Here is a 57,671-nt window from a genome sequence, read left to right on the forward strand (position 1 = left end):
AGAGAGAGACCGCTTCGGCCGGACGAGTCGGGAAGGACAACAGAAGGTCAGATGAAACAGCCTCTGAAGCATCGCACCCTGTCGGCCGCGATCGTCGACCAGCTCAGGCAGGCGATCCTCGACGGTACCTATCCGGCCGGATCGCAGTTGCGGCAGGATGCCCTTGGCGAGGCCTATGGCGTCAGCCGCATCCCGGTGCGCGAGGCGCTGTTTCAGCTCGAGGCCGAAGGCCTGGTGCGGATTGTTCCGCAGAAGGGCGCCATCGTCTCCGAGCTGTCACTGGACGAGATCAACGACGTCTTCGATCTGCGCCGCATTCTGGAGCCGCGCCTCCTCGCGCAGTCGGCGCCGCATTTCACTGCTGACGATTTCGACGGGCTCGACGACATCCACAAGAGTTTCGAGAAGGCGATCAAGGCGCGCAATGTCAGCGAATGGGGCCAGCTCAACGCCGACTTCCACATGGCGCTCTATGTTCACGCCCCGCAGCCGCGCACGCGCGCGATCGTGCTGTCGCTGCTCCAGACCAGCGACCGCTACACGCGGCTGCAGCTCTCCAACACCAAGGCGATGGGGACGGCCGAAAAGGAGCACGCCCATATGATCGCGCTCTGCCGCGCGCAGAAGGTCGAGGAGGCCTGCCGCTTCCTGGAGCGGCACATCGAAGCCGTGCGCAAAGATCTGTTGCAGGTGGTGGCCGGCAGCGTGGTCGCGCCGAAGGTGCGGCGGAAGACCGAGCCGTAATCGCTGCACGCGTAGGGTGGGCAAAGGCGCATCGCGCCGTGCCCACCATCTCTCCGTGATCATCGACAGGTGGTGGGCACGCTGCGCTTTGCCCACCCTACGGCACCTGTGACGCCGTTACCTGCTCCCGTCCGGCCCCATCACCAGATCCGGCAGCCCGGTCGAAATCGCCGGGAAGAAGCACAGCAGCAGCACTGCCAGCATCATCAGCAGCACGAAGGGTAGCGTACCCCAGATCACCTCGCGCAAGGGGATGTCCGGCGCGACGTTGCGGATGACGAAGATGTTGAGGCCGACGGGCGGATGGATCAGCCCCATCTCCATCACGATGGTCATGACCACGCCGAACCAGATGATGTCGAAGTTCGCGGCACGGAGCGGCGGCAGGATGATCGGTGCCGTCATCAGGATGATCGAGACCGGCGGCAGGAAGAAGCCGAGCACGACGACCATGACGAGGATCGCAAACAGCAACTCCCAGCGCGGCAGGTGCATCGCGACGATGGATTCGGCGACCGATTGCGAGATGTGCAGATAGCTCATCACGTAGGAATAGAGCAGCGACATGCCGATGATCATCATCAGCATGGTCGATTCCCGGATCGTCGACTTCATGATGGGCGCAAGGTCGCTCGGCCGCCACACGCTGTAGATCGCCGCGATCAGCGCCAGTGCCAGCAGGCCACCGAGGCCGGCGGTCTCTGACGGCGTGGCGTAGCCGCCATAGAGCGCGATCATCACGCCGGTGAGCAGCAGCACGAACGGGATCACGCGCGGCAGCACGCTGAAGCGTTCGGCGAGCGTGTATTCGTCGCGGGCGAGGATCGCTGCTTCCGGGCCGCCGTTCTTGTAGATCGCTTCTGCGGCGGCATATTCCTGGCGGAAGCGGATCACGGCGTAGGCGCCGAACAGCGAGACCAGCAGCAGGCCGGGGCCGATGCCGGCGAGGAAGAGCCGTCCGAGCGATTTTTCGGCTGCGACCGCGAACAGGATCATGGTGATCGAGGGCGGCAGCAGGATGCCGAGCGTGCCGCCGGCAGCGATGATCCCTGCGGCAAAGCCGCCGGAATAGCCGCGCTTGCGCATCTCGGGAATGCCGGCCGAGCCGATCGCCGAGCAGGTCGCAGGCGAGGAGCCCGCCATCGCCGCGAACAGCGCGCATGCGAACACGTTGGCAACGCCGAGCCCGCCGGGAACGCGATGCAGCCAGGCATGCAGGGCCGAATAGAGATCCTGGCCGGCGCGCGACTTGCCGATCGCGGCGCCCTTCAGGATGAAGAGCGGGATCGACAACAGCGTGATCGAGGCCATTTCCTCGTAGACGTTTTGCGTCACCGTATCGAGGGACGCCGCCGGCATGTAGATGCCCATGAACACGACCGCGACCGCGCCGAGCGCGAACGCAATGGGCATGCCCGAGAACATCACGAGCAGCGTCGCAACACCGTAGGCAACGCCGATACCGAACACGCTCATGGACGCTTGGCTCCGGTAAACGGCAGCGCAAGCTGCACGAGGATCTGGATGCAGAGCAGGCTCATGCCGAACGCCATCAGCGAATAGGGAATGGCGAGCGGCGGCGACCACATCGAGTTCGAGACCTGGCCGTCGACATAGGCCTCGTGGGCCAGTGTCCAGGACTTCCAGGTGAAGAAGGCGCAGAACAGAAACGTGGCGGCATCGACCAGCCAGAGCCTGATCCGGTTCGCGAGCGGCGAGAGCAGGCCGACAAAGGCCTCGATGCCGATATGGCCGCGGTTCTGCTGCACGTAGGCGGCCGTCATGAAGGTCGCGCCGACCAGCAGGAACACGGCGGCCTCGTCCTGCCAGTAATTGGCGGCCTTGAACAAGGCGCGGCTGAGCACGCTGTAGCTCAGGATGGCGCAGGCCGCGACCAGCGCGATCGCGGCGAACACCACGATGATGCTGTTGAGGATGGCGAGACCACGATCGACCGCTGCCGCAAGGCCTGTCCTTGCGGCCGCGCTGGTTTGATCGTCACGATCCGGAAGCGGACCGTGGCTCATGCGGCGACGTCGGTGGCGAGCTTGAGCAGGTTCGCCGAGGTCGCGGTCTTGGCGCTGTAGTCCTTCCAGGCGGTGTCGCGGGCGATGTCACGCCACTTGCCGACGGTCGCGGCGTCGAGCACCGAGACCTTGGCGCCGGCCTTCTCGTAGACCTTGGCGACCTCGACGTCGTCGTCCTGCGCGCCCTTGCGGCCGAAGGCCTCGAGCTCGGTGCCGACCGCGAGCAGGATGTCCTGCTGGTTCTTCGGCAGCTTGTCGAAGATCGCCTTCGACATCATCAGCGGCTCGAGCATGAACCAGTAGGAGGCGCCTGCGCCCGAGGTCAGGGACTTGGCGACCTCTTCCAGACGGAACGAGATCAGGCTGGTCGAGGAGGTGATGCCGGCATCGCAGGCGCCGGTCTGCATCGCCGCGTAGATTTCGTTCGAGGGCACGGACAGCACCGAGGCGCCGGCGGTCTGGAGCACCATGTCCATCTCGCGCGAGCCGCCGCGCACCTTCAGGCCCTTGGCGTCTTCCGGCGCGACGATCGGCTTGGAGCGGCTGGCGACTCCGCCGGCCTGCCAGACCCAGGAGAGCAGGATGATGCCCTTGTCGGCGAGGAAGTCGGTCAGCGCCTTGCCGACCGGCTCCTTCTTCCAGCGCAGGCCCTGGTCGTAGGTGGTCACGAGGCCGGGCATCAGGCCGATATTGGTCTCCGGCAGCTCACCGCCAGCGTACGGCATCGGGTAGAGGCTGATGTCGAGCGCGCCCTTGCGCATCGCGGAGAACTGCGCGTTGGTCTTGATCAGCGAAGAGTTCGGATAGATCTCGGCGGCGATGTCGCCGTTGCTGCGCTTGCTGACTTCGGCAGCGAACATGCGGCAGAGCCGGTCCCGGAAATCACCTTTGTCGATGGTGCCGCCCGGGAACTGGTGCGAGATTTTCAGCGTGGTCGCGGCCTGCGCGGTGCCGGTGCCGAAGCGGAGAATGGCGGGTGCGGCGACCGCGGTCGCGAGCAGATGGCGGCGCGTGAGCATGGTGTGATCCCTCTGAACGTTTCTTCGAACGGTTCTTGTTGGCGTGATTTGGGCGGGTCATGTGACCGGCACGTAGGCCCATCCTAGCCGGTCTTTCACCCGATATTCTCTCATCTGATAGTTCGAGACCGAATGCCACGGCAAGGGGGTGGCCGTGCTGCGCTGCACACATCCTCTTCCCGCCGCAGGCTCTGGACTCCCCCGAACGTCGGATCGCAGCGGGCTCGTCAAAAATTTATCGGCGGCGGGGTAACAACGCGGGACTCGCATCCGTCGAGATTGAATAGCGGCGTCCGTCGCTGACAAACACCATCTTGAAGGGAAGATGATCCATGACCATTCGCACCCGTATCGTGCTCGGCGTCTCCGCTGCCGCTCTCTCGCTCGGCCTCGCGCTCGCGCCGGCCGCCTTTGCTCAGGACAAGATGGGCAAGGATGACGGCATGATGAAAAAGGACACGATGTCCAAGGACGGCATGATGAAGAAGGACACCATGTCCAAGGACGACGGCATGAAGAAGGATCACATGTCGAAGGACGGGATGAAGAAGGACGACGGGATGATGAAGAAGAACTGATCTTCGACTGTGGTCCGCAGCAGACGGACGTGCGTCGAAAATCCAGGGGCGGTCACGTGGACCGCCCCGGATAGTCAGTTCAAATTCAGTTGAACGCGACCGTGAATGCTACTTGCGCTTGGCCTTGCGGGCGGCGTAGCGGGCGTCGCGCTTGGCCTTCTGCTCGGCCTCGACTTCAGCCTGCTTGGCGACCGCCTCCTCCGCCTCGCGGGCGATCCGGGCTGCCTCCGCGGCTGCGGCTTCTTCGGCGATACGCTTCTGCTCGGCCTTTTCGGCCTCGCGCGCTGCCTTTGTCTCGGCGCGCTTGGCCGCGAGGGCCTCGCGCTCGGCGCGTCGTGCCGCGACCGCCGGATCGTCATGACCCGGTTGCGACTTGAATTTGTTCAAAAGATTTTTGCGTGCTTCCTGCGCCGCCTTTTGTCGGTCGGAGAAGCCTGGTTCCCTGAATCCACTCATCGAACGAACCTTGTCTTCCTCACTTTCAGCCCTACATCACTGCGTGTTGGTACGTCGGCTGGGCATAGCGGGCGCCACGCGACGCAGAAGCGTGTACATCGGCGCGCGTCGCGAAGCCACCCATAATCGCAGCCGATCAGGTAGACGAAAAATCGTCGCCCCGACGATCTCGTAGCCCGGAAAAACTGCCGAATTGTGATGTCCCTCATAAGGGAGCACGAGGGGCGACGCCTAGCGTCCGCCCCGATACGAGACGGAGCACGGGCATGACGATCTTCCGCTTCCGCCAGAAGGCGCTGGCAATCGCCTTGGCTCTGATAGCCGTGGCCGGCGCCGCGCTGCTGCTCGCTCGTCCCCAGCCCATCGAGAGCGCCGTCCTGGGGGCCGACTGGGAATGCACGCAGACCGCGTTCGTGCTCACGACCTGTGCACCGCGGCTCCAGCAGGCGATCCCGGCGGTCGAAACCTCGCGCAAGGATGCGATCCGGGCGACCCGAGGCTGAACCTGACGAACTGGACCGATCGGGATGTGACGGGACGTCGCAGAGGTGGTAAGCCGGCGCCCGCACGGTAGGTAGCCATGTCCACGTCCAAACTCGAGTCCAAGCCCGAACCGGGCGAGAAGCCGAAATCCCGGCCGAAGCCTCAATCCGGCGATAACCGCCGCGGCGCGATCGCCGGCTTGATCATCGCGATCCTGATCCTCGGTGTCGGCTGGTGGCTCGCGCGGGACCTTACCGCGGCCAGCAAGATGCAAGACTGCCTGATGTCCGGGCGGAGCAATTGCAACGTGATCGAGCCGGCCCGCTAGAAGCGCTCCAGCGCGGCCCGTCGAGCCGAAAAATTGCCGTGATCTTAATCATTTGTAACGCGACTTAGCCGAACAAAGCAGGTCAGCTATGTCAGCCGGCATCAAGCCGAGCGCGATCCGAATCGTCTATCGCGCCAGGCACCACGGCAATTGCGAGAGCAATCGAAAGAGTAGGGGTTAAGCACGCATGAGTGCGTCCAGCCGCATGAAGATCATCATTTCCTTGGTTTCGGCCATGTCGTTGCTCGCGCTTTCGGCACAGGCCCAGGACGCCAGGCCGTCCAGGGACGCGGGGCCGTCGAGGGACGCCGGCCAGCCTCCGGCCCGCCCGGGCGCTGGAGCACCGGCTCCGGACAGTCAGAACATGCGCAGGGGCCCGCCCCCGCAGCAGGCGGCCCGACCCGCGCCGCAGCCCGGTGGCCAGCCCCATGCTGGTCCCGGCCAGCACAGCGCCGGCGGCCCGCCGCCGGGACGCTATGTCGCCCGTGGTCCCGCTCCGACGCGCGACTGGGGCGGACATGCCTATCGTGGCAATCGCTCCTGGGATGGCGGGCGCTGGCGCCACGAAGTCCACAACGGCCGCTCCGGCTGGTGGTGGGACGTTGGCGGCGTCTGGTATTATTATCCGCAGCGGATGGCCGGCCCGCCGGCCTACATCTCCGAGGAATATTACGACGACGTGCCGGTGGCCTATGCCCCGCCGCCGCCTCCGGTCGCCTATGCACCGCCACCTCCGCCGCCGCCGGCTGATCCCGGCGCGAGCGCACTTGGCGGCGCCATCGTCGGCGGCGTGCTGGGCGGACTGATCTCGGGCAACGCAACAGGGGCTGCCGCGGGCGCGGTCCTCGGCGGCGCGACCGGAGCCATCGCCGGTGCCACCGCCGCATCCCAGCCGGGCTACTACTGGGCGCAGGGCAATTGCTACTACCGCTATCCGGACGGGCAGTACGTGGCGACCGATCCGCGAGCGTGCCGCTAAGGCACTGGTCGCATCCTGACCTGAAAGAGGCGGGCGAACGCCCACCTCTTTTTGTTCTGGTGCCGTCAACCGATTGTCTCGATGCGTATGTCGGCGCGACGTTCGGCGGCGCACAACAACTGCCTCAAAATAGCACTGGCTCCCGGTGCCGCTTCACGCGATTCTCAAAAGAAAAAACGTTGGGAAAACGATTCGCGGGGACGTGGGACATGCTGGATGCAATCCAGATCAGCTTGGCGCTTTGGGCCATGATCGTTTGCGGCGGGATCAAGCTGGGGCAGATGCTGCACTGCCTGGTTTAGCGAACGAAGCCGGCCGCGAGCCTTACTCGCCAACGCGACGGATCGTTCTGCGTCACACGAGCCAGTTGAAGAACGCAATTGCGCCCCAGACCAGGCCGGCGATCCAGGTCAGCATCACGATGCCGATGGTCCCGAGATAGGCGATGCCGAGCAGGTCGGTCCTCTGTCGTCGCGTCGGGACGTTGGCCGGAGCTGCTGCTTCTTGTTTCATGACGGGAAATACCATCGATGCCTCCGCGTGCTGCTGGAGCGTCGAAACATGGTTTAACCGAGATGCAGGTCGCGGACTGTGACACAATTCACAGATCGCCTGGATGAAGCCCAGCCAAATAGCTTCGCAATCAGCGCATGCGTGCAGTGAGGCAATCGTGCCGGAGCGTTTGCCTCGGTCCGGGAGACGCGGACGTTACCCCGCAATCATACGGACGAAATTGCCATGGGCTTGTCCAGATGGCCGGCTAGAGTCGGTCGCATGTATACCAAGTACGATCCACAGCACGAAGCGGAGGCCGCGATGAAGCGGGCCGCGGCATCGGAAGGTGCCGACCGGCAAAGGCTGATCCAATTGGCTCTGGCCTGGCACGAGCTGGCCCGCGACCGGCGCGATGAGCGGGCGGACTGCGGGCATTCTTAGGGGAATTTCGCGTCAGACGATGACGGGCCGAACTCGGCCGGCCGGCTGATCTGCATGAGAAAGCCCCGTGCTCGGGGGACAAGCACGGGGCCCTTCAAAGCCGACCGGGGCTGGCAGGTCGGCACCACTTGATTTCAAGCCATTCAACGTGCCGGTCGTGATCTCGTTCCATGCCGCTGCTCATTTTGTTGTGCCGTGTTCGATACGCCTGGCGTTGCGCAAGGCGACCCGCCTCGCTCGCGCTCGAACAGGAACCTCCATTCCCCGCGGACGTTGGCCGTCCATGACCGACCCCGAGTTACGCGCACAGTCCTTCGACATTGCCTGGAAATATCTCGACCGATCCGGCTTGCTCACAGGCGAGCACGAGGACTCCGCTCGCTTCATCCTGAACAGGATCGATCGGTTGATGCTGCGAGGAGAGCGCCGCAGGCTGTTGTTGTCGAACGCTGCGATCGACGCCTACCTGCTGCGGCCGACGCTCGTGCCCATGGATACGTGAATGGCGACGTGATCGATCCGACGAAACGCGACGTTAAGAAATGCGCGGCGCCGACATTACGATTACGATTCGTGCTTTTGGAACGAAGCGGAGTCGGATCGTGAACAAACAAAAAGCCCCCGAAGGGGCTCAATGTTCAGGCGGCTCAATGTTCAGGCGGCTTCCGTCTTCGGTACGGCGTCGGCATTCATTGAAAGCTTGACGACATCGCCTTCGACGGCACCGACATATTTCATGTCGATGTAGTGATGATGGTCCTTGTGACCTTCCGGGCTGTCCTTGCGCGTCAGCTTGATGCGGTTGCCCTCGACGCGGTCGACGGTGCCGACATGTGCGCCGTCCTTGCCGATGATTTTCATGTGCTCTCTGATCTCAGACATGTTGTCCTCCTTGCACCGTCTCAACGGCCAGGATCGTTGTTCGTTGCAGCAGGCGTGCGTTGGACCCAAGGCGATTTCCGCACGTTGACGTCCGATCGGATCTGCCCAAGACGCGCATGGAGACTATTCAGGCCTATCTGGAACGGAAGCACAGGGAACTCGGGCTGTTGAATGACTGCCTGAGCCATCGGCTCGATCTGACGCGTCCGCGATCGGTCGACGAGGTCGTCAGGTCCAAATTCCAGATCACTGCGGCGCTCAGGGCAGAGCACGAGCTGCACGAGTGGAAGGCAACGGAAACAGCCTGGTCGCACAGCGCCGATCCCGTCAGCGGGCCGTTCAAGTTCAGTTACGATTACCAGCGGGCCGATCTTACGGTGCGCGGTCCTTCCTTCTATGAGTTCGAATGCGGCTGCATGAGCGCGGCGATCTATACTGCCTCGGGCATGGCTGCGATCTCCGCCGTCCTGCTGGCCTCCGCGCAAATCGTCGAGAGGGCTGATTTGCTGGTGCTTCCCGGCTCCTATGGCGAGACGCTGGAGCTGATCCGGGGCCTTGTTCCTCATTTGCGGCTCGTGGCTTTGAGGCCGCCGTTGGGTGATGCGTTTGCTTCGGCGAATTCGCCGAAAATTCTGCTTTTGGATTCCTGCTCCCGCGCCGGCGCTTTTGAGGCGGCGATCCGAAGCGACGGCTCGAGTCTCGATCTCGTGATTTTCGATACGACATGCTTCGCGGGCAGCTCGGGCCGGATCCGGCGCGTCCTGAGTTGGGCCCGGCGATACGGAATTCCACTGGTGCTGGTGCGAAGCCACAACAAGCTCGATTCGCTCGGGGCGGAATATGGCCGCCTGGGCTCGGCGGTTTTCGTGCAGGGGAATGATGACCTGCAGCGGGCAGGGCGGCCTGAATGGACACGTCTCGCGGCCGAAACCCGCAACGCGGTGCGATTGCTCGGCGGCGCGGCGTTGCCGGCGCACTTCCCGCCCTTTGTCGGCAGCGCGGTCTACTGGGCCCTCACAAAGAGGCGCGTTGCGGCGATCCTGCGCAACGGCCGCAGCATGGCCCGCCATTTTGCTGCAACACTCCCGGCGCTCTCTGCCGAACTCCATTTCGCCCACGGTCTCTATGTCACCTTGCGGGGCAGGAGCCCTCTCGACGAGGCGAGCGCGCGGCAGGCCGCCGAGGACATGAGCAACGAACTGCGCGCCGAGGGCCTCCCGATTCGCCATGCCGGCAGCTTCGGTTTCGACTTCGCCGCGACCGAGTGGTTTCACGACGCGACCACGGACCAATACAGCGTGCGGGTGGCGGTCTCGGACTTGCCGACGGAGGTCTGGGATGATCTCACCGCGGCGATTGCGCGATGGTGGCACGTTCGTCAGTCGACAGGTGGCCGAGGATGAATGTCGTCGCTTGCGCGGAAGAGGGCGCCTCGATCAGTCGATCGCCAGGCAGTGCTCCAAGGCCGGCTTTTCGCTGTTGTCGCGGCTGGGACGCGCCCACTCCTGAACGGCGAAGGAAAGGTGATGCTGGCCCATGGCGGCGCCAATGATCGATGCTTGAGCCACCTTGATGGGCCTGGTGACCACACTGGTGTTCACGACGCCTGCGTCGATTGCCAAAAACGACATCGCGACGATCGCCACCGCAGATGCGATGGCCATTCTCGTCCATTCGGCAGGAAGCATCGGAGTCCTTAACGCGGGCGCAATTCGCCCGCCGCTTACATAGGGCTGATCGGCACGGTTCAAAGGCCCGCGTATGGTTACCCACGCGTTCGTGAAGGGCGGTGGATTTAGAAATGAGACTGGCGATCCCAGCAGGACTCGAACCTGCAACCCGCGGAGTAGAAATCCGCTACTCTATCCAGTTGAGCTATGGGACCGTCGCTGCGCCAGCCTCCGTTTGGAGGCCGGCTGGTTCATCTACCATGCCAAATATGAAAAATATCGTCTTTCGCCAAGTCTGAACCGAACCGTTTTCCTCAGAGCCGCGACAAAGCGAGACGGTGGCATGTCAGGGTGCCGGGTTGAGCGGCAGCGGACTGGACGATGGATCACATCGCCGGGAACGCTGGCCAGCTTCCGGGATGTGGCCGCCGGTCGACGGGTCGGGTATCGCTGCGCCATCAGGACGGTGTGAGCGGCGGTATCTTGATCGGTCTCCTCTGGGCTTGCCTTTCCATGGCGAATGCGACGAATTGCACCTTTGGTTCCATCGCCTTGAGTCCGTCACCTTTCCGCGCATTTCATGCTGCCCGCGGGCGGCTGTCCGCGATTTCCGGGAGTCCATCATGATCGGTCTTGTTCGCGCCGTCACACTCTGCGCCACGCTGGCGCTCGGCCTCGCCGCCGCGCATGCCGCGGACAAGGCGTTCAAGCGCGACGACCTCGCCGATTCCGCGATCAAGCTGGAGGCCCAGATCAAGAGCGAGGCCGGGCCGGTCGCCAAGTCCAACGCGACGCTGCGCACCGACGCGGACGCCGCCTTCCGGCGCAATGATTATCGCACCGGCCTGTCGGTGCTCGGCCAGATCGCCGCGACCACGCCGGAGGACGCCGCCAACTGGCTACGGCTCGCCAAGGTCATCTTCCAGATATCGCCGAAGAGCTCGAGCGAGCAGACCTTCCTGCTGGAACGCGCCTCGACCGCGGCCTACATCGCCTACCAGCGCGCCGGCAATCCCGGCGAGGAGGCCGACGCCCTCGCCGTGCTCGGCAAGTCGCTGTCGGAACGCAAGCTGTGGCGGCCGGCGCTGGATTCGCTGCGGCTGTCGCTCGACATGCGCGAGGTCGCCGACGTCCGCGGCCAATATGAGAAGATGCGCGACGAGCACGGCTTCCGGCTGCTCGACTATACCGTGGACTCGGATTCGGCGAGCCCGCGCGCCTGCTTCCAGTTCTCCGAGGAATTGGCAAAACGCACCGACTTTGCGCCGTTCCTGGCGTTGGCGGGCCAGGACAAGCCGGCGCTGTCGGCCGAAGGCAAGCAGCTCTGCGTCGACGGGCTGAAGCACGGCGAGCGCTACAACATCAGTCTGCGCGCCGGCCTGCCGTCCACCGTGAAGGAGGGGCTGCCGAAATCGGCCGAGTTCAACGTCTATGTGCGCGACCGCAAGCCGTTCGTGCGCTTCACCAGCCGGGCCTATGTGCTGCCGCGGACCGGCCAGCGCGGCATTCCCGTGGTCAGCGTCAACACGCCCGCGGTCAACATCAACGTGTTCCGGATCGGCGACCGCAATCTGATCAACACTGTGGTCGACAGCGATTTCCAGAAGACGCTGTCGAAATACCAGCTCTCCGATCTCGGCGGCGAGCGCGGCGTGAAGGTCTGGACCGGCGAGCTCGCAACCGCGATGACGCTGAACCAGGACGTCACCACGGCCTTTCCGGTTGACCAGGCGCTCGGCGAGCTTCAGCCGGGCGTCTACGTGATGACGGCCGCCGCCAAGGGTCCGGGCTCGGACGACGATTACCAGCTCGCCACCCAATGGTTCATCGTCTCCGATCTCGGGGTGTCAGCCTATTCCGGCAATGACGGTATCCACGTGTTCGTGAACTCGCTGGCCTCGACCGATCCGGTCGGCAAGGCCGAGGTGCGGCTCGTTGCCCGCAACAACGAGATCCTGGCGACGCGCAAGACCGACGACAGCGGCCATGTGCTGTTCGAGGCGGGCCTTGCGCGCGGCGAGGGCGGCCTGTCGCCGGCGATGCTGACGGTCACGGGCGAGAAGGCCGATTATGCCTTCCTCAGCCTGAAGTCCTCCGCCTTCGATTTGTCCGATCGCGGCGTCTCAGGCCGCGTGGTGCCTGCAGGCGCCGACGCCTTCGTCTATGCCGAGCGTGGTGTGTACCGCTCCAGCGAGACCGTCTATCTCACCGCGCTGTTGCGCGACGGGCAGGGCAATGCCGTCAGCGGCGGGCCGCTGACGCTGGTGATCGAGCGCCCTGATGGCGTCGAATACCGACGTGCCGTGCTCGCCGACCAGGGCGCCGGCGGCCGTACGCTGTCCGTGCCGCTCAACTCGGCCGTTCCGACCGGGACGTGGCGGGTGCGCGCCTTCACCGACCCGAAAGGCTCCTCGGTCGGTGAGACCACTTTCATGGTCGAGGACTACGTTCCTGATCGGATCGAATTCGACTTGTCCGCCAAGGACAAGCTGATCAAAGCTAACGCTCCAGTGGAGCTTAAGGCGGACGGCCATTTCCTCTATGGCGCGCCCGCGTCCGGCCTGCAGCTTGAAGGCGACATGCTGGTCGCGACCGCGAGCGAACGTCCGGGCTTTGCCGGCTACCAGTTCGGCGTCGCCGACGAGGAGACCACCTCCAACGAGCGCACGCCGCTCGAGAATCTGCCCGAGGCCGACGCCAATGGCGTTGCGACCTTCCCGGTGACGCTGGACAAGCAGCCGGCTTCGACCCGTCCGCAGGAAGCCCAGATCTTCGTCCGCATGGTGGAGACCGGCGGCCGCGCCGTCGAGCGCAAGATCGTGCTGCCGGTGGCGCCCGCGACCGCCCTGATCGGCGTCAAGCCGCTATTCGGTGACAAGAACGTCGCCGAGGGCGACAAGGCCGAGTTCGATGTCCTGTTCGTCTCGCCCGAGGGCGAGAGGTTGCGCCGCGACGGCCTGCGCTACGAGCTCCTGAAGATGGAGTCGCGCTACCAGTGGTATCGCCAGAACAATTACTGGGAGTACGAGCCGGTCAAGTCGACCTCGCGCGTTGCCGACGGTGATGTGACCGTTACGGCCGACAAGCCGGCGCGGATTTCGCTCACTCCCCAGCCCGGCCGCTACCGTCTCGATGTGAAGTCGAACGACGCCGATGGCCCGGTGACCTCGGTGCAGTTCGACGTCGGCTGGTATTCCGACGGCAGCGCCGACACGCCGGACCTCCTGGAGACCTCGATCGACAAGCCGCAATATTCCTCCGGCGACACCATGACGGTGTCGGTCAACGTCCGCAGCGCCGGCAAGCTGACCGTCAACGTGCTCGGCGACCGCCTGCTGACGACGCAGACGATCGACGTCAAGGAAGGCACTGCCCAGGTGAAGCTCCCGGTTGGTAAGGACTGGGGCACAGGTGCTTACGTGGTGGCGACGCTGCGCCGCCCGCTCGATGCCGCTGCCCAGCGCATGCCGGGCCGGGCGATCGGGCTGAAATGGTTCGGCATCGACAAGCAGGCCCGCACCTTGCAGGTCAAGCTGTCGCCGCCGGCGCTGATCCGGCCCAACGCAACGTTGAAGATCCCGGTCAAGCTCGACGGACTCAATCCGGGCGAGGACGCCAAGATCGTCATCGCCGCGGTCGATGTCGGCATCCTCAACCTCACCAATTACAAGCCGCCGGCGCCGGACGATTACTATCTCGGCCAGCGCCGCCTGAGCGCCGAGATCCGCGATCTCTATGGGCAGCTCATCGACGGCATGTCCGGCACGCGAGGCCAGATCAAGTCCGGTGGTGACGCTGGGGCTGCCGAGCTGCAGGGTTCGCCGCCCGCGCAGAAGCCGCTGGCGCTCTATTCCGGCATCGTCACGGTTGGCTCCGATGGCAGCGCGGAAGTCGGCTTCGACATTCCGGAGTTCGCCGGCACCACGCGCGTGATGGCGGTGGCGTGGACCGCGACCAAGCTTGGCCGCGCCAACACCGACGTCGTGATCCGCGATCCTGTCGTGCTCACCACGACCCTGCCGCGCTTCCTGCTCAATGGCGACCACGGCACGGTCAACCTCGAGATCGACAATGTCGAGGGACAGGCCGGCGACTACGTCATCAACGTGAAGACCGGCGGCCCCGTGAAGATGACCGGCAATCCCGCCACCACGGTCAAGCTCGCCGCCAAGCAGCGCAACTCGTTTGCGCTGGCGATCGACGCGACCGCGGCCGGGCAGGCGACGCTGGACGTCGACATCAGGGGGCCGAACGGGCTGACGCTGGCGCGCCATTACGCGTTCGACGTCAAGGCGGCGACGCAGGTCCTGGCACGGCGGTCGATCCGGACGCTGGCGAAAGGCGAGAGCCTGACGCTGACCTCGGACATGTTCTCCGACCTCGTGCCGGGCACCGGCAGCGTCTCGGTTTCGGCCAGCCTGTCGACCGCGCTCGATGCGGCGACGATCCTGAAAGCGCTCGACCGTTATCCGTATGGCTGCTCGGAGCAGATCACGAGCCGCGCGATGCCGTTGCTCTATGTCAACGACCTTGCTGCCGGCGCGCATCTGGCCATGGACACCGAGGTCGATCAGCGCATCCGCGATGCGATCGAGCGGCTTTTGGCCCGTCAGGGTTCGAACGGCTCGTTCGGCCTGTGGTCGGCCGGCGGCGACGACGCCTGGCTCGACGCTTACGTGACGGACTTCCTGACCCGTGCCCGTGAGAAGGGTTTTGCGGTGCCGGACGTCCTGTTCAAGAACGCGCTCGACCGTGTCAGAAACTCCGTCGTCAACGGCAACGAGCCGGAGAAGGACGGCGGGCGCGATCTCGCTTACGGCCTCTATGTGCTCGCACGTAACGGCGCAGCGCCGATCGGCGATCTCCGCTATCTCGCCGACACCAAGCTCAGCAACCTCGCAACCCCGATCGCGAAGTCGCAGCTCGCGGCGGCGCTCGCTCTGGTCGGCGATCGCAACCGCGCCGAACGCGTGTACGGCGCCGCGCTCGACAGCCTCGCGCCGAAGCCCGTGCTGGAGTTCGGCCGTACCGACTACGGCTCGCAGCTTCGCGATGCGGCGGCTTTGGTGTCGCTTGCCAGCGAAGGCAACGCGCCGAAGGCGACGTTGACGCAGGCGGTGTCGCGGGTCGAGACCGCGCGCGGGCTGACGCCCTACACCTCCACGCAGGAGAATGCATGGCTGGTGCTGGCGGCGCGGGCGCTGGCCAAGGAGAACCTGTCCATGGAAGTGGACGGTCAGCCGGTCAAGACCGCGCTGTACCGCAGCTATAAGGCCGCGACGCTGGAGGGCAAGCCGCTGAAGATCACCAATACCGGCGATGCGCCGGTGCAGGCGGTGGTCTCGGTGTCGGGCTCGCCGGTGACGCCGGAGCCGGCTGCGTCCAACGGCTTCAAGATCGAGCGCAACTACTTCACGCTCGACGGCAAGCCGGCCGACATCAGCAAGGTCAAGCAGAACCAGCGCTTCGCGGTGGTACTGAAGATCACCGAGGCCAAGCCTGAGTACGGCCACATCATGGTGTCCGACTATCTGCCGGCAGGCCTTGAGATCGACAACCCGAAGCTGGTGTCGTCGGGCGACAGCGGCACGCTGGACTGGATCGAGGACGGCGAGGAGCCCGAGGATACCGAGTTCCGCGACGACCGCTTCACTGCGGCGGTCGATCGCGCCTCGGATTCAAAGTCGGTCTTCACCGTCGCCTATATTGTGCGCGTGGTCTCGCCCGGCAAATACGTGCTGCCGCAAGCCTATGTCGAGGACATGTACAATCCCTCGCGCTATGGGCGGACGGGCACGGGAACGGTCGAGGTGCGGGCGGCGAAGTGAGTGCTGATGGGATGAGCGCAGCGGAGCCACATACTCAGTCGTCATGCCCGGGCTTGTCCCGCCTGCGCGGCCGAAGCCGCTTCGGCGCGGCGAAGGCCCGGGCATCCACGAACTGCGGCGCGGCCGGCAAGAACGTGGATGGCCGGGACAAGCCCGGCCATGACGGAGTCCGGGGCAGGGGCCTTCGTATCCTCTCCGGCGGTGCTCTCACCCTCATCCTCGCCATCGTCGGCTTCGTGACCTGGGTCTATTCGCTCGGACCTCTCCCGCTCGACGAAGCCCGGCATGTCTCCACTACCATCGTCGACCGCAACGGCAAGCTGCTGCGGGCCTACGCCATGGCCGACGGCCGCTGGCGGTTGCCGGTCGATGCCAAATCCAGCGTCGACCCGACCTATCTGAAGCTGCTGTTCGCCTATGAGGACCAGCGCTTCTACGCCCACAACGGGCTCGACCCGCTCGCACTCGGGCGCGCCGCCTTGCAGCTGGCAACGCGCGGCCACATCGTCTCAGGCGGCTCGACCATCAGTATGCAGCTGGCGCGGCTGATGGAGCCGCGGCGGCAGCGCTCGCTCTACGCCAAGCTGCGGCAGATGGTGCGCGCGATCGAGATCGAGCGCAGCATGAGCAAGGAGCAGATCCTCGACCTCTATCTCGCGCTGGCGCCTTATGGCGGCAATCTCGAGGGCATCCGCGCCGCCTCGATCGGCTATCTCGGCAAGGAGCCGAAGCGCCTGTCGCTGGCCGAAGCCGCGCTGCTGGTCGCGCTGCCGCAATCGCCGGAGACGCGCCGCCTCGATCGCCATCCGGAGGCCGCGCGCAAGGCGCGCGATCGCGTGCTCGACCGCATGGTCGAGGAGCATGTGGTCAGCGCCGACGACGCAAGGCAGGCCAAGGCCGTGCCCGTGCCAAGACTGCGAAGGCCGATGCCGATCCTGGCGCCGCATGCGTCCGACACTGCGCTGTCGACGGTCAAGGATACGCCGGTCATCAAGCTGACGCTGGATGCGAATTTGCAGAAGGTGCTGGAGCCATTGGCGCGCGACCGCGCCATTGCGCTCGGGCCGAACATCTCCGTCGGCATCATCGTGGTCGACAACGAGAGCGGCGACGTGCTCGCACGCGTAGGGTCGGCCGATTACTTCGACGAGAGCCGGGCAGGGCAGGTCGACATGACCCGCGCGATCCGCTCGCCGGGCTCGACGCTAAAACCCTTCATCTACGGGCTCGCCTTCGAGGACGGTTTCGTCCATCCGGAGAGCCTGATCGACGACCGGCCGGTCCGCTTCGGCTCCTACGCGCCGGAAAATTTCGACATGACCTTCCAGGGCACGGTGCCCGTGAGGAAGGCGCTGCAACTCTCGCTGAACGTGCCCGCGATCGTGCTGCTCGACCGCGTCGGCTCCAGCCGACTGGCCTCGCGGCTCCGGCAGGCCGGCGGGAATCTGGTTCTGCCTAAGGACGAAGCGCCGGGGCTCGCCATGGGGCTCGGCGGCGTCGGCGTGACGCTGCAGGATCTCGCCCAGCTCTATACGGGCTTTGCCCGCCTCGGCACCACCAAGCCGCTGCGCGAGGTGATGGCTGACAAGGACGACCGCGAGCCGCTCCGGCTGCTGGACCAGGTCGCGGCCTGGCAGGTCGGCAACGTGCTGCTGGGCACGCCGCCGCCGGAGAACGCCGCTCACAACCGTATCGCCTTCAAGACCGGCACCTCCTATGGCTATCGCGACGCTTGGTCGGTCGGGTTCGACGGCCGGATGACCGTCGGCGTCTGGGTCGGCCGGCCCGATGGTGCGCCGGTTCCGGGCCTGATCGGGCGCGTCGCCGCCGCTCCGATCCTGTTCGATGCCTTCGCCCGCACCGGCAAGACGCTGGCCGCCTTGCCGAAGCCGCCAAGGGGAACCCTGGTTGCCAGCAACGCCAAGCTGCCGCTGCCGCTGAAGCGGTTCCGCCCGGTGGGGGAACTGGTGCGGACCGGCCGTGAGCAGGCGCTGCATATCCAGTTTCCGCTGAACGGCTCGCGGATCGACGTCGATCGGTCCGGGGGCCAGGAGAGCGCCGCGATGCCGGTCAAGGTCGCTGGCGGCGTGCTGCCCATGACCGTCATGGTTAACGGCACGGCGCTCGGCGAGATCGATGGCCGCCGCCAGCGCCTGATCGATCCGCCCGGTCCGGGCTTTGCGCGGCTCACCGTGATCGACGCCACGGGCGCCGCGGACACAGTCGTCATTCGAATTCAATGACCCTGCCTCAAGCGGTTGTGGCGATGGCGGTTTCAGCGTAAGCGGAACCAATGGCCGAGACCTATCCTACTCCCCGTTTTGGAGCGCCCCGCGAGCCGAAATCGCCCGCAAATCCGGGCAGCCGGCTCGTGAGCATGCTCGATGTCGCCACGGCCAGCCATGCCCGCGCCGTCGCCTTCCTGGTGCTGTGCGCGCTGCTGTTGTTCCTGCCGGGCTTCTTCACGATCCCGCCGATCGATCGCGACGAGGCGCGGTTCGCCCAGGCCACCAAGCAGATGGTCGAGAGCGGCGACTATGTCGATATCCGCTTCCAGGAGGACGTCCGCTATAAGAAGCCGGTCGGCATCTACTGGTTGCAATCGGCGACGGTCGAAGCCGCCTCGATGCTCAAGCTGCCGAAGGCCGAATTGCGGATCTGGGTCTACCGGCTGCCGTCGCTGTTCGGAGCGATCGGCGCCGTGCTCATGACCTATTGGGCGGCGCTCGGATTCGTCACGCGGCGCGCCGCGGTGCTGGCGGCGTTGATGATGTGCGCTTCGGTGCTGCTCGGCGTCGAGGCGCGGCTGGCCAAGACCGACGCGATGCTGCTGTTTTGCGTGACCGCCGCGATGGGTGCGATGGCGCGCGCCTATCTGTCCTGGCAGCGCGCCGAGGACGAGACGCATCCGCCGTGGAGCTGGCCTGCGATCTTCTGGACCGCGCTTGCGGTGGGCATCCTGATCAAGGGTCCGCTGATCCTGATGTTCGCGGGGTTGACCATCGTCGCCCTCGCGATCCAGGACCGCGATGCCTCCTGGCTGTGGAAGCTGCGCCCGGTCTGGGGCCTGATGTGGATGCTGGTGCTGGTGCTGCCCTGGTTCGTCGCGATCTTCTGGCGCGCGGGCGATGCCTTCTTCGCCGATTCCGTCGGCGGCGACATGCTGAGCAAGATCGGCGCCCAGGAATCCCACGGCGCGCCGCCCGGTATGTATCTGGCGCTGTTCTGGATCACGTTCTGGCCGGGCGCGCCGCTCGCGGCGATGGCGGCACCCGCGGTGTGGCGGGCGCGGCGTGAGCCCGGCGCGCAGTTTCTGCTGGCCTGGCTGATCCCGTCCTGGATCGTGTTCGAGGCGGTGCTGACCAAGCTGCCGCATTACGTATTGCCGCTGTATCCGGCGATCGCCATTCTCACCGCCGGTGCGGTGGAGCGGCGCGTGCTGTCGCGCTCCTGGCTGATGCGCGGTTCGGCCTGGTGGTTCGCGATCCCCGCGGCCGCCTCAATCATCGCGGTGGTCGGTGCGGTGATGCTGACGCGGCAGCCGGCTTTTGTGGCCTGGCCGTTCATCGCGGCATCGCTGATCTTCGGCCTGTTCGCCTGGTGGCTCTACGACAACAACCGCGCCGAGCGCTCGCTGCTCAACGCGCTGGTCGCGGCCCTGATGCTGGCGGTGGTGGTGTATGGCATCGTGCTGCCGTCCTTGACGCCCCTGTTTCCGAGCATCGAGATCGCGCGCGCGCTGCGCAACGTCACCTGCGTCGGGCCGAAGGCGGCTGCTGCCGGCTATCACGAGCCGAGCCTCGTCTTCCTGACGGGCACCCAGACCCTGCTCACGGACGGGTCGGGCGCGGCCGACTTCCTGAGGCAGGGGAGCTGCCGCTTTGCGCTGATCGAGCAGCGTTCGGAGCGGAGCTTCGTGCAGCGCGCCGAGGCGATCGGGCTGCGCTACAAGGTCGGCACCCGCATCGACGGCTACAATTTCTCGCAAGGGCGCGCGATCTCGATCTCGATCTTCCGCTCGGAAGGCACCGAATAGGATGCCTGTTACGACCAGCCCCGCGCCCCGTCCGGGCTATCCCGCGCAATTGCTCGCCGTGTCCCGGAGCGCGCTGGCGCAGCTCGTCCGCACGCCCTCGCATTCACGCCGCGCAGAGGCCGCGCGAAAACTGGCGCGGCATTCGCTGTGGCTTAGTGCGGCGGGCGCGGCTCTCGTCATCGCGCTGATGCTCGCGTTCGACCAGACCGAGATCCAGCTGATGCCGGCTCGCGGCACGCCAAGCCTGTGGCCGATCCGCATCCTCACCGATTTCGGCAAGGACGAGTATCTGCTCTCGGTCCTCGGGGGCTTGCTGGTGGTGTTGGCGTTCGTTGCGGCCGGGCTTCACGGCACAAGCCGCGCGCTGCTCCTCGGTCTCGGCACACGGCTGCAGTTTGTATTTCTGTCGATTGCCGTGTCGGCATTCGTTGCCGAGGTCCTGAAATATATCATCGGCCGCGGACGTCCGTTTGTCGGCGGCAAGGCCAATCCGTTCAACTTCGTGCCGTTCGAGGGGACGGGGGCTTATGCCAGCCTGCCGTCGGGCCATACCGTGGCGGCGTTCGCTCTGGCATTTGCAGTATCGGCATTGTGGCCGCGCTTGCGCGTGTTCATGTTCACTTACGCAATCGTGATCCTGTTGACGCGTCTGGTGCTGGTCGCGCATCACCCGAGCGACGTCGTGGCCGGCGCCCTGGTCGGCACGGTCGGCGCCATGGCGGTCCGCTATTGGTTCGCGGCCAGGCGGCTGGGCTTTGCCATCTGCGCCGATGGCACCATTGTGCCCCTTGCCGGGGCGGTTTCGGGCCATCTCAAAAGGGTTGCCCGCGGGGCATCCGCCCCATAAAAGCGGCTGCCTGTCGGGGCCGCCGGTTCCCCGGGAAGGCCCATTCCAACCACGAGCCTCGATTTGTCGTCGTCCCAGCCTTCGGTTTCCCAGCCCTCGGTTTCCATCGTCGTTCCCGTGCGTAACGAAGCCGACAACATCGCGCCGCTGATCGCGGAGATCGGCGCGGCGCTCGATGGCCGCTGGGCCTATGAGATCATCTACGTCAACGACGGCTCGACCGATGCGACCGGCGAGCGGCTCGCGGCGATCATGGCGCAGCGGAGCAATCTGCGCCAGCTTCGCCATGCCAGATCAGGTGGCCAATCCGCGGCCGTGCGCAGCGGCGTGCGCGCGGCGCGCGGGGCGATCGTGGCGACCCTCGATGGCGACGGCCAGAACAATCCGGCCTTTCTGCCCGACCTGATCGCGGCGGTCGAGAAGGGAGCAGGGCGCGTCGGCCTCGCCGCGGGGCAGCGTGTCGGGCGCAAGGATACCGGTTTCAAGAAATTCCAGTCGCGCGTGGCCAACGGCGTCCGCAACTCCATCCTGAAGGACGGCACGCGGGATACCGGCTGCGGGCTGAAGGCATTCCGGCGCGAGGTCTTCCTGATGATGCCCTATTTCGACGGGCTGCATCGCTTCCTGCCGGCGCTGGTCCGGCGTGAAGGCTACGACATCGCCTATGTCGACGTGATCGACCGGCCGCGCCATTCCGGCGTGTCCAACTACGGCTTCTTCGACCGGCTCTGGATCGGCATCATGGATCTCGCCGGCGTATGGTGGCTGATCCGCCGCAAGAAGCCGACACCAGATGTGACTGAGGTGAACGCATGATCATTCAATACGGTCAGGCGCTGAGCAACTATCTCTACGACGTCTTCGTCGCCAAGTTCGATTTCTGGCTGGCGTTCGGCCTTGTCGCGCAGCTGTTCTTCACCGCGCGCTTCCTGGTGCAGTGGATCGCGAGCGAGCGCGCCGGCAACAGCGTGGTGCCGATGGCGTTCTGGTTCTGCTCGATGGGCGGCGGACTGATGACGCTGGTCTACGGCGTCGTGAAGCGCGAGCCGGTCATCATCCTGGGACAATCGCTCGCGACCATCATCTATATCCGCAACATCATGCTGATCATCAAGAACCGCGGCAAGGCGTCGAAGACGCTGGAGCGCTGAGCAGGGCTCCCCGCGGCTGCGCCGCTGGACTGATCCGAATTCGGTTGCCATTTTAAGACCGATTGGTTCATATATGGCGATGAGCCCTCGATCCCGCATGCAATTGCCCCGTGGGCGGCCCCGAAGTTTCGACGTGGACGCCGCGGTCGAAAGCGCGATGGGTGTGTTCTGGTCCCGTGGCTACCACGCCACGGCGCTGCCGGACCTTCTTCGCGCGACGAAACTGTCGCGGGGCAGCCTCTACGCCGCTTTCGGCGACAAGCACTCGCTCTTCCTGCGCGCGCTTGACCGCTACATCGCCGATGCCCTGGCGCGGATGGATATCGAATTCGACTCCCGCAAGGATCCGGTCGAGGGCTTGCGGACCTACCTTGCCGGCTACGTTGAGCGCACCAGCGGGATGAATGGTCGGCGCGGGTGCCTGCTGGTGGCTACAGCCATGGAGCTGGCTGGCCAGGACGCCGAGGTCGCTCGGCGCGTTGCGAGCTTTTTCAAGGCGATGGAGGCCAGGGTGGCGGATGCACTTTCCCGCGCGCAGGCTGCGGGCAAGTTAGGCGACAGGGTCGAGCCTGCGAGTGCCGCCCGGATCCTCGTCTGTTTCGTCGAGGGGCTGCGAGTGGTCGGCAAGACGGCACCGGCGCGGACGACATCAGAAGCCACCGTCGTCGCTCTTCTCGATCGTTTCGTCAGGTAGGTATCCCATGGACGTCTCCGCCCATCGACGTGACGATATTTGGACCGTTTGGTCGTGAAAGGACATGCCATGTCTGCCATCCAGATCGTCTGCGCGGTGGCGGTTCCCTTGCTCTGGGGGTATCAATTCGTGGTCATCAAGGTGGGCGTTGCGGAGTTTCCGCCGCTTTTCTTCCTCGCGCTGCGCTTCCTGGCGATCGCGCTGCTGCTCGTTCCGTTCGTCGAAAGGCCCACGCGTCAGCAGCTCGGACCTGTTGCAGCCATTTCGCTTTTCCTTGGCGGATTGAACTTCGGGCTCTTCTACGTTGGTCTCGGGCTCGGCTCGGGAAGCATGTCGGCCGTCGCATATCAACTCGCCGCGCCCTTCACCGTCCTGCTCGCCTGGCCACTGCTCGCGGAGAGGCCGTCTCTCGCCACGTCGGCCGGCGTGGTGCTGGCATTCGTCGGGGTGGTTGTGTTGGCAGCGGGGCCAGGCCTGACGGCAAATGCGCTTCCCTTGCTGCTCGTGGTCGGGGCAGCCTTCGCATTTGCGGTGTCCAACGTCTTGACGAAGCGCTACGGCCCCTTCGATCCCTTGATGTTGATCGGCTGGTCGTCCCTGCTCACGGTCCCGCAGGTCGTGTTGATGTCGTTGCTGCTGGAATCCGGACAAATGGCAAGCCTTGTCACGGCGGACGAACGGGGCTGGCTGGCGCTCGCCTATACGATCTTCATCGGAGGAATTGTTGGGTTTAGCCTTTGGTTCTGGCTGATCGCCCGTTGCTCGATGGTGCGGGTCGCGCCCTTCGGTCTGTTGCTTCCGGTGTTCGCATTGATTTCAAGCATTCTGTTCCTCGACGAACGCTTGAGCCCAAAGCTGATCGTTGGCGGGATACTCGCGATCTCAGGCGTCGCCCTGACACAGGTGCCTGCGCGCTCGACAGGTTTGACCGCTCGACCTCGTGTCGTGTCGACTTCCCGGATTGGTCCGTCGTGACATTCCCACCCGGCCTTCTAACGCGGTAGCACCGAGGCCGCGCCTGAGGCTGGCAGGGCCGCTGTCTCCGCCTCGGTCCTGCGATAAGGCACGCCGGCCGCGTCGAGCACGGGATAGGCGACCGAGCAGATGTGCGAGTGGATACGCCTGAGGTCGCGCAGCACGTCCAGATGCAGCGAGGTCGTCTCGATGGTCTCGGGGCGGCCCTCGCGCAGGCGGTCGAGGTGGCGCTCGACTGCGGCAAGCTCGGTGTTGCGCAGTGCAGTTTTCTCCACCAGCAGCTTGCGCGCCTCGTTGGCGTCGCCGGACATGAAGACGCCGAAGGCGATCCGCAGCGAGTCCATGGTGCGCTTGTGGAAGGCGGCGAGCTCGTCGGCCCCTTCCGCCGAGAACTGGAAGCGCCGCTTGATCTTCTTGGTGGCGAGCTCGCTCAGGCTCTTGTCGATGATGTCGCCGATATGTTCGAGGTTGATGGCGAAGGAGATGATCTCCATCGCGCGCCGCCCTTCGCTCTCGTCGAGGCTGCCCCGCATCAGCTTGGTCACGTAGAGCTTGATGGCCTCGTCGAGACCGTCGACGAAATTGTCCATCTTGGAGACCTGGTCGACCAGCGCACGGTCGCCGGTCATCATCGCCGCCATCACCTTCCGCAGCATGACCTCGACGAGATCTCCCATCCGCAACGTCTCGCGAGCGGCGTCGGCGAGCGCCAGTGATGGCGTCTCCAGCGCAGTCTCGTCGAGATAGCGCGGGCGGGCCGGATCGGCCTCCTGCACGCGATCCGGCAGAAGGCGTGTCAACAGGCGCGACATGGTGTCGAGCAGGCCGATGAAGACGACGGCCGTGCCGACATTGAAGGTGATGTGGAAAGCCGCCGTCATCTTGGCCAGATCAGGCTGCCAGGCGTGCATGTGCTCGGCGATCGTGCCGAGGAAGGGCAGGACGAGCGCAATCCCGATCACGCGGTTGACGAGATTGCCGACCGGCAGGCGGTAGCTCGCGGGATCGTCACGCCTGGCGCCCTCGAACACGGGATTGATGGCACTGCCGAGATTGGCCCCGAGCACCAGCGCCAGCGCCGCGTAGGGCGTGATGAACTGCGAATAGGCCAGCGACATGATCAGCAGCACGCTGGCGACGCTTGAATGCACGGCCCAGGTGACAAGGGCGGCGATGATGATGCACAATATGGGATCGCCCGTGATGGCCGACATCACGATGCGGACGCCCGGTGCGTTCTCCGCCGGCGCCAGCGTGTCGAGCAGGATATGCAGCGAGAGCAGCATCAGGCCAAGGCCGATGCAGACGCGGCCGATGTCCTTGATCCGCGATCGCGGGCCGGAGCGGAAGGCGACGAGGCCAAGCACGAACAGGACCGGCGCGACGGCTGCGATGTTGAACGACAGCACCTGCACGATCAGCGTCGTGCCGACATTGGCCCCGAGCATGATGGCAAGCGCCGCGGCAAGGCTGACGAGCCCCTCGGCTGCGAACGAGCTCGTGATCAGGGCGGTCGCGGTGCTGCTCTGGAGCAGCGCGGTGAGGCCGAGGCCGGCGGCGAAAGCGCTGCCGCGGTTGCTCAGCGCCTTGCCGAGCAGCCGCCTGAGGTCAGGACCGAAGGCGCGCAAGATCCCGCTGTGGACCATGTGCAGGCCCCACAGCAACAGCGCAACGCCGCCCATCAGATCGAGCAGAACCAACGTTCCCATGCTCCGTGTCCGGATTGGAGTCGATTTGTGAGGCTAGCGCCAAATGCTTGAGGTTCAAACCTTTTGTTGGCGCGTCGGCGTTAACGTTTACGCCAGCTGCACGTTCCCACGGCGCGCATTGCGCGTCCGTCGCGGCGCGCGTTGGCGCGTCCGCGGTCGAGATGCCTTGTGAGCAGGCTCACATTGCCGCTTTGAGGGCAGCGAAGCCGCGGTCGAGATCGGCCTTGAGGTCGTCGACGCTCTCGAGGCCAATGTGGAGACGCAGCGTCGGGCCGCCCGGCGACCACTTGGTCGCGGTGCGATAGGCGTCGCAGTCGAAGGGAATTGCAAGGCTCTCGAAGCCGCCCCAGGAGAAGCCCATGCCGAACAGTTTGAGCGTGTTGAGCATGGTGTCGACGGCCTTCTGCGGGGCCGGCTTCAGCACGATGCTGAACAGGCCGGAGGCGCCGGTGAAGTCCCGCTTCCAGATCGCGTGACCGGGATCGGTCTCCAAGCCGGGATGCAGCACGCGCGCGACCTCGGGTCTAGCAGCGAGCCAACGCGCCATGTCGAGCCCGGAGCGGTGATGCTGTGCCAGCCGCACCGACAGCGTGCGCAGGCCGCGCAGCGCCAGGAAGACGTCGTCGGGTCCGGCGCAGACGCCGAGCAGGCGGATGCCTTCAGTGACCATCGGCCACGCCTTGGCGTTGGCCGAGATCGTGCCGAACATGATGTCGGAATGGCCGCCGATATATTTGGTGGCGGCCTGCATGCTGATGTCGACGCCCTGTTCGAGCGAGCGGTGATAGAGCGGCGTCGCCCAGGTATTGTCGTCGATGACGAGCGCGCCGTGCCCATGCGTGACCTCGGCGATGGCGCGAATGTCCGGCATCTCGAACGATTGCGAGCCCGGGGCCTCCACCAGAACGGCCCGGGTGTTGGGCTTGAACAGCTTGTCGATGCCGGCGCCGATCATCGGATCGAAATAGGTGGTCTCGACGCCAAGGCGGGTGAGCATGCCGTTGCAGAAATTGCGCGAGGGCCGATAGACGTTGTCGCAGACCAGGAGATGGTCTCCGGCCTTGAGCACCGAGAGCAGGGTGGTCGAGATCGCCGACAGCCCGGACGGGACGATGCCGACGCCGGCGCATTGTGGTCCCTCCAGCGCCATCAGCGTCTCCTGGAACGCCTTGGTGGTAGGGGAACCGTGGCGGCCATACGTGAACTCGCCGCGATGGGCGTGCAGGTCCTCCGCAGTCGGGTAGAGCACGGTCGAGCCGTGAAAGACCGGCGGATTGACGAACCCCTTCTGCGCCTTGGTGTCGCGGCCGGAGGTGACCAGCCGGGTCTCGGCCTGCTGCTCTTGGGGGTGCGAGGAATCCATGCGTCTGCTTTCAAAACCGCGTTTCCGCTCGGGCTTGGCGCCTGACGGGCTGGCCGAAAGGCCGCTGTCGTTAATAACAGAACACAGAAGAGTCCCGTCAACCCCTTGACCCGGCACGCCAGTCGTTCTGTGATGCGCAGGTGCTATTCAGTCGCCGCATGTTGAGGGGCCTGCCGCGACCTTCGATCCATCGTCTGACCGGACCTTGTGTCACAGCCATATCGGCCGGCGCTGCGGCGGGGATTAAGGTATGGCCTTTCGGGATCGGCGGGTGTTCGGCAAGGTTTTCCAGCATGACTCTTGCAGGGCTGGCCTTGATACGCCTGGCCCTGGCAGGGATGATCCTGAGACAACGTTCCTTGATACGACTTTGAAAGGCCCAAAGCCCATGAAACGCGTAACCCTGGCTCTCACCCTTGCTCTCGCCGCCGGCCTCTCCGCCCAGGCCGCCGATGCGCAAACGCTCAAGACGGTCAAGGACCGGGGCATGCTGTCCTGCGGCGTCAGCCAGGGCCTGCCGGGATTCTCCTCGCCCGACGACAAGGGCAATTGGACCGGCCTCGACGTCGACGTCTGCAAGGCGATCGCCGGGGCGATCTTCAACGATGCGACCAAGGTCAAATACGTGCCGCTGTCCGCCAAGGACCGCTTCACCGCGCTGCAATCCGGCGAAATCGACGTGCTCTCGCGCAACACCACCTGGACCATCTCGCGTGATACCTCGCTCGGCGCCAATTTTACCGGCGTGACCTATTATGACGGGCAGGGCTTCATGGTGAAGAAGTCGCTCAAGGTGAATTCGGCGCTCGAGCTCAACAGCGCCTCGGTCTGCGTGCAGACCGGCACTACCACCGAGCAGAATCTGGCCGACTACTTCAAGGCCAATAACATGAAGTACGAGGTGATCGCGTTCGGCACCAACGACGAAACGGTCAAGGCCTATGAGGCCGGACGCTGCGACGTCTTCACCACCGATCAGTCGGGCCTGTACGCCAATCGCCTGAAGCTTGCCAATCCCAACGACCACATGGTGCTTCCCGAAATCATCTCGAAGGAGCCGCTCGGCCCCATGGTGCGCCACGGCGACGATCAGTGGTTCGACATCGTGAAGTGGACGCTGTTCGCGATGGTCACCGCCGAAGAGCTTGGCGTGAGCTCGAAGAACGTAGACGAGAAAGCAAAGCTGGAAAATCCCGAGTTGAAGCGCGTCCTCGGCACCGACGGCAATTTCGGCGAACAGCTCGGCCTGACCAAGGACTGGGTGGTGCGGATCGTGAAGGCGGTCGGCAATTACGGCGAGGTGTTCGATCGCAATGTCGGCGCGGGCTCGCCGCTCGCCATCAATCGCGGTCTCAACAATCTCTGGAACAAGGGCGGTCTTCAGTACGCGCCGCCGATCCGCTGATCATCCTGATCCGCTGGCTGCGGCATGAGCACCGAGGCCCGAAAACCGCCACCCCAGATCGCGCTGAAGATCAGGCGCGTTCTGGGTGGCAAGGCAGGCTGGAACGGCGTTGCCGTCCAGTTTGCCTTCGCGGCGATCCTGGGCTGGATCGGCTATGAGATCGTCTCCAATGCCCGCGCCAACCTCGAAAACCAGCACATTGCCGCCGGCTTCGGCTTCCTCAGGAATAATGCCGGCTTCGACGTCAACCAGACCCTGATCTCCTATACCGGCTCGGACACGTTCCTGCGCGTGTTCGTGGTCGGGCTCCTGAACACGCTCGTGGTCTCGGTGGTGGGCATCGTCTTCGCCACCTTGATCGGCTTCATCGTCGCGCTGTGCCGGCTGTCACCCAATTGGCTGTTGTCCCGCGTCGGCGAGATCTATGTCGAGCTCATCCGCAACCTGCCGCTGCTGTTCCAGATCCTGTTCTGGTACCTCGCGGTGCTGGCGGCCTTGCCCAATCCGCGGCAGAGCATCTCGCTGCTCGGCGTTGCCTTCATCAGCAATCGGGGCCTCGTCATTCCAAGCCCGGTCGGCGGAAGCGGCCTGGAGCCATTTCTGGCGATGCTGGCGCTCGGTATCGTCGCGTCCCTGGCCTTGCGCTTCTATGCGCGGCGCGCGCTGTTTCAGGAAGGGCGGATGATCCGGATCTGGCCCACTGTGCTTGGCCTGCTGTTCGGGCTGCCGCTCGCCACGATATTGGTGTTCGGTCTGCCCTTTACCTTCGAGCTGCCGCAGCTGAAGGGCTTCAATTTCGCCGGCGGATCGCGGATCATTCCGGAGTTCGTGGCGCTGACGCTGGCGCTGTCGACCTATACCGCCGCCTTCATCGCCGAGATCGTGCGCGCCGGAATCCTGTCGGTCCACAAGGGGCAGATGGAGGCGGGGGCCTCGCTCGGCCTCAGCCGCGGCACCACGCTCCGGCTGGTCGTCGTGCCTCAGGCCATGCGCGTCATCGTGCCGCCGCTGACCAACCAGTACCTCAATCTCACCAAGAACTCGTCGCTGGCGGTCGCGATCGGCTATCCTGACCTCGTCTCGGTGTTCGCCGGCACGTCGCTGAGCCAGACCGGGCAGGCGATCGAGATCATCGCGATGACCATGGGCATCTATCTCCTGATCTCGCTGCTCACCAGCGCGATCATGAGCGTCTACGGGTGGCGCGTCAGCCGGAGTCTGGGCGCATGAGCGATATCGCCTCGAGCAGCTTCGTCCGCCGGGACCTGCTCACCGAACGTCCCGCGCCTGTGAAGACCACGGGCTTTGTCGGGCTGATGCGCACGCGCCTGTTCAACTCGCCGACCAACATCCTGCTCACGATCGTTGGCGCCTTGCTGTTGTGGTTCACCATCGTTCCCTCGGTCAGGTTCCTGATGGTCGATGCGGTCTGGAGCGGCAAGGACCGCACGGCATGCCTCGCGGAGAACGCCGGCTTTGCGGTCGGCGCCTGCTGGCCCTACATCCAGGCCAAGCTGCCGCAATTGATCTACGGTTTTTATCCCGAGGCCGAGCGCTGGCGGGTCAACCTCACCTTCATTCTTGCGGTGGCCCTGCTGGTGCCGCTGCTCGTGCCGCGTCTGCCGGCGAAGGGGCTCAACGCCAGTCTGTTCTTCTTCGCATTTCCTGTGGTCGCGTTCTTTCTGCTGCACGGTGGCGGCATCAAGGGCTTTGGTCTCAGCTGGACCGCCGGCCTGCTGGAATTGTTCGACGACAGCATCATCGGCGCCGGGCAGGCCGTGCTCGGTCTCAGCAAGACATCCGCCGCCGCGCCGTTGTTGTGGTTGGTCGGGAATTTTATCGTGCTGGTCGGCACGGCGATCTCCTGGCTGATCCTTCCGCTGACCTGGCTGCGCGATCAGATCCAGGGCGCGGGTCAGTCGATCTGGGCCGATTTCGCCGTCACCACCGCGGTCGTGTCGTTGATCGCCTTCGGTCTCGGCGGCGGCTTGCGCACCGGCTGGCGCGCTCTGGCCTCGAGCATCGTTGCCTTCGGTGCCATCGCTATCGTGATCAAGCTGATGGGGCTCGATCGCGGTGGACTGCCGGTCGTGACGACGAATTTGTGGGGCGGCCTCCTGGTGACGCTGGTGGTCTCCGTCACCGGCATCGTCACCTCGCTGCCGATCGGCATCGCGCTGGCGCTCGGCCGCCGCTCCACCATCCCGCTGATCCGGATCTTCTCGATCGCCTTCATCGAGTTCTGGCGCGGCGTGCCGCTGATCACCGTGCTGTTCTTCGCCACCTACATGCTGCCGCTGTTCCTGCCCGGCAATTTCACCGTCGACGGCCTCGTCCGCGCGCTGATCGGCATCGCGCTGTTCACGGGCGCCTATCAGGCCGAGAACGTCCGCGGCGGGCTCGCTGCGATCCCGCGCGGGCAGGGCGAGGCCGCCGCGGCCCTCGGCTTGTCCTGGTGGAAGACGACCTCGCTGATCGTGCTGCCGCAGGCGCTGCGTCACGTCATTCCGAACCTCGTCAACAGCTTCATCTCGCTGTTCAAGGACACCTCGCTAGTCTCGATCGTGGCGCTGTTCGATCTGCTCGGCTCGCTCAGGGCCTCGTTCTCGGACCCGAAATGGTCAACGCCTTCGACCGCGTTCACCGGCTTCGCCTTCGCCGGGATCATCTACTTCATCTTCTGCTTTGGAATGTCGCGCTACTCGCTGTTCGTCGAGCACCGCCTCAACGCCCACCGTCGCAACTGATCGAGGTCACCATGTCCGACCCCATCGTCAAGATTTCCGGCCTCAACAAATGGTACGGCGACTTTCACGTGCTGCGCGACATCGACCTCGCGGTCGAGAAGGGCGAGCGCATCGTGATCTGCGGACCCTCGGGCTCCGGCAAGTCGACCCTGATCCGCTGCATCAACGCGCTGGAGGAATTCCAGGAGGGCGAGATCGTCGTCGACGGCATCGCGCTCGGCCCCAACCTCAAGCACATCGACGCGGTGCGCCGGGAAGTCGGCATGGTGTTCCAGAGCTTCAACCTGTTCCCGCATCTGACCGTGCTGGAGAATTGCACGCTGGCGCCGATCTGGGTGCGCAACATCCCGAAGAAGGACGCCGAGATCAACGCGATGAAGTTCCTGGAGCGGGTCAAGATCCCGCATCAGGCCAACAAGTTTCCGGGTCAGATGTCCGGCGGCCAGCAGCAGCGCGTCGCGATCGCGCGGGCCCTGACCATGAACCCGAAGGTCATGCTGTTCGACGAGCCGACCTCGGCGCTCGACCCCGAGATGGTCAAGGAGGTGCTGGACACCATGGTGGACCTCGCCGAGGAAGGCATGACCATGCTGGTCGTCACCCACGAAATGGGCTTTGCCCGCGAGGTCGCCAACCGCGTGGTCTTCATGGACGCCGGCCAGATCATCGAGGCCAACACGCCGAACGAGTTCTTTGCGGCGCCCCAGCACGCCCGCACGAAGCTGTTCCTGAGCCAGATCCTGCGCTGAGCACTCGCCATCCGGAGCCCGCGCCGGCCTGACTGACCCGCCAGCCTGGCACCATCCGAATCAGCTGTGCCTCTTTCCGGGCCATCTTCCGGAGAGAGACCTTGCAGAGCAGTGTCGGCGCGCGCGCATTCCAGAATGCGCGATTGCAAAAGAAGTTGAGGAAGCAGGCGGACGCCGTCATGTCGCTCGCGGTCGAGGCGCTGCGGCAGGGCCGATTTGCCGAGGCCGAGACGCTCTGCCGGGGCATTGTGGAGGAGGTTCCGGATCATTTCCACGCCACGCACCTGCTCGGCCTGCGCGCGTATGAGGGCGGGCGGCTGGAGGAGGCGCAACGACTGTTCGAACGCGCGGTTGCGCTCGATCCGCGCTCGCCCGATGCCCATGGCAATCTCGGCGCCGTGTATTTCGATCTCCAGAAATTTCAGGACGCCCGCGCATGGCAGGAGAAGGCCATTGCGTTGAAGCCGAATTGTCCGATCACCCTGACCAATCTCGGCAATACGCTCCTGAATGTCGGCCTCGGCGAACAGGCGATCGGGCTGCACGAACGCGCGATCGGGCTGCGGCCCGACTATGCCGATGCATTTTGCAACCGCGGCATGGCAGAGCTGTTGATCGGCCGGTCCGAGCGCGCCAAGGAGAGTTTCGATCGCGCCCTGTCGTTTCAGCCGCGTCATGCGGAAGCGATCGCGGGCAAGGGCATGGTGTGCATCGAGCTCCGGCATTATGAGGAGGCGGAAGCCGCCCTCGCGGCAGGGCTCGCGATCAAGCCGGGTTCACCGCGGATTCTGGCCCAGCGCGGACGGCTCAATTTCGATCTGCACCGGCTGGAGCAGGCGGCGGCGGACTTCGATGCGGCACTGGCGCAATCGCCGCGGCTCGAGCTCGCGCTGCGCGGCAAGGCGCAAGTCAACCTTCTCTTGGGGAACACGACGCAGGCGATCGCGGCCGTCAAGATCCTGCTCGAGGACAATCCGCGGTCCGATTACGCAATCGTGCTTCTCGGCGCCTGCTATGCGAACCAGGGAGACGTCGCGACGGCACTCGAGCATCTCGACGCGGCGCTCGAGATCTCTCCGGATTATGTGGATGCGATCGCACGCAAGATATTCATCCTGGATTATCTGCCGGAGGCCGATTTCGCGGTCCAGCAGGCGGCGCGAAAATCCTGGTGGGATGCGATCGGCGCCCGACTGCCGCAACGGACACTGCGGCCCCGGGAGCTCGATCCGGACAGGCGGATCGTCGTCGGCTATGTCGCCTCGGAATTCAGGAACCACTCGGCAGCGTTCGCGCTGTTGCCGGTGCTGCGCCATCATGATCACGCCAGGTTCGAGATCGTCTGCTATTCCTGCTGGCCGCTGCAGGATGAGATCACCGAGAGGTTCAAGCCCCTCGCGGACGTCTGGGTCGATGCCGCGCAGCTTTCGGACGACGAGCTCCTCGATCGCATCCAGGCGGACAAGATCGATATCCTGATCGACGTGTCCGGGCATACGGCTGGCAACAGGCTCCCCGTATTTGCCCGCAAGCCGGCCCCGATACAGGTCACGGGTTTCGGACACGCCACGGGCACGGGCCTTCAGACCATGGATTACGTGCTCGCCGATCCAATCTTCATTCCGCACTCGGCGCGCCATTTGCTGGTCGAGAAGGTCCATGATCTGCCCTGCCTGATCACGATCGATCCCATCCTGGACGTGCCGCCCTCGGAGCTTCCCATGCTCCGGAACGGCCATGTGACCTTCGGTGTGTTCAACCGCATCTACAAGATCTCGGATGAGGCGATCCGGGTGTGGTCAAAAGTGATGCGCGAGGCGGCGGGTTCGAAGATCATCATCAAGCACGGGCTGCTCGACGATCCCTTGCTGCGCGACGGCCTGATCGCGCGGTTCGTGGCCCAGGGCATTGCCGAAGAGAACATCACCTGCCTGGGCTCGACCACGCGCCACGAGCATCTGCTGGCCTTCGCGCAAGTCGACATCTCCCTCGATACCTTCCCGCAAAATGGCGGCATCAGCACCTGGGAATCTCTCTATGCAGGTGTTCCGGTCGTCGCCAAGCTCGGCAACGGCTCTTCGTCGCGCGCCGGCGGCTCGATCGTGGCGGCCGTCGGCCTCGACGACTGGGTCGCCGAGGATGACGACGGCTACGCCGCGATCGCGTGCAAATATGCGGCGCAGCCCGCTCATCTGGCGACGTTGCGGGCGGAACTGCCGGCTCGGATCGCAGCCTCGCCTGCCGGCAACGTCGAACTCTATACGCGTGAGGTCGAGGCGGCCTATCGCCGGTTCTGGCAGGATCATTGTGCCGGCGCCTCGGAAGGCGGCGAGGTGGCGAGCCAGAGCTGAGCCCCGGGAAATCCCGGAGGCGATGCCGGTCTGCTGACGAGCCGGCCAGGGCTGCGAATCAGTTAGACTCCGGGTCAGGGCATCCTCCGGAGAGACACCTTGCAGAACAGCGGCGGCGGCGCGCGCGCATTCCAGAATGCGCGATTGCAGAAGAAGTTGATGAAGCAGGCCGACGCCGTCATCGCCGCTGCGGCGAACGCCTATGGCCAGGGCCGCTATGCCGAGACCGAGGCGCTGTGCCGCGAAATCCTGAAAGCCCTTCCGGATCACGTCGACGCTGTGCATCTGCTCGGCATGTGCGCCCATGACGGCCGGCGCCTCGAGGAGGCGAAAGAGCTGCTGGAGCGCGTGATTGCGCTCGATCCGCGCCTGCACGATGCCCATAACAACCTCGCAACCGTGCATTTCGACCTCGGCAATTACGAGGAGGCGCGGCGATGCCAGGAGAGGGCGATCGCGCTGAAGCCCAATTTCGCGGTTGCGCTGACCAATCTTGGCAACACGCTGATGCATCTCGGGCTATACGAACAGGCGCTCGAGCTGCACGAGCGCGCCATCAAGATCAAACCGGATTATGCCGACGCACTCTGCAATCGCGGCATGGTCGAGATCGTGCTTGGGCAGATCATGCGCGCCAAGGAGAGTTTCGATCGGGCCCTGCTGTTTCAGCCGCGTCACGCGGAGGCCATCGTCGGCAGCGGCATGGTCAGCATGGAACTGCGGCACCACGAGGAGGCGGCAGCCAAGCTCGCCATGGCGCTCGCGATCAAGCCCGGCGCGCCGAGGATCCTGGCCCAGCGCGGGCGGCTCAGTTACGAGCTGCAGCGCCTGGAGCCCGCGCTTGCGGACTTCGATGCGGCGCTTGCGATTTCGCCCAAGCTCGAGCTGGCCCTTCGGGGCAAGGCGCAGGTCTGCCTCGTCATGGGACGGACCGCGCAGGCGATGGCGGCGGCGACGACCTTGATCGAGCGAAATCCGCGCTCCGAGATGGGGTTGGCGCTGCTGGGCTTCGCCTATTCCAACCAGGGAGACATGGACTCCGCGATCCAATATCTCGATCGCGCGCTTGCGCTCCGACCGGATTATGGAGACGCGATCAGGGGCAAGATCTTCTTGCTGGACTACCTCGCGGACGCCGATTTCGCGGTCCAGCAGGCGGTGCGCAAGTCCTGGTGGGATGCGATCGGCTCGAAGATACCGCGAAGGACGCTGCCGAAGCGGCCGCTCGATCCGGACAAGCGGATCGTGGTCGGCTACGTCGCCGCCGAATTCCGGCAGCATTCGGCGGGACTTACCCTGCTGCCCGTGCTGCGCAACCACGATCACGCCAAGTTTGAGATCATCTGCTATTATTCCTGGCCGGGAGCGGACGAGTACACCGCCAAGTTCAAGTCAATGGCGGACGTCTGGGTCGACGCCTGGCAGATGTCGGACGACGAGCTCGCCGATCGTATTCAGGCCGACAACGTCGACATTCTGATCGACGTTTCCGGCCACACGACCGGCAACAGGCTGCAGGCCTTCGCGCGGAAGCCGGCTCCGATCCAGGCCACGGGATTCGGACACGCGACGGGCACGGGCATGCCGACCATGGACTATGTGCTCGCGGATCCCATCTTCATTCCGCCATCGGCTCGGCATTTGTTTCCGGAAAAGATCTACGATCTGCCGTGCCTGATCACGATGGAGCCAGTCACTAATCTGCAGCCCTCCGAGCTGCCGATGCTCCGCAACGGCTACGTCACCTTCGGCGTGTTCAACCGCATCTACAAGATTTCGGATGATGCGATTCGTGTGTGGTCGCGCATCATGCGGGAGGTGCCGGGATCGAAGATCATCCTCAAGCATGGTTTGCTCGATGATGCCCTGCTGCGCGATAGCCTGATCGCACGCTTCATCGCGCAGGGCATTGCGGAGGAGGACATCACCTGCCTCGGCACCACCTCGCGCGACGACCACCTGATGGCCTTCGACAAGATCGATATTTCGCTCGACACGTTCCCGCAGAATGGCGGCATCAGCACCTGGGAATCCCTCTACAAGGGCGTTCCCGTCGTCGCCAAGCTCGGCATTGGAGCCTCTTCGCGTGCCGGCGCCTCCATCGTGGCCGCCGTCGGTCTCGGCGACTGGGTCGCCGAGGATGACGACGGCTATGTCGAGATCGCCCGCAGATTTGCGTCGCAGCCCGAGCATCTGGCGAAGTTGCGCGCGGGATTGCCGGCTCGGATCGCAGCCTCGCCCGCCGGTAATGTCGAGATCTACACGCGCGAGCTCGAAGCGGGTTATCGTCAGTTCTGGCGCGACTATTGTACCGCCGCCGCGGAGAGCGACGAGGCTGCGGCAAGCGGGGCAGACGCACCTGGCGGTTCCTGAGCCGGATCCTGCAGCGAGCCCCGGAATAGCCCGGAAGGATTTCCAGTCCCGCCGACCGGCCGGCCCGGAACGCGAATCAGTTAGACTCGCCGCGGGCCATCTTCCGGAGAGACATCTTGCAGAGCAGCGCCGGCGCGCGCGCATTCCAGAATGCGCGGTTGCAGAAGAAATTGAAGAAGCAGGCCGACGCCATCATCCCCGCCGCGGCGAGCGCTTATGGCCAGGGCAGATATGCGGAGAGCGAGGCGCTTTGTCGCCAGATCGTGCAAGCCGTTCCGGATCATTTTGACGCCACGCATTTGCTCGGCCTGAGCGTGCAACAGGGCGGGCGCCTGGAGGAGGCGCAACAACTGCTTGAGCGCGCGATCGCAATCGATCCGCGTTCGCACGAGGCGCATCACAATCTCGCCGCTGTCCACCTGTCCCTTCAGAAATTTGAGGCCGCCCGCGCGTGTCAGGAAAGGGCGATCGCGCTGAAGCCGAATTTTCCGCCGGCCCTGGCCGGCCTCGGCAACGCCTTGCTCCAGATGAACCTGCCGGAACAAGCCATCGAACTGTATGACCGCGCCATCGCCTTGAAGCCCGACTACCCCGATGCGCTCTGCAATCGGGGTCTGGCCGAGCTGGCGCTGGGCCGATTTGACCGCGCCAGACAGAGTTTCGAGCGCGCGCTGTTGTTTCAGCCGCGTCACGCCGAAGCCCTCATCGGCAAGGGCGTGGTCGGGATCGAGCTCAAGCATTACGACGAGGCGGAAGCCGCGCTCGCAGCGGCGTTCGCGATCAGGCCAGGTTCGGCAAAGCTCCTCGCGCACCGCGGACGGCTCAATTTCGCGCTGTCGCGGCCCGAACAGGCAGCTGCGGATTTTGACGCGGCACTGGCGCTTTCACCGAAGCTCGAAGTGGCTTTGCGGGGGAAGGCCGAAGTCTCGTTGAGCGTGGGGAATACGGCGCAGGCGATCCTGGCCTGCACGGCGTTGCTCGAGGAAAATCCGCGCTCGGCGATCGCCCTGGCGCTGCTGAGCTCCTGCTTTGCCAACCAGGGAGAGATCGCAGCCGCCATCGAACATCTCGACGCCGCTCTGGCAATTGCGCCGGACCAGCCGGACTTGATCGCGCGGAAGATCTACTTTCTCGACTTTCTCTCCGAGGCCGATTTCGCGGTCCAGCAGGCCGCGCGCAAATCCTGGTGGGATGCGATCGGCGCCAGATTGCCACAGAGGAAGCTTGCACCCCGGCAGCTCGATCCCGGCAGGCGGATCGTGGTCGGGTATGTCGCGGCCGAGTTCTGGTACCACTCGGCGGCGTTTGGCCTCTTACCGGTGCTGCGCCACCATGATCACGCCAAGTTCGAGATCGTCTGCTATTCGTGCTCGCCGGTACGAGATGAGATGACAGCCAAGTTCAAGTCGTTGGCGGACGTCTGGGTCGACGCCGCGCAGCTTTCGGACGATGAGCTGGCCGATCGTATCGAGGCCGACAAGGTCGATATCCTGATCGACGTGTCCGGGCATACGACCGGCAACAGGCTTCCGGTCTTCGCCCGCAAGCCGGCCCCGATTCAGGTCACGGGCTTTGGACACGCGACGGGCACGGGCCTTCAGACCATGGACTACGTGCTCGCCGATCCGATCTTCATTCCGGAATCGGCCCGTCATCTGCTGGCCGAAAAGGTCTACGATCTGCCGTGCCTGATCACGATCGATCCGATCCTGGATGTGCCTGCTTCGGAGCTTCCCATGCTCCGCAACGGCCATGTGACTTTCGGCGTGTTCAACCGCGTCAACAAGATCTCGGACGAGGCGATCCGCGTGTGGTCGAAAGTGATGCGCGAGGTGGTCGGATCGAAGATCATCATCAAACATACGCTGCTTGACGATCCCATGGTGCGCGATGGCCTTCTTGCGCGACTCGTGAACCAGGGCATCCCAGAAGAGAACATCACCTGCCTGGGCTCGTCAGCGCGCGCGGAACATCTTCAGGCCTTCGCGAGAGTCGATATTTCGCTCGATCCATTTCCGCAGAATGGCGGCGTCAGCACCTGGGAATCCCTTTATGCGGGCGTTCCAGTCGTGGCCAAGCTCGGCCACGGCGCCTCCTCGCGCGCCGGCGGTGCCATCGTGGCGGCGGTCGGGCTTGACGACTGGGTCGCCGAGGATGACGACGGCTATGTCGAGATCGCCCGCAAATTTGCCTCGCAGCCCGAGTATCTCGCGAAATTGCGCGCGGGCCTGCCGGCTCAGATCGCAGCCTCGGCGGCCGGCAATGTCGCGATCTACACGCGCAGGGTCGAGGAGGGCTACCGCCAGTTCTGGCGCGACTATTGTGCCGCGGCCTCGGAACGCGGCGAGGTCGCGTAAACCGGCCGAACGGCGCTGACGTTGTGGACCCGCGTCCCCGACCCGAGGGGGCGCGTGACGATCACACGAAGGGTGGCTTGATGTTGCTGCGCTTCTCCAACCATTCCGGCACCGGCAGGTTCTTGGCGCGCATGAAGTCCGCGTTGAACAGCTTCGACTGATAACGGCTGCCGGAATCGCACAGCACGGTGACGATGGTCTTGCCGGGCCCGAGCTGCTTGGCGAGGCGTATTGCGCCCACGATGTTGACACCGGTCGAGCCGCCGAGGCACAGGCCCTCGTGCTGCAGCAGCTCGTAGATCACGCCGACGGCTTCGGCATCGGGAATGAGATAGGCATCATCGACCTTCGCGGTCTCCACGATGGCGGTCGCCCGGTTGAGGCCGATGCCCTCGGTGATCGAGCCACCCGGCGTCGCCTTGGGATCGCCGGTCCTGAAGTATTCATACATGCCGGCGCCGTGCGGATCGGCGCATGCGATCCGCACGTTCTTGTTCTTCTCTTTCAAGTAACGGCTGACACCAGCCAGCGTGCCCCCGCTGCCGACCGAGCAGACGAAGCCGTCGACCTTACCGCCGCTCTGCTCCCAGATTTCGGGGCCCGTGGACTCGTAATGCGCCTTGGCATTGTCGAGGTTGTTCCACTGATCGGCGAACAGCACGCCGTTCGGCTCGGTCTTGCGCAGCTCGTCAGCAAGACGGCGACCGACATGCTGGTAGTTGTTGGGATTGGCGTAGGGCAGGGCCGGCACCTCGATCAGCTCGGCGCCGCACAGCTTCAGGAAATCCTTCTTCTCCTGGCTCTGCGTCTCCGGGATCACGATCAGGGTGCGGTAGCCGCGGGCGCTCGCGACGACCGCAAGGCCAATGCCGGTATTGCCGGCGGTCGCTTCCACCACCAGACCACCGGGCTTGAGCTCGCCGCGCTTCTCGGCCTCCAGGATCATCCATTTGCCGGCGCGATCCTTGACCGACTGGCCGGGATTCATGAACTCGGCCTTGCCGAGAATGGTGCAGCCGGTCAGTTCCGAGGCGCGCTTCAGCTTGATCAGCGGGGTGTTGCCGATGGCTTCGACAACGTCATTTCGAATGGTCATGTCGGGGAAATCGCTACCAAGGGGGTTGATCTGGTCGGCCAGAACCTAGTGCTTGGGAGGCCAAAGGGGAAGGCTTTTGCGCTGCGGCGAAACCGGCTGAAACGCCTGTCCAAACAGCGATATTATCGAGAGGCGAGGCCGGCGATGATGTGTTCGGCCACGCGGCGAGATATCGATAGGAGGAAATGGCTGAACTCCGCCAGAGCACGGAGGATGACGGTCGCCACCAGCCGCTTCACGACCGCTTTTTTCCAAGGGTGCGATGAGCCGAAACCCGAGGGACGTGGATGGTCTGGATGGCCGAAATCATATCTGCACGAGGGATGGCTCCCTTTCGGGAATTGAAGGCCAGGCGAGATGGAGCGGCCGGAGCGCACGACTGAACCGACGCCGCGGGGGCTGGTGCGGTCGGATGGAAAGGCTCAGATGCCACTGTGGCAGCAATAACACATGAAATCTTGGTAAGCTTGATCGCGTATCCCAATGTTTCAGAATGAGAGAAATCCCTGCGAGACAGTCACCTTTCGAATTCAGATCGGCTCGATCGCACCTGATTGGCGTGGCCATCTCGCAACTGCGGGACTGTCCCGCTGGTCAGCGCACGGCTAGTATGATTTTCGAGGTTCCGCAGAAAGCACCGCCGCTGTGAACGAGTTGTCCAAAGCCCCCCGACTGTCCCGCCGCGAATCGGCTAATCCGGCTGCGCGGCGGTTCGATCTGCCCGGCGGGGGATGGATGTGACAGAGGATGTTCCTGCGATCGCCATGCGGCGGTCTGAAGGTTCTGCATCCCGGACGCTGCGCGCGGCGCGCTGGATTGCGGTGTTGTGCCTTGCCGCCGGCTCGGGTGCTTGCGTGCTGACCCAGGACCTTCCGGATCCCGCCCTCGACGTACCCACGCAGTACAAATATGCGGGCAAGGGTGATGCGCCGCCGTCACTGGATTGGTGGCGCGGCTTCCGCTCCGCGGAGCTGACGCAGCTGATGGAGGAGGCGCAGACCGTGAACCTCGACATCGCCGCCGCCGTTGCGCGCATCGTCCAGGCCGACGCCCAGGCGCGGCAGGCGGGTGCGGCGCTGCTGCCGAGCGTGTCGACAGGCGGATCGGAAACCTATTCGCGCACTTCGGGCTCCAGCGCGTCCGGCCTCTCCATCGGCGGGCGCGAGGTCGTCAATTACTCGGCATCGCTGAGCGCGAGCTACCAGCTCGACTTCTGGGGCCAGAATCGCGACGCGCTGCAGACAGCGGAGGAGACCGCGAACGCCAACCGCTTCGATCGCGACACGGTCGCGCTAACGACGCTGGCGGCCGTCGCCAATGCCTATTTCCAGGTGCTGGCCTCGCAGGATCGCATCAGGACCTCACAGCGCAACATTGCGAGCGCGCAGCGCATCCTCGATGCGGTCAGGGAGCGGCGCAAGGCCGGCACCGGCACCGATCTCGACGTCGCCCAGCAGGAGAGTGTGCTTGCCAACCAGAAGGCCCTGGTGCCGCCGCTGCGCCAGACGCTCGACCAGAACGTCAACGCACTCGCCGTCCTGGTCTCGCGCCCGCCGGAGAGCGTGCGCGTGCTCGGCGGCTCGCTGGACCGGATCGCAATCCCGCGCGTGACGCCCGGCCTGCCGTCGGAGCTCCTGACGCAGCGGCCCGACATCCGCCGGCAGGAGGCGCAGCTCGCCTCGGCGACGGCGAATATCGGCAATGCCCGTGCTCAGTTCTTTCCGACCATCCAGCTCACCGGCAATGGCGGCTATCAGAGTTCGGCCTTGGTCTCGCTGTTCCAGCCCCATGCGGCCTTCTTCCAGCTCGTCGGCAGCGCCACGCAGCCGATCTTCGACGGCGGCAAGATCCTCGGCAATTTCGAGTTCGCCAAGGCGCGGCAGGACGAATTGCTCCAGACCTACCGCAAGACCATTATCCAGTCGTTTGCCGACGTCGACAATGCGCTGTTCTCGATCAAGCAGACCACGATCAAGCTGCAATTGCAGCGCGACGTGGTCGTCGCCTCGCGCCGCGCCTTCGATCTCTCCGAGCAGCAATTGCGCGCCGGCACCGCCGACATCGTGACCGTGCTCAACACCCAACTGACCCTGTTCCAGGCGGAAGACGCGCTGTCACAGGCGCAACTGGCCCGCTTGCTCGCCATCGTCAGCCTGTATCAGGCGCTCGGCGGCGGCTGGGAGCCGCGAATGGAGAAACCGGTCAATGCTCTTTAAGCCGGATACGAAGCAGGACGCGAAGGAGGGGACGGCGAAGAAGTCGCTCGGCCGCGGCTTCATCATGACCCTGATCACGCTCGCGATCCTCGGCGGCCTGTTCTATCTCGGCTGGACTGCCACGCATCAGCAGCAGGCCAACAACCGCAACAACCAGAGGCTCGATCTGCCGGTGCCCGTGCTCGCGGCCACGCCCCGCGTTCAGGACGTTCCGGTCTATCTCGACGGCGTCGGCGCGATCCGCGCGCTCAACACCGTGACCGTGCGCTCGCAGGTCGACGGCAAGCTGATCGCCGTGAACTTCACCGAGGGCCAGGACGTCAAGAAGGGCGACGTGCTCGGCGAAATCGATCCTGCGCTCTATCAGGCCACCTACGACCAGGCGGTCGCCAAGAAGGCGCAGGACCAGGCCCAGCTCGCCAACCAGCGCATCGACCTGACACGGTACGAGCAGCTCGCTGCCTCCAACGCCGGCTCCAAGCAGCAGGCCGACACCCAGCGCGCGCTGGTCGCGCAGACCGAGGCGCTGGTCAAGGCCGACCAGGCTGCGATCGACAACGCGGCGGCGACGCTGAGCTACACCAAGATCGTGGCGCCGCTCTCGGGGCGAGCCGGCCTGCGCCAGGTCGATCAGGGCAACATCATCCACGCCTCCGACACCACGGGCCTCGTGGTGATCACGCAATTGCAGCCGATCGCGGTGTGGTTCAGCCTGCCGCAGCAACAGATCATGCGCGTCAACGCCGCGGCCGCCAAGGGCACGCTCGCGGTCGACGTGTTCGGCAATGATGGCATCACCGTGATCGATACCGGCAAGCTCACCGGCATCGACAACCAGGTCGACCAGACCACCGGCACGCTCAAGCTCAAGGCGGAATTTCCCAACGCCAACTACCAGCTCTGGCCGGGCCAGTTCGTCAATGTCCGTCTCAAGGTCGAGACGCTGATGCAGGCGCTGGTGGTGCCGACATCAGCCGTGCAGCGCGGCCCGATCGGAACGTTCAGCTATGTCATCGGCGATGACAATATCGTCTCGGCCAAGCCTGTGACGGTGACCCAGCAGAACGAGCATGACGCCGTGATCGCCAGCGGCCTGTCGGCGACCGACAGGGTCGTCACCACGGGCTTTGCCAATCTGTCCGACGGCTCCAAGGTGACCGTCGGCCGCGACGACCAGACCCCGTCGGCTGATCTTGCCCCGCGCAAGCGCTCGCGCGGGCCCGACGCCCAGAAGAAGGATGGTGCCAAGGAAGGGCAGAAGGAGCACCAGAAGGACGGACAGGGTAAGGACGGCGAGTTCCGCGCCAAGCGCAAGAGCAGCGAAGGCGACCAAAAAGGACAGACCGGGCCGGCTCCAGGTCCGGGGGCATCGGGAAGTGGAGCCAAGCAGCCATGATCCCGACAACAGCCGCTTGAAGCGGCAGGCAGATCCCATGGGTGTCTCCGAACCCTTCATCCGCCGTCCGATCGCGACCTCGCTGCTCGGCATCGCGCTGCTGATCGGCGGGCTGCTGGGCTATTTCGCGCTGCCGGTCTCGGCGCTGCCGCAGGTCGATTTCCCGACCGTGCAGGTGACGACGCAGCTTCCGGGCGCGAGCCCCGACGTGATCGCCTCGCTGATCACGGCGCCCTTGGAGCGGCAGCTCGGGCAGATCCCGTCGCTGTCGGCGATGAACTCGACCAGCTCGTTCGGCGTCAGCCAGATCTCGCTGCAGTTCGATCTCAACCGCGACATCGACGGTGCGACCCAGGACGTGCAGGCCGCGATCAACGCCGCGGCGGGCGTGCTGCCCAAGACGCTGCCGTATCCGCCGACCTACGCCAAGGTGAACCCCGCGGACGCGCCTGTCATGACGCTGGCGCTGCGCTCCGACACCATCTCGCTGCGGGCGATGAGCGACATCGCCGACACGCTTCTGGCGCAACGGCTGAGCCAGATCTCCGGCGTCGGACGGGTCTCGGTGCTCGGCGGGCTGAAACCGGCCGTGCGCATCCAGGCCGATCTGGCGCGGCTTGCCGCCTACGGCATCGCCATGGAAGATCTGCGCACCGCAATCGCCAATGCCAACGTCTCCGGGCCGAAAGGCTCGCTCGACGGCGCGCAGCAATCCTACATCATCGCGGCCAACGACCAGATCGCCGCCGCCGACGCCTACAAGCCCGTCATCATCGCCTACCGCAACGGCTCGCCGGTCACCATCGCCGACGTCGCGCAGATCGTCGATGGCCTCGAGAACGACCGCACCGGCGGCTGGTACCAGGGCACGCCCACCGTCATAATCGACATCCAGCGCCAGCCCGGTGCCAACGTGATCGACGTCGTCAGCCAGATCCGCGCCGAAATCCCCAAAGTGCAGCGCGCGATCCCGGCCGGTGTGAACCTCACCATCGTGTCCGATCGCACCGTGACCATCCGCGCCTCGGTCCACGACGTGCAGTTCACGCTGGTCCTCAGTGTCGTGCTGGTGACGCTGGTGGTGCTGCTGTTCCTGCGCTCGCTGCGGGCGACCCTGATCGCCGGCGTGGCGCTGCCGCTGTCGCTGATCACCAGCTTCGGCATCATGTATTTCGCCGGCTTCAGCCTCGACAATTTGTCGCTTATGGCGCTCACGATCGGCACCGGCTTCGTGGTCGACGACGCCATCGTCATGATCGAGAATATCGTCCGCCACATGGAGAATGGCGACGGGCCGATGGAGGCCTCGCTGAAGGGCGCCAGGGAGATCGGCTTCACCGTGATCTCGCTGACGGTGTCGCTGATCGCGGTGTTCATCCCGCTGCTGTTCATGTCCGGCCTCGTCGGGCGCATGTTCCGCGAGTTCGCGCTGACCTTGACGATCGCGGTTGTGACCTCGGCCGTGGTCTCGCTGACGCTCACGCCGATGATGTGCTCGCGCCTGCTCAAGCATGCTCATGAGGAGCTGGCGGTGCCGGGCCTCGCCGCCATCAGCCGCTTCATCGACCGCACCGTCGAGGCCTATCACCGGACGCTGCTGGTGGTTTTGCAGCACCAGCGGACTACGCTGGTCGTGACCTTCGCCACGCTGATTGCGACCCTCGTCCTCTACGTCGTTGCCCCAAAAGGCTTCCTGCCGCTGCAGGACACCGCCTCGATCACGGCGGTGACGGAGGCCGGGCCGGACGTGTCGTTTGCCGAGATGCAGAAGCGGCAGGGCGAGGTCGCCGACACCATCAAGGCGGACCCTGACGTGGTCGGCGTGGTCTCGGTGATCGGCGCTGGCTCGGTCAATCCGACCACCAATGTCGGCCGTCTCGTCATGACCTTGAAGCCGCGCGGCGAGCGGCGGGACGATGTCAGCGTGGTCGTGACCCGGTTGAAGCAGCGGGTGGCGGGCATTCCCGGCATGACCGTCTATTTCCAGCCGGTGCAGGACGTGCAGATCTCGACCCAGTCGAGCCGCTCGCAATACCAGTACACGCTGACCGGCACCGATGCGGCGCTGGTGTCGGAATGGGCGCGCAAGCTGGTTACGGAGATGCGGCGCGATCCCCTGTTCCGCGACGTCTCCTCGGAGGCGCAGGAGGGCGGATTGCGGGCGCAACTCGACGTCGATCGCACCCGCGCGGGCCAGCTCGGCGTCAGCCTGCAAGGCATCACCGATACGCTCAACGACGCCTTCGCGCAGCGCCAGATCTCGACCATCTACGGCCAGGCCAACCAGTACCGCGTGGTGCTGGAGGCGCTGCCGATGTACCAGCGCGATCCCTCGATCCTTTCAAAACTCTATCTGCCGGGCGCCGCGAGCGCGACCGCCGGCGCGCCCAACGCCCAGGTGCCGCTGTCGGCCGTGGCGACGCTGAAGCGCACCACGGCGCCGCTCGCGATCTCGCACCAGGCGCAATTCCCGTCCGTGTCGCTCAGCTTCAATCTCGCGCCGGGCGCCGCGCTCGGCGATGCCGTCGACGCCGTGAAAGCGATCGAGACCCGGATCGAAATGCCCAACAGCATCGTCGGCGTCTATGCCGGCGATGCCGCCGAGTTCGCCAAGGCGCTGGCGGGACAACCCTGGCTGCTGCTCGCGGCCGTGATCACGATCTACATCGTGCTCGGCGTGCTCTATGAGAGCTACATCCACCCGATCACGATCCTGTCGACGCTGCCCTCGGCCGGCGTCGGGGCGATCCTGGCGCTGGTGCTGTGCGGGCAGGACCTCTCGGTGATCGGCCTGATCGGCATCATCCTGCTGATGGGCATCGTCAAGAAGAACGCGATCATGATGATCGACTTCGCGCTCGAGGCCGAACGCGGGCAGGGCATGTCGCCCAACGAGGCGATCGTGCAGGCCTGCCTGTTGCGCTTCCGTCCGATCATGATGACGACGCTGGCGGCGCTGTTCGGCGCCTTGCCGCTGGCGATCGAGAGCGGCACCGGCGCCGAGCTGCGCTTTCCGCTCGGCATCTCCATCATCGGCGGCCTGCTGCTCAGCCAATTGCTGACGCTCTACACCACGCCCGTGATCTACCTCGCGCTCGACCGCATCAACCGCCGCCTCGAGCAGGCGCTGCCGCCCGCCGAATCCGGCGGACCACCGGTCGCGGGCGCGACCGAGGGGATGCAGTGATGGCATCGATCTCGGAGCCCTTCATCCGCCGCCCGGTTGCCACCACGCTGCTGTCGATCGGGTTGTTCCTGCTGGGTGTGGTCGCCTACGATTTCCTTCCCGTCGCCTCGGTCCCGAACGTCGACTTTCCCGCCATCTTCGTCTCGGCCAGCCGGCCCGGCGCCGACCCGTCGGTGATGGCGGCCACGGTGGCTTCACCCCTGGAGCGGCGGCTCGGCGAGATCTCGGGCATCAACCAGATCACCTCGACCTCGACGCTCGGCAATACCAGCATCCAGCTCCAGTTCGACATCGGCCGCAACATCGACAAGGCCGCGCGCGACGTGCAGGCAGCGATCAACGCCGCGATGGTCGACTTGCCGAGCGACCTGCCGACGCTGCCGCGCTTCCGCAAGGCCAACACCGCCGGCGCGCCCGTCTTCGTGCTAGCGCTGACCTCCAAGACGCTATCCGCCAGCGCGATTTACGACGTCGCCGACACGGTGCTGGCGCAGCGCATCTCGCAGGTGCCTGGAGTCGGTGACGTCACGGTATCAGGCGCCGACCAGCCGGCCGTGCGGGTCCAGCTCAACCCCGTCGCGCTGTCGAACGCCGGCATCGCCACCGACGACGTCAGGACCGCGATCGTCAACGCCAACCCGCTCGGCCCCGTCGGAATCTTCAACGGCGAGCGCCAGAGCGAGACGCTGGCCCTCAACAAGCAGATGCGCACGGCGAAAGAGTTCCGCGACATCGTCATCAAGAGCGCCAACGGCAATTTCGTGCGGCTGTCCGACGTCGCCGACATCGAGGATTCCGTCCGAAACGCGCGCTCGATCGCCTGGTTCAACAAGCAGCCGGCGGTGCTGATCCAGATCACCAAGCAGGGCGATGCCAACGTCATCGATACCGTCGACAGGGTAAAGGCGCTGGTCCCCCAGCTGAAGCAGTGGATTCCGGCCGGCGTCGAGATCTCCACCCTGGTCGACCGCACCGGGACGATCCGCGCCAGCGTGCTCGACATGCAATGGACATTGCTGGCGACCGCGGTCCTGGTGATGGTCGTGGTGTTCGTGTTCCTGCGCAGGCTGACGCCGACGATCGCGGCCGGCATCTCGGTGCCGCTGGCGCTGGCCGGAACCTGCGCCGGCATGTGGGTCGCGGGCTTCTCGATCGACAATCTGTCGCTGATGGCGCTCGCGATCTCGGTCGGTTTCGTGGTCGACGACGCCATCGTCATGATCGAGAACATGTATCGCAATCTCGAGCACGGCATGCGGCCGCTTCGGGCGGCGCTGGAGGGCGCGAGGCAGATCGGCTTCACGGTGGTCTCGATCAGCCTGTCGCTGGTCGCGGCGTTCACGCCGCTGATCTTCATGGACGGCATCGTCGGCCGCCTCTTGCGCGAATTCTCGCTGACGCTGACCTTCGCCATCCTGGTCTCGACGCTGGTGTCGCTCACGGTGACGCCGATGATCTGCGCCCATTACATCCGGCAGGCCACGTCCGGCACGGCGACGCTGTTCGACCGTGTTATCGAGGGCTCGCTGACGCGTATCGTCGCCTTCTACGCCCGAACCTTGCGCACCGTGCTGGACTACCCGCTGGCGACGCTGCTGGTGTTCTTCGCCACCATCGGTCTCACCGTGACGCTCTACATCAAGGTCCCCAAGGGCTATTTCCCGACCGACGATTCCGGCTTCGTGATCGGAGCGACGCGCGCCTCGGCCGACATCTCGTTCCAGTCGATGCTCGGCCTGCAGCAGCGGCTCGCCGACATCGTGATGCAGGACCCGGCCGTGGCCGGCATCGGCTCGACCGTCGGCGCCGGAGGCGGGCCGGGGGGAGCGACCTCGAACCGCGGCGTCATGTATATCAGCCTGAAGCCGCCGGAGGAGCGCGACCACGTCTCGACGCAGGTCGTGATCGACCGTCTGAGGCGCGCGCTGTATCCCGTGCCCGGCATCCGCCTCTTCATGTTCGCCGCCCAGGACGTCCGCGCCGGCGGGCGGCAGAGCGATTCCGACTACCAGTACACGCTGACCAGCACCGACCTCGGTCTGCTGCAGAAATGGGCGCCGATCGTGGCCAAGCGCATGGAGAGCGTCGAGGGCATCACCGACATCTCCAGCGACCGCGATCCCGGCGGGCTTCAGCTCACGCTCGCGATCGACCGCCAGAAGGCCTCGGCGCTCGGCGTCAGGGTCCAGGATATCGATAATGCGCTGAACAACGCGTTCTCGCAGCGGCAGATCTCGATCATCTACACCCAGCGCAACCAATACATGACCGTGCTGGAGATCGATCCGAAATTCCAGGTCGATCCCTCCAATCTCGACCGCATCTACGTCGCCGGTGCGGGCGACGCGCAGGTGCCGCTGTCGGCCGTGGTGCACGCGACGCGTGGGTTGGCCGCGCTCGCGGTTTATCACTCGCAGTCGTTTCCCTCGACGACGGTGTCGTTCAACCTGCTGCCGGACGTGCAGCTTCAGGCAGCGACCCAGAACATCCAGCGGGCGGTGGAGGAACTGCACATGCCCGAAGGCATCCGCGGCAGCTTCGACGGCAATGCCGGCGACTTCGCCAAGACCAGCGGCCGCCAGCCGCTGCTGATCCTCGGCGCGCTGGTGGCGATGTATATCGTGCTCGGGGTGCTCTATGAGAGCCTCGCCCATCCGCTCACGATCATCTCGACGCTGCCCTCGGCCGGGCTCGGTGCGCTGCTCGCCCTGCAGCTCACCAACACGCCGCTGACAGTGATCGCCTTCGTCGGCATCATCCTGTTGATCGGCATCGTCAAGAAGAACGGCATCATGATGGTGGATTTCGCGCTCGACGCCGAGCGCCAGCGCGGCCTGTCCTCGGCGGAGGCGATCTTCGAGGCCTGCCAGGCGCGCTTCCGCCCGATCCTGATGACGACCATGGCGGCGCTGTTCGCCGGCATTCCGCTCGTGGTCGCGACCGGCCCCGGCACCGAGCTGCGCCGTCCGCTCGGCATCACCATCATCGGCGGCCTGTTCGTCTCGCAGATCCTGACGCTCTACACCACGCCCGTGATCTACCTCTTGATCGACCGCCTGCGGCGGCGGTCGGAGCCGCGTCCGGTGCCTGCGCCGGCGGAATAGGTTGTTGAAGCGCCGCATCAAGCGTATAGCGGCGCCCATGTCGAACCCGCCAGATATTGCCGCCGCCGATCCGATCCCCGAGTGCCCGCATTGCCAGAAGCCGATGCCGCTGTGCATCTGCGACAGCGTCACGCCGATTGAAAAGAGCCGCCTCGGGCTCCTGATCCTGCAGCATCCGCAGGAGCAGGACAGGGCGCTCGGCACCGCGCGGCTGCTGGCCCGGCATTTTGCCGATGCCACAGTGCGGGTCGGCCTGTCCTGGCCGAGCCTTTCCAAGGCGCTGGGACGGCCGGTCGAGAACGCCTCGCATTGGGCCGTGCTCTATCTCGGCTCGGCCCGCGCCGCCGATCTCGAAGCGGAAGGCGAGATCGTCGCGCTCAACCGCAAGGGCGAGGTCGCGGAGAACCAGCGCGGAATCCTCGGCAAGCTCGAAGGAATCGTGCTGCTCGACGGCACCTGGAGCCAGGCCAAGGCGCTGTGGTGGCGCAATCCCTGGATGCTCAAATGCCAGCGCGTGATCCTCAACCCGGCGCATCCCTCGCGCTATGGGCGTCTGCGCAAGGAGCCGCGCAAGGACGGGCTCTCCACGATCGAGGCTGCGGCGACGATTCTCGCCGGGCTCGAGCGGCGTCCTGACATCGCCGAGACGCTGAATGCGAGCTTTGAACGCCTGTTAACACGCTACCGCGAGGTCCAGGCCGAGATGCCGGAATTGGCGCCCAAGCCTGCCCCGAAGGGCCGGCGCGACTTCCGGCGGCGCAAACGAGCCTGACTTCGGCCTAGTTCATCTGTACGGTCGATTGCACCGCGAGGGCCGGGCGTCTAGAGACGATCGGCCGACACCGGTTTCGATCTGCTCTCCTGTTGCGGCATCGGAGAGCGAGAACCTGAGGGGCAGTCGTATTCAGCTCGCAGCAAAGGAAATTCTGGCACAGGCGGCGCGGCCCGATCGTTGGGGCACGCTCGCGCTGATGGACATTTCGCTGCGCTACCGCAGGACCGTGATCGGCCCGCTCTGGATCACGCTGACGCTGGCCGCGACGATCGCAAGTGTCGGCACCGTCTATGCGGCGCTGTTCAGGCAGGACATCGCCACCTTCCTGCCGTCCTTCGCGGTCGGCCTGATCGTCTGGACCCTGATCGCCACGACGCTCCAGGAGGGCTCCAACATCTTCGTGGCGTCCGGCCATCTCATCAAGGCGGTGCCGGCGCCGCTGATCGTTCATATCCTCCAGATGATCGCGCGCAACGTCCTCATCTTCGCGCATCATTTGGTGATCGTCGTGCTGCTCTATGTCGTGATGCCCTGGCCGCTGCACTGGAGCATGCTGCTCGCGCTGCCCGGGTTTGCGATCCTGTTCCTCGCGCTGCTCGGCGGCTCGGTCGCACTCGGCATGCTCTGCGCGCGTTTTCGCGACATTGGTTCGGCGATCGTCAGCGGCCTGCAATTCGTCTTCTTTCTCACGCCGATCATCTGGACCGAGGACAGCGCGCGCGGCACCGCGTTTCACTGGCTGACGCGGGTCAATCCGTTCGCGACGCTGCTCGATCTGGTGCGGCGGCCTCTGTTGTCGCAGCCGACCGATGCGGAGCAATGGCTGTTAGGGGCCCTCTATGCGATCGTCGTGGCCGTCATCGGCCTCGGCTGCTACGCAAAATACCGCCATCGCGTGGCGTATTGGCTGTGATGCGCATGACCACCACGGCCCACATCGTGCTACGCGACGTCTCGGTCACGTTTCCGGTGCTGTCGTTTCGCGACCGCTCGCTGCGCAGCCGGTTCGTCGGCGCCGTGACGCTGCGCCGGAAGGCGGCGGTCTCGCACCTCATCACGGCGTTGAACGAGGTCAGCCTCGATATCCGCGCCGGCGACCGCCTCGCCATCATCGGCGCCAATGGTGCCGGCAAGACCACACTGCTGCGGGTTCTCGCCGGCATCTATCATCCGACGGCGGGCAGCATCGACGTGCGCGGCCGCTGCCTGTCGCTGTTCGATTTGCAGGCCGGCTTCGACGAGGAAGCGACCGGTTACGAGAACATCATGCGGCGCGGGCTCGTGATCGGCGCGCGGCGCGCCGAGATCGACGCGCGGCGGGCGGAGATTGCCGAGTTCACCGAGCTCGGCGACCGGCTCGACCTGCCGCTGCGCACCTATTCCAGCGGCATGATGCTGCGCCTGATCTTCGCGGTCGCAACCGCGGTCGAGGGCGAGATCGTGCTGCTCGACGAATGGATCGGCGTCGGCGACCAGCAATTCCGCAAGAAGGCGCGGCAGCGATTGGATGAGATCGTCGCCCGCGCCGGCATCCTGGTGCTCGCCTCGCATGACATCGAGCTGATCCAGAGCACCTGCAACCGGGCGATCCTGCTGGAGCAGGGGAAGATCATCGCGGCCGGCGCAACCGATACGATTCTCGCGCAATATCTGGCGGGGTCCGGCGGGAAGAAGGCGTAGCGGTTCGAAGGTCCCCCTGACGGGGCGGCCTCCAGCCAAAATCGGACGAAGGCGGTTGCCTAAACCCTTCATCCCCTATATTGCTCCGGCCTTACGGGGCCACGTGGCGGAGTGGTTACGCAACGGTCTGCAAAACCGTGTACACCAGTTCAATTCTGGTCGTGGCCTCCATCATATCCCTCTGATCTCCCACCATAATTCGATTTCGCCGCCGGCGCCGCTGATGCTGCGCGCAACGTTCTGCCGACGTGAGAGGCGGATCGATCACCGGGTTTGTCCGGAGCTCGCTGGAACCCCCGATTCACGCCCGTTGGCATAGACTTCGCATCTGCGAAGTGATGCGACCGACATCAACGAGCGCTGGAGCACCCGTGGGCGACATCGTCCGATTTGTCCCGAAATCCGAGCTGGAGCGGGCCCGCCTCATCCGCGAGGCCCGTGCGATCTATGACAGCATCTTTCCATCGGCCGCACCCGACCGGGCGCCGCAGGATGGCGAGGAACGCGTCAAGACCTGATCGGCGCGCCACCCGATTTCCGGCGACGGCAAAACGCCCGCGAAAGCGGGCGCTACGGCTCACCGTGAAAGCAGCCCTCAGCAGGCTGCGTACCATCCGTCGGGGAACGGCAGGAGGGGCCAGGCGCCCTCGTTGTCATTGGCGGCTTTGGGCGTCGCGTCAAAACTCCACGAGCGGGGCACGAACTCCTCCTCCGGCGCGGGAGCAAAGTCTTCAATGACCATGGCGTCCCGGACGGCATCCAGCAACAAGTTGAATTCGGCTTCGCTTCTCATCGCACCCTCGCAGAACGCGGACGGCGCAATGTCGCAAAGCCGGTTTGTTACCCGGTTGAGCGGATCGTTCGCATTTTAACGATCCGGCGATCGGGTCCCGATTGGTTAGCGGTTTGTAAAAAATCCCCTGGGAAACTCTAGGTTCCTCCGCCGCGCCGGCAATGTGAAAGAGATCACATCCTCGGCGGTTTATTTCTCCTACCCCTTCGCATACCGGCCCGATGCAGGCTGGAGCGGGCACGGCGGAACGGGAGACTGGTCATGAAGGCGAGGTTCTTGCGGTTTGCGGGTGTGAAGAGCCGGGCGCGCCGCGCCTCCACGGTCGGGCTGTTCCTGACGCTGTTTGCTTCCGCCGCCCACGCGCAGGGGACAGCCGAACAGCGCCGGGCCTGCACGCCCGACGTCTACCGGCTCTGCGCCGGCGAAATCCCCAACGTCCGCGCCATCACGGCGTGCCTGCGGCGCAACCGCTCGAGCCTGAGCGAAGCCTGCCGCAGCGTGTTCGATCAGGCCGGCGGCTGAGGACCTGTGGATTTGTGCGCAGCAAGTGGCTCGCGCCGGCTGACGAATTCGCGATGGCGGTCCTGTGGATATGCTGCGGACAGCCTGTGGATCAACGGGGGCCGCAGCTCCCGTCACCCGGATGGGATCGCAGCGCAATCCGGCTCCTAGCCTACAAGCGGTTGCGCTGCCCGACGGGCAAAACACGCTAGCCGTGGGGCAAGACGCGCAGGTGAAAATATTCGCCTTTACAGAATTTCGGCTTTGTCGCATTGTCCCGCCACCTCACCCCGGTCAGAGGGGCGTATCGCGATCGTTACGAAACGTGGGGTGAGCTGCGGTGGACGTGGGTCACATCGGCGCGAAGGGTTTTGCAGGGCGGAGCGCCGTGAGCAAAGACCTCGCGCACACGACCGGTGTGATCGGCGTACGGCAAAATCGTGTCGTCCTGGCGCCCGGGGTCTGTGCGCCAAGTCTTGCGGTGATGTGTATTGCTCAACCGGGCAAGCGCATCAGCCATCCGCAAGGCGACGGTGGCAATAGTGCAACGCTCCCCGGGGAGAGCACGACATAAGCCGTCAAACCACTGCGCAGGGAAGGCCGGGTTGTCCTGGCTACACCTGTATGCCGCTGTGCAGCTTCTTGTCACGCAGGTTTCGCACAGTGGACCGCGGGTGCCAGCCGGCACCCGGTCTTCCCTGCGCCCTCTGACGGAGGAGGTGACGCAACGAGCAAAGCTCGGGCGAGACAAGCCGCGAGAGTGCGGTGGTGTGTCTGCGCGCTGCGGTGCGGGTTGGTGGAGAGAGGCCGTTGCGTCTCGCTCCGTCATTGCGAGCGAAGCGAAGCAATCCAGAATCCCTCCACGGAAAGACTCTGGATTGCTTCGTCGCAAGGGCTCCTCGCAATGACGGCTTGGAAAGAGCGGCGCACCCAACTCCAGTCTCGTGCCCCGGACGCAGCGCAGCGCCTCTTCGGCGGTGCGCTGCAGAGCCGGGGCCCACGCATCAGCCTGCGGCGCGGCTTCCTGGGTCCCGGCTCTGCGCTGCGCTTCGCTACGCTTGTCCGGGACACGCGAGAGTGACGCGGGCGGCAGCAGCGTTGCCGAACCCTCCCTGCATTTCGTTTCAAATTGCAACCCGCGCGTGCAAGAAGTCTTGATCGGGTGTGATCTAGGGGTGAACGCCCGGCTTGAACGTGGGTCCCTGGCACAACGACTAATAAGTAGCGTGCATGAGGGTCAGGGAAACGTGATTGCGCCTCCTCTTTCTAAAGCACCAAAATGGTGCTTTAGTGCTTTCCATGAGCCAGTCGCCCCGAAACGCGCCGTCCGCGCTGCGTTACAGGCTTGCCCCTGATTCGGCCGCCAAGGCCGCGCTGGAGGCGACGTTCAGGGCTTATGACCGCATGATGGAGATCCTCGATGAGGTCGCGCGGAGCCACAATGTCGGCTCCAATGTCGTCCTGCTGCATGCCCACGCCTATGACCCGATCCGCAAACAGACCGCGCTGCCTTCGCGCCTGGTGACGCTGGGCCTGCGTGACCGCGCCGAGTATCGCGCGGCACAGGGCCGCCGTCTGCCGCTCGACGACAAGCTCGCCAAGATCAAGGGGCCGGCCACCATCTCGATTGCGACCGTCGAGGGACGCTTCAGCGTGCCCTTCGACTATGCCGGCTATGCCGAGGGCTGGGGGCAAAGCGTGCCCGCGCGCCTCATCCGCACCGACGACGGCTTTGAAGTTCACTACGGCGTCACGCCGAACAATCTGCCAGAGGAGGAGAACGCCATGGATACCATCGCTGCCGCTCCCGAAAACTTCCTGTCCCGGGTCGGGCGCCTGATCGCCGGGATCGCCTATGACGCGATCGAGCAGGCGGAAGGCAAGAACAAGCTGAAAGTGGTCGGCCAGGCCATCCGCGAGATAGAGCGGGCCGAGAGCGAAGCGCGCGACGGGCTCGCCGCTGCGCGTGCCGAGGAGTATCGCCTCAACGCGCGCCGTACCGAGATCGAACGCGAGATGGCCGATCTCGCCCCCAAGATCGAGGGGGCGATCGCTGACAGCCGCGACGATCTCGCCCGCGCCGGAATCGCGCGGCAGATGGATCTGGAGGCGCAGTTCGATGTGCTCTCCCGGGCCATCGACGAGAACAACGAGAAGATCGAGCAATGCATCACTTCGCTGCGCGCGGTGCTGTCTGCGCTCCAGGACGCCGAGCAGCGCCGTGCCGATCTCGAAAAGAGCGAGGCGGCGGCGGCAACCCATCAGGCCTCGACGTCATCCCGAAAACAGGGCGGCGGCTCTGCGGCAGCGAAGGCGCTGCGGGCGGGCAGGGCGGTGGCACGCGCCACCGGCGTGCCGCCGGGTATTCCCTATTCGAGCGACATCGACGAGCTCAGCACGCTGCATCGCGACAAGGAAATTGCGGCGAGGCTCGCGCGATTGAAGTCGCGCTCCTGAGTACCGTGTCATGAGCGCTCTGCTCGAACACGTCATGTCGCCAGAGGTCAGGCCGTTCGCGATCGCGGCGGCCATGATCCTCATCGTCGGCTCGATCGAAGTGGTCTCGATGCTGGTCGGGGCTTCCTTGAGCGAAATGCTCGGCACCAACATCGATTTCGCTCACCCCAGCGACAATGGCGTGATCAACGCCATTTCCTGGATCAATGTCGGCGGCGTGCCGCTTCTGATCTTCCTGCTGCTGCTGCTCGGCGCCTTCTCCATCACCGGCTTCCTGATCCAGGACATCGCGCGAATGGTTGCGGGGCCCTTGCCGGCAACGCTCGCCTCGGTCGGGGCCGTCGCGGTCTCGGTTCCGCTGGTCCGCGCTGCGAGCAGGGCGATCGCGCGGGCCATTCCCAGGGATGAAAGCTATGCCGTTGGCCTCGGGGATCTCGTCGGCCGCATCGGTGAGGTCGTCATCGGCCCGCTCGACCAGGGGCCGCCCGGCCGCGTCAGCGTCGCCGACGTCCACGGCAACCGCCATTTCGTCTGGGCAGTTGCGGCGCCGGCGTCATCGCCCCTGCCACAGGGAACCATGGTCCTGCTGGTCGACCGCGACGGCACCCGCTTCGTGGCGGTCAAGGCCGACGATGAACTCAAACCTTCCAAGCCCACTCTAAACAGCTAGCAAGTCATCATCGGAGAACATCATGTTCGACATCGCAGTCCCGGCCATGATCGGCGTCGCGCTGATCGTCGTCCTGGGGATCGTCTTCACCATCCTCTACAAGCGCGCCACCCGCGACGAGGCTTTCGTGCGCACCGGCCTCGGCGGCAAGAAGGTCGTGCTGGACGGCGGCGCCATGATCCTGCCGATCTTCCACTCCTATGCCAGCGTCAATCTGAAGACGCTGCGGCTCACGGTGGAACGCAAGGAGCGGGAATCCCTCATCACCAAGGACCGGCTGCGCGTCGACATCGTCGCCGAATTCTACGTGCGCGTCCGCCCCGACGATGAGAGTATCGCGCTTGCAAGCCAGACGCTGGGCGCGCTGACCAATGACGCCGAGGCCCTGCGCAACCAGGTCGAGGCCAAATTCGTCGACGGCCTGCGCTCGGTGGCGGCGACCATGAGCATCCTCGAGCTCCAGGAGAAGCGCTCGGACTTCGTCAAACATGTGCAGGCGACAGTCGAATCCGACGTCAAATCCAACGGCCTCGAACTTGAATCCGTGTCGCTCACGAAGCTCGACCAGACCGACGTCAAGTTCTTCAACCCGGAGAACTTCTTCGACGCAGAAGGTCTCACCCAGCTCAAGACCGTCACCGAGACGCGCCGGCGCGACCGCAACGCCATCGTGCGCGACAACGAGGTGGCGATCGCCCAGAAGGACCTCGAGGCGCGGCAGCAGACCCTCGGCATCGAGCGCACCAAGAAGGAAGCCGAGCTGTCGCAGGAGCGCGACATCGCCAACAAGACCGCGAGCACCCGCGCCGAGGTCGCAACCGCGACGCAGACCGCGCGCCTCACCGAGGAGAATGCCCGCATCGATACCGACCGTGCCGTTGCCGAGAAGGAAGCCGGCGCCAAGCAGGTCAAGGAAACCGCGGTGATCGAATCGGATCTGGCGATCAACAAGCGCAAGACCGACGCCCAGCGCGAGATCCAGATCGCGACGCAGGAGAACGAGATCCAGATCGCCTCCAAGAGCAAGCAGACCTCTGAAGCCGTCGCCGAGGCCAAGACCGCCGAAGCGATCGCGGTCTCCGCGGAGGAAAAAGTCGTGACCGCACGCG

46 protein-coding genes, 2 tRNA genes and 1 pseudogene (1 of these 49 running past the window's edge) are annotated in these 57,671 nt (G+C 65.1%); 37 read left to right on the forward strand and 12 right to left on the reverse strand.

The window, feature by feature from the left end; genetic code table 11:
* Positions 1-51: 51 nt before the first annotated feature.
* Positions 52-744 (forward strand): GntR family transcriptional regulator, encoded by a 693-nt coding sequence (locus tag XH81_RS37720; RefSeq protein WP_028144737.1) that lies wholly within the window; start codon positions 52-54, stop codon positions 742-744.
* A 117-nt stretch (positions 745-861) separates the two neighbouring features.
* On the opposite strand, the gene XH81_RS37725 is transcribed toward XH81_RS37720, so the two are convergent.
* The 3 genes from XH81_RS37725 to XH81_RS37735 are packed head-to-tail and all read right to left on the reverse strand — an operon-like array spanning position 862 to position 3,790.
* Positions 862-2,220 carry a TRAP transporter large permease gene (locus XH81_RS37725; protein WP_018323135.1) on the reverse strand — a complete coding sequence of 453 codons (1,359 nt, stop codon included), beginning with the start codon at positions 2,218-2,220 and terminating at the stop codon, positions 862-864.
* A complete protein-coding gene (locus XH81_RS37730; protein WP_028144736.1) occupies positions 2,217-2,771 on the reverse strand; it encodes a TRAP transporter small permease in 555 nt (184 codons plus the stop codon). The genes XH81_RS37725 and XH81_RS37730 overlap by 4 nt, the downstream gene beginning before the upstream one ends.
* Positions 2,768-3,790 carry a TRAP transporter substrate-binding protein gene (locus XH81_RS37735; RefSeq protein WP_028144735.1) on the reverse strand — a complete coding sequence of 341 codons (1,023 nt, stop codon included), beginning with the start codon at positions 3,788-3,790 and terminating at the stop codon, positions 2,768-2,770. Before XH81_RS37735 ends, XH81_RS37730 begins: the two co-directional genes overlap by 4 nt.
* Positions 3,791-4,122: 332 nt before the next feature.
* Between XH81_RS37735 and XH81_RS37740 the strand changes: the two genes are divergently transcribed.
* The gene (locus tag XH81_RS37740) at positions 4,123-4,368 is read left to right on the forward strand and encodes a pentapeptide MXKDX repeat protein (protein ID WP_018323138.1); all 246 of its coding nucleotides are present in this window, start codon (positions 4,123-4,125) and stop codon (positions 4,366-4,368) included.
* A gap of 108 nt (positions 4,369-4,476) precedes the next feature.
* Here XH81_RS37740 and XH81_RS37745 read toward each other — a convergent pair whose 3' ends face one another.
* The gene (locus XH81_RS37745) at positions 4,477-4,824 is read right to left on the reverse strand and encodes a DUF6481 family protein (RefSeq protein ID WP_028144734.1); all 348 of its coding nucleotides are present in this window, start codon (positions 4,822-4,824) and stop codon (positions 4,477-4,479) included.
* Positions 4,825-5,090: 266 nt separating this feature from the next.
* On the opposite strand from XH81_RS37745, the gene XH81_RS37750 reads away from it, so the two are divergent.
* From XH81_RS37750 to XH81_RS37765, 4 genes are all read left to right on the forward strand, one after another.
* Entirely contained in the window at positions 5,091-5,327 is a 237-nt protein-coding gene (locus tag XH81_RS37750) for a hypothetical protein (RefSeq protein ID WP_028144733.1), read from the forward strand.
* A 77-nt stretch (positions 5,328-5,404) separates the two neighbouring features.
* The gene (locus XH81_RS37755) at positions 5,405-5,635 is read left to right on the forward strand and encodes a hypothetical protein (RefSeq protein ID WP_028144732.1); all 231 of its coding nucleotides are present in this window, start codon (positions 5,405-5,407) and stop codon (positions 5,633-5,635) included.
* A 187-nt stretch (positions 5,636-5,822) separates the two neighbouring features.
* Complete coding sequence (locus tag XH81_RS37760) at positions 5,823-6,614, forward strand: hypothetical protein (RefSeq protein ID WP_028144731.1); 792 nt, start codon at positions 5,823-5,825, stop codon at positions 6,612-6,614.
* Positions 6,605-6,916: a hypothetical protein gene (locus XH81_RS37765; protein ID WP_131233215.1), complete on the forward strand. Its 312-nt coding sequence runs from the start codon at positions 6,605-6,607 to the stop codon at positions 6,914-6,916. Before XH81_RS37760 ends, XH81_RS37765 begins: the two co-directional genes overlap by 10 nt.
* A gap of 52 nt (positions 6,917-6,968) precedes the next feature.
* Here XH81_RS37765 and XH81_RS37770 read toward each other — a convergent pair whose 3' ends face one another.
* On the reverse strand, positions 6,969-7,127 hold the full coding sequence (locus XH81_RS37770) for a hypothetical protein (protein WP_028144730.1): 159 nt from the start codon (positions 7,125-7,127) through the stop codon (positions 6,969-6,971).
* A gap of 261 nt (positions 7,128-7,388) precedes the next feature.
* Here XH81_RS37770 and XH81_RS37775 point away from each other — a divergent pair, with 261 nt between their 5' ends.
* Positions 7,389-7,550, forward strand: coding sequence for a hypothetical protein (locus XH81_RS37775; protein WP_162832224.1), 162 nt, complete (start codon positions 7,389-7,391; stop codon positions 7,548-7,550).
* Positions 7,551-7,833: 283 nt separating this feature from the next.
* Positions 7,834-8,052, forward strand: a complete 219-nt coding sequence (locus XH81_RS37780; protein ID WP_028144729.1) for a hypothetical protein — start codon at positions 7,834-7,836, stop codon at positions 8,050-8,052.
* A 152-nt stretch (positions 8,053-8,204) separates the two neighbouring features.
* Here XH81_RS37780 and XH81_RS37785 read toward each other — a convergent pair whose 3' ends face one another.
* Positions 8,205-8,432, reverse strand: coding sequence for a DUF2171 domain-containing protein (locus tag XH81_RS37785; protein ID WP_028144728.1), 228 nt, complete (start codon positions 8,430-8,432; stop codon positions 8,205-8,207).
* A 116-nt stretch (positions 8,433-8,548) separates the two neighbouring features.
* Between XH81_RS37785 and XH81_RS37790 the strand changes: the two genes are divergently transcribed.
* Positions 8,549-9,835 carry a hypothetical protein gene (locus tag XH81_RS37790; protein ID WP_028144727.1) on the forward strand — a complete coding sequence of 429 codons (1,287 nt, stop codon included), beginning with the start codon at positions 8,549-8,551 and terminating at the stop codon, positions 9,833-9,835.
* 33 nt (positions 9,836-9,868) lie between these two features.
* Here the strand turns inward: XH81_RS37790 and XH81_RS37795 are convergent, their stop codons facing one another.
* On the reverse strand, positions 9,869-10,096 hold the full coding sequence (locus XH81_RS37795) for a hypothetical protein (RefSeq protein ID WP_157158010.1): 228 nt from the start codon (positions 10,094-10,096) through the stop codon (positions 9,869-9,871).
* A gap of 144 nt (positions 10,097-10,240) precedes the next feature.
* Positions 10,241-10,317: transfer RNA gene (locus XH81_RS37800), tRNA-Arg, on the reverse strand.
* Positions 10,318-10,725: 408 nt separating this feature from the next.
* Here XH81_RS37800 and XH81_RS37805 point away from each other — a divergent pair.
* The 8 genes from XH81_RS37805 to XH81_RS37840 all read left to right on the forward strand — a co-directional run bounded on the left by XH81_RS37805 (position 10,726) and on the right by XH81_RS37840 (position 23,633).
* Positions 10,726-15,930, forward strand: coding sequence for an alpha-2-macroglobulin family protein (locus XH81_RS37805; protein ID WP_028144725.1), 5,205 nt, complete (start codon positions 10,726-10,728; stop codon positions 15,928-15,930).
* A gap of 134 nt (positions 15,931-16,064) precedes the next feature.
* A complete protein-coding gene (pbpC, locus tag XH81_RS37810) occupies positions 16,065-18,173 on the forward strand; it encodes a penicillin-binding protein 1C (protein ID WP_028144724.1) in 2,109 nt (702 codons plus the stop codon).
* A gap of 50 nt (positions 18,174-18,223) precedes the next feature.
* The gene (locus tag XH81_RS37815; protein WP_028144723.1) at positions 18,224-19,966 is read left to right on the forward strand and encodes an ArnT family glycosyltransferase; all 1,743 of its coding nucleotides are present in this window, start codon (positions 18,224-18,226) and stop codon (positions 19,964-19,966) included.
* A 1-nt stretch (position 19,967) separates the two neighbouring features.
* Complete coding sequence (locus XH81_RS37820) at positions 19,968-20,813, forward strand: phosphatase PAP2 family protein (protein ID WP_028144722.1); 846 nt, start codon at positions 19,968-19,970, stop codon at positions 20,811-20,813.
* A gap of 63 nt (positions 20,814-20,876) precedes the next feature.
* Positions 20,877-21,629, forward strand: coding sequence for a glycosyltransferase family 2 protein (locus XH81_RS37825; protein ID WP_028144721.1), 753 nt, complete (start codon positions 20,877-20,879; stop codon positions 21,627-21,629).
* Positions 21,626-21,964 carry a lipid-A-disaccharide synthase N-terminal domain-containing protein gene (locus XH81_RS37830; RefSeq protein WP_028144720.1) on the forward strand — a complete coding sequence of 113 codons (339 nt, stop codon included), beginning with the start codon at positions 21,626-21,628 and terminating at the stop codon, positions 21,962-21,964. Before XH81_RS37825 ends, XH81_RS37830 begins: the two co-directional genes overlap by 4 nt.
* 133 nt (positions 21,965-22,097) lie before the next feature.
* On the forward strand, positions 22,098-22,658 hold the full coding sequence (locus XH81_RS37835; RefSeq protein WP_439648443.1) for a TetR/AcrR family transcriptional regulator: 561 nt from the start codon (positions 22,098-22,100) through the stop codon (positions 22,656-22,658).
* A 69-nt stretch (positions 22,659-22,727) separates the two neighbouring features.
* Positions 22,728-23,633: a DMT family transporter gene (locus tag XH81_RS37840; protein WP_028144718.1), complete on the forward strand. Its 906-nt coding sequence runs from the start codon at positions 22,728-22,730 to the stop codon at positions 23,631-23,633.
* 17 nt (positions 23,634-23,650) lie between these two features.
* Here the strand turns inward: XH81_RS37840 and XH81_RS37845 are convergent, their stop codons facing one another.
* Together XH81_RS37845 and metC are read right to left on the reverse strand one after the other, a co-directional pair.
* A complete protein-coding gene (locus XH81_RS37845) occupies positions 23,651-25,342 on the reverse strand; it encodes a Na/Pi cotransporter family protein (protein ID WP_028144717.1) in 1,692 nt (563 codons plus the stop codon).
* Positions 25,343-25,520: 178 nt separating this feature from the next.
* On the reverse strand, positions 25,521-26,705 hold the full coding sequence (metC, locus tag XH81_RS37850; RefSeq protein ID WP_028144716.1) for a cystathionine beta-lyase: 1,185 nt from the start codon (positions 26,703-26,705) through the stop codon (positions 25,521-25,523).
* Positions 26,706-27,093: 388 nt separating this feature from the next.
* On the opposite strand from metC, the gene XH81_RS37855 reads away from it, so the two are divergent.
* The 7 genes from XH81_RS37855 to XH81_RS37885 all read left to right on the forward strand — a co-directional run bounded on the left by XH81_RS37855 (position 27,094) and on the right by XH81_RS37885 (position 38,687).
* Complete coding sequence (locus XH81_RS37855; protein WP_028144715.1) at positions 27,094-28,110, forward strand: amino acid ABC transporter substrate-binding protein; 1,017 nt, start codon at positions 27,094-27,096, stop codon at positions 28,108-28,110.
* Positions 28,111-28,134: 24 nt separating this feature from the next.
* Positions 28,135-29,340 carry an amino acid ABC transporter permease gene (locus XH81_RS37860; protein ID WP_028144714.1) on the forward strand — a complete coding sequence of 402 codons (1,206 nt, stop codon included), beginning with the start codon at positions 28,135-28,137 and terminating at the stop codon, positions 29,338-29,340.
* Positions 29,337-30,857, forward strand: a complete 1,521-nt coding sequence (locus XH81_RS37865; protein WP_028144713.1) for an amino acid ABC transporter permease — start codon at positions 29,337-29,339, stop codon at positions 30,855-30,857. The genes XH81_RS37860 and XH81_RS37865 overlap by 4 nt, the downstream gene beginning before the upstream one ends.
* 11 nt (positions 30,858-30,868) lie before the next feature.
* The gene (locus XH81_RS37870) at positions 30,869-31,606 is read left to right on the forward strand and encodes an amino acid ABC transporter ATP-binding protein (RefSeq protein ID WP_018323160.1); all 738 of its coding nucleotides are present in this window, start codon (positions 30,869-30,871) and stop codon (positions 31,604-31,606) included.
* Between the two features lie 101 nt (positions 31,607-31,707).
* Complete coding sequence (locus tag XH81_RS37875) at positions 31,708-33,957, forward strand: tetratricopeptide repeat protein (RefSeq protein WP_028144712.1); 2,250 nt, start codon at positions 31,708-31,710, stop codon at positions 33,955-33,957.
* Positions 33,958-34,056: 99 nt separating this feature from the next.
* The gene (locus XH81_RS37880) at positions 34,057-36,330 is read left to right on the forward strand and encodes an O-linked N-acetylglucosamine transferase, SPINDLY family protein (protein ID WP_028144711.1); all 2,274 of its coding nucleotides are present in this window, start codon (positions 34,057-34,059) and stop codon (positions 36,328-36,330) included.
* A 116-nt stretch (positions 36,331-36,446) separates the two neighbouring features.
* Entirely contained in the window at positions 36,447-38,687 is a 2,241-nt protein-coding gene (locus tag XH81_RS37885) for an O-linked N-acetylglucosamine transferase, SPINDLY family protein (RefSeq protein WP_028144710.1), read from the forward strand.
* Between the two features lie 61 nt (positions 38,688-38,748).
* Here the strand turns inward: XH81_RS37885 and XH81_RS37890 are convergent, their stop codons facing one another.
* Entirely contained in the window at positions 38,749-39,783 is a 1,035-nt protein-coding gene (locus XH81_RS37890; protein ID WP_028144709.1) for a cysteine synthase A, read from the reverse strand.
* 731 nt (positions 39,784-40,514) lie between these two features.
* Here XH81_RS37890 and XH81_RS37895 point away from each other — a divergent pair.
* From XH81_RS37895 to XH81_RS37935, 9 genes and pseudogenes are all read left to right on the forward strand, one after another.
* A complete protein-coding gene (locus XH81_RS37895; RefSeq protein ID WP_085968199.1) occupies positions 40,515-41,999 on the forward strand; it encodes an efflux transporter outer membrane subunit in 1,485 nt (494 codons plus the stop codon).
* Positions 41,989-43,395, forward strand: coding sequence for an efflux RND transporter periplasmic adaptor subunit (locus XH81_RS37900; protein ID WP_028144707.1), 1,407 nt, complete (start codon positions 41,989-41,991; stop codon positions 43,393-43,395). The genes XH81_RS37895 and XH81_RS37900 overlap by 11 nt, the downstream gene beginning before the upstream one ends.
* Positions 43,396-43,432: 37 nt before the next feature.
* Positions 43,433-46,582: an efflux RND transporter permease subunit gene (locus tag XH81_RS37905; RefSeq protein ID WP_028144706.1), complete on the forward strand. Its 3,150-nt coding sequence runs from the start codon at positions 43,433-43,435 to the stop codon at positions 46,580-46,582.
* Positions 46,582-49,686, forward strand: coding sequence for an efflux RND transporter permease subunit (locus tag XH81_RS37910; protein WP_028144705.1), 3,105 nt, complete (start codon positions 46,582-46,584; stop codon positions 49,684-49,686). Before XH81_RS37905 ends, XH81_RS37910 begins: the two co-directional genes overlap by 1 nt.
* A gap of 37 nt (positions 49,687-49,723) precedes the next feature.
* Positions 49,724-50,458: a tRNA-uridine aminocarboxypropyltransferase gene (locus tag XH81_RS37915; protein WP_028144704.1), complete on the forward strand. Its 735-nt coding sequence runs from the start codon at positions 49,724-49,726 to the stop codon at positions 50,456-50,458.
* Between the two features lie 199 nt (positions 50,459-50,657).
* Positions 50,658-51,374, forward strand: coding sequence for an ABC transporter permease (locus tag XH81_RS37920; protein ID WP_028144703.1), 717 nt, complete (start codon positions 50,658-50,660; stop codon positions 51,372-51,374).
* Between the two features lie 161 nt (positions 51,375-51,535).
* Positions 51,536-52,141 (forward strand): annotated as a pseudogene (locus XH81_RS37925) (ABC transporter ATP-binding protein); the annotation flags it as partial.
* A 97-nt stretch (positions 52,142-52,238) separates the two neighbouring features.
* Positions 52,239-52,312: transfer RNA gene (locus tag XH81_RS37930), tRNA-Cys, on the forward strand.
* A gap of 200 nt (positions 52,313-52,512) precedes the next feature.
* The gene (locus XH81_RS37935) at positions 52,513-52,659 is read left to right on the forward strand and encodes a hypothetical protein (protein ID WP_162832223.1); all 147 of its coding nucleotides are present in this window, start codon (positions 52,513-52,515) and stop codon (positions 52,657-52,659) included.
* Positions 52,660-52,736: 77 nt separating this feature from the next.
* Here the strand turns inward: XH81_RS37935 and XH81_RS37940 are convergent, their stop codons facing one another.
* Entirely contained in the window at positions 52,737-52,934 is a 198-nt protein-coding gene (locus XH81_RS37940; RefSeq protein ID WP_028144701.1) for a hypothetical protein, read from the reverse strand.
* Between the two features lie 261 nt (positions 52,935-53,195).
* Between XH81_RS37940 and XH81_RS37945 the strand changes: the two genes are divergently transcribed.
* The 4 genes from XH81_RS37945 to XH81_RS37960 form a co-directional block, all read left to right on the forward strand.
* A complete protein-coding gene (locus tag XH81_RS37945) occupies positions 53,196-53,456 on the forward strand; it encodes a hypothetical protein (protein ID WP_015686208.1) in 261 nt (86 codons plus the stop codon).
* Between the two features lie 1,269 nt (positions 53,457-54,725).
* On the forward strand, positions 54,726-55,892 hold the full coding sequence (locus XH81_RS37950) for a PspA/IM30 family protein (protein WP_271596811.1): 1,167 nt from the start codon (positions 54,726-54,728) through the stop codon (positions 55,890-55,892).
* 10 nt (positions 55,893-55,902) lie between these two features.
* Positions 55,903-56,562 (forward strand): OB-fold-containig protein, encoded by a 660-nt coding sequence (locus tag XH81_RS37955; RefSeq protein WP_028144699.1) that lies wholly within the window; start codon positions 55,903-55,905, stop codon positions 56,560-56,562.
* 22 nt (positions 56,563-56,584) lie between these two features.
* Positions 56,585-57,671 carry the 5' portion of a flotillin family protein gene (locus tag XH81_RS37960; protein ID WP_028144698.1) on the forward strand. The gene runs 608 nt beyond the window's last position, so the window shows 1,087 of its 1,695 coding nt (coding positions 1-1,087); it begins with the start codon at positions 56,585-56,587; its stop codon lies off the right edge, out of view.

Source organism: Bradyrhizobium sp. CCBAU 25360 (assembly GCF_028128695.1).
In the GTDB taxonomy this organism is placed as follows: Bacteria; Pseudomonadota; Alphaproteobacteria; order Rhizobiales; family Xanthobacteraceae; genus Bradyrhizobium; species Bradyrhizobium ottawaense.

Bases quoted from the DNA above. Each gene is read 5' to 3' on its own strand.
- XH81_RS37755 (WP_028144732.1), top strand. From the start codon at position 5,405: ATGTCCACGTCCAAACTCGAGTCCAAGCCCGAACCGGGCGAGAAGCCG.
- XH81_RS37815 (WP_028144723.1), top strand. From the start codon at position 18,224: ATGGCCGAGACCTATCCTACTCCCCGTTTTGGAGCGCCCCGCGAGCCG.
- XH81_RS37745 (WP_028144734.1), bottom strand. From the start codon at position 4,824: ATGAGTGGATTCAGGGAACCAGGCTTCTCCGACCGACAAAAGGCGGCG.
- XH81_RS37735 (WP_028144735.1), bottom strand. From the start codon at position 3,790: ATGCTCACGCGCCGCCATCTGCTCGCGACCGCGGTCGCCGCACCCGCC.
- XH81_RS37760 (WP_028144731.1), top strand. From the start codon at position 5,823: ATGAGTGCGTCCAGCCGCATGAAGATCATCATTTCCTTGGTTTCGGCC.
- XH81_RS37945 (WP_015686208.1), top strand. From the start codon at position 53,196: ATGAAGGCGAGGTTCTTGCGGTTTGCGGGTGTGAAGAGCCGGGCGCGC.
- XH81_RS37890 (WP_028144709.1), bottom strand. From the start codon at position 39,783: ATGACCATTCGAAATGACGTTGTCGAAGCCATCGGCAACACCCCGCTG.
- XH81_RS37830 (WP_028144720.1), top strand. From the start codon at position 21,626: ATGATCATTCAATACGGTCAGGCGCTGAGCAACTATCTCTACGACGTC.
- XH81_RS37910 (WP_028144705.1), top strand. From the start codon at position 46,582: ATGGCATCGATCTCGGAGCCCTTCATCCGCCGCCCGGTTGCCACCACG.
- XH81_RS37780 (WP_028144729.1), top strand. From the start codon at position 7,834: ATGACCGACCCCGAGTTACGCGCACAGTCCTTCGACATTGCCTGGAAA.
- XH81_RS37820 (WP_028144722.1), top strand. From the start codon at position 19,968: ATGCCTGTTACGACCAGCCCCGCGCCCCGTCCGGGCTATCCCGCGCAA.
- XH81_RS37805 (WP_028144725.1), top strand. From the start codon at position 10,726: ATGATCGGTCTTGTTCGCGCCGTCACACTCTGCGCCACGCTGGCGCTC.
- XH81_RS37785 (WP_028144728.1), bottom strand. From the start codon at position 8,432: ATGTCTGAGATCAGAGAGCACATGAAAATCATCGGCAAGGACGGCGCA.
- XH81_RS37845 (WP_028144717.1), bottom strand. From the start codon at position 25,342: ATGGGAACGTTGGTTCTGCTCGATCTGATGGGCGGCGTTGCGCTGTTG.
- XH81_RS37725 (WP_018323135.1), bottom strand. From the start codon at position 2,220: ATGAGCGTGTTCGGTATCGGCGTTGCCTACGGTGTTGCGACGCTGCTC.
- XH81_RS37750 (WP_028144733.1), top strand. From the start codon at position 5,091: ATGACGATCTTCCGCTTCCGCCAGAAGGCGCTGGCAATCGCCTTGGCT.
- XH81_RS37900 (WP_028144707.1), top strand. From the start codon at position 41,989: ATGCTCTTTAAGCCGGATACGAAGCAGGACGCGAAGGAGGGGACGGCG.
- XH81_RS37730 (WP_028144736.1), bottom strand. From the start codon at position 2,771: ATGAGCCACGGTCCGCTTCCGGATCGTGACGATCAAACCAGCGCGGCC.
- XH81_RS37775 (WP_162832224.1), top strand. From the start codon at position 7,389: ATGTATACCAAGTACGATCCACAGCACGAAGCGGAGGCCGCGATGAAG.
- XH81_RS37905 (WP_028144706.1), top strand. From the start codon at position 43,433: ATGGGTGTCTCCGAACCCTTCATCCGCCGTCCGATCGCGACCTCGCTG.
- XH81_RS37855 (WP_028144715.1), top strand. From the start codon at position 27,094: ATGAAACGCGTAACCCTGGCTCTCACCCTTGCTCTCGCCGCCGGCCTC.
- XH81_RS37795 (WP_157158010.1), bottom strand. From the start codon at position 10,096: ATGGCCATCGCATCTGCGGTGGCGATCGTCGCGATGTCGTTTTTGGCA.
- XH81_RS37915 (WP_028144704.1), top strand. From the start codon at position 49,724: ATGTCGAACCCGCCAGATATTGCCGCCGCCGATCCGATCCCCGAGTGC.
- XH81_RS37840 (WP_028144718.1), top strand. From the start codon at position 22,728: ATGTCTGCCATCCAGATCGTCTGCGCGGTGGCGGTTCCCTTGCTCTGG.
- XH81_RS37865 (WP_028144713.1), top strand. From the start codon at position 29,337: ATGAGCGATATCGCCTCGAGCAGCTTCGTCCGCCGGGACCTGCTCACC.
- XH81_RS37955 (WP_028144699.1), top strand. From the start codon at position 55,903: ATGAGCGCTCTGCTCGAACACGTCATGTCGCCAGAGGTCAGGCCGTTC.
- XH81_RS37790 (WP_028144727.1), top strand. From the start codon at position 8,549: ATGGAGACTATTCAGGCCTATCTGGAACGGAAGCACAGGGAACTCGGG.
- metC (WP_028144716.1), bottom strand. From the start codon at position 26,705: ATGGATTCCTCGCACCCCCAAGAGCAGCAGGCCGAGACCCGGCTGGTC.
- XH81_RS37770 (WP_028144730.1), bottom strand. From the start codon at position 7,127: ATGAAACAAGAAGCAGCAGCTCCGGCCAACGTCCCGACGCGACGACAG.
- XH81_RS37920 (WP_028144703.1), top strand. From the start codon at position 50,658: ATGGACATTTCGCTGCGCTACCGCAGGACCGTGATCGGCCCGCTCTGG.
- XH81_RS37720 (WP_028144737.1), top strand. From the start codon at position 52: ATGAAACAGCCTCTGAAGCATCGCACCCTGTCGGCCGCGATCGTCGAC.
- XH81_RS37895 (WP_085968199.1), top strand. From the start codon at position 40,515: ATGGATGTGACAGAGGATGTTCCTGCGATCGCCATGCGGCGGTCTGAA.
- XH81_RS37740 (WP_018323138.1), top strand. From the start codon at position 4,123: ATGACCATTCGCACCCGTATCGTGCTCGGCGTCTCCGCTGCCGCTCTC.
- XH81_RS37870 (WP_018323160.1), top strand. From the start codon at position 30,869: ATGTCCGACCCCATCGTCAAGATTTCCGGCCTCAACAAATGGTACGGC.
- XH81_RS37860 (WP_028144714.1), top strand. From the start codon at position 28,135: ATGAGCACCGAGGCCCGAAAACCGCCACCCCAGATCGCGCTGAAGATC.
- XH81_RS37940 (WP_028144701.1), bottom strand. From the start codon at position 52,934: ATGAGAAGCGAAGCCGAATTCAACTTGTTGCTGGATGCCGTCCGGGAC.